45 protein-coding genes (1 of these 45 only partly in view) are annotated in these 57,671 nt (G+C 36.7%); 22 read left to right on the forward strand and 23 right to left on the reverse strand.

Translation table 11 applies throughout. The features are described 5' to 3' along the window. Positions 1–70 precede the first annotated feature (70 nt). Positions 71–688: a bifunctional phosphoribosyl-AMP cyclohydrolase/phosphoribosyl-ATP diphosphatase HisIE gene (hisIE, locus tag DWB61_RS05795; protein ID WP_125029955.1), complete on the forward strand. Its 618-nt coding sequence runs from the start codon at positions 71–73 to the stop codon at positions 686–688. Between the two features lie 153 nt (positions 689–841). Here the strand turns inward: hisIE and DWB61_RS05800 are convergent, their stop codons facing one another. From DWB61_RS05800 to DWB61_RS05810, 3 genes are all read right to left on the reverse strand, one after another. Beyond that, positions 842–2,155, reverse strand: coding sequence for a dicarboxylate/amino acid:cation symporter (locus DWB61_RS05800; RefSeq protein WP_125029956.1), 1,314 nt, complete (start codon positions 2,153–2,155; stop codon positions 842–844). Positions 2,156–2,413: 258 nt separating this feature from the next. Then, entirely contained in the window at positions 2,414–2,941 is a 528-nt protein-coding gene (locus DWB61_RS05805) for an FKBP-type peptidyl-prolyl cis-trans isomerase (protein WP_125029957.1), read from the reverse strand. 117 nt (positions 2,942–3,058) lie between these two features. Next, complete coding sequence (locus tag DWB61_RS05810) at positions 3,059–4,297, reverse strand: radical SAM protein (RefSeq protein ID WP_125029958.1); 1,239 nt, start codon at positions 4,295–4,297, stop codon at positions 3,059–3,061. A gap of 758 nt (positions 4,298–5,055) precedes the next feature. On the opposite strand from DWB61_RS05810, the gene DWB61_RS05815 reads away from it, so the two are divergent. Beyond that, positions 5,056–5,760, forward strand: coding sequence for an RluA family pseudouridine synthase (locus tag DWB61_RS05815; protein WP_125029959.1), 705 nt, complete (start codon positions 5,056–5,058; stop codon positions 5,758–5,760). 543 nt (positions 5,761–6,303) lie between these two features. On the opposite strand, the gene DWB61_RS05820 is transcribed toward DWB61_RS05815, so the two are convergent. From DWB61_RS05820 to DWB61_RS05850, 7 genes are all read right to left on the reverse strand, one after another. Then, entirely contained in the window at positions 6,304–6,510 is a 207-nt protein-coding gene (locus DWB61_RS05820; protein ID WP_125029960.1) for a hypothetical protein, read from the reverse strand. A gap of 198 nt (positions 6,511–6,708) precedes the next feature. Next, complete coding sequence (locus DWB61_RS05825) at positions 6,709–7,281, reverse strand: YdeI/OmpD-associated family protein (RefSeq protein ID WP_125029961.1); 573 nt, start codon at positions 7,279–7,281, stop codon at positions 6,709–6,711. Between the two features lie 168 nt (positions 7,282–7,449). Beyond that, positions 7,450–7,896, reverse strand: coding sequence for a hypothetical protein (locus DWB61_RS05830; RefSeq protein WP_125029962.1), 447 nt, complete (start codon positions 7,894–7,896; stop codon positions 7,450–7,452). Between the two features lie 201 nt (positions 7,897–8,097). Continuing rightward, entirely contained in the window at positions 8,098–8,652 is a 555-nt protein-coding gene (locus DWB61_RS05835; protein ID WP_125029963.1) for a hypothetical protein, read from the reverse strand. Between the two features lie 219 nt (positions 8,653–8,871). Beyond that, positions 8,872–9,294 (reverse strand): hypothetical protein, encoded by a 423-nt coding sequence (locus DWB61_RS05840; RefSeq protein WP_125029964.1) that lies wholly within the window; start codon positions 9,292–9,294, stop codon positions 8,872–8,874. A gap of 2 nt (positions 9,295–9,296) precedes the next feature. Next, entirely contained in the window at positions 9,297–9,659 is a 363-nt protein-coding gene (locus DWB61_RS05845; RefSeq protein WP_125029965.1) for a PadR family transcriptional regulator, read from the reverse strand. Between the two features lie 413 nt (positions 9,660–10,072). After that, positions 10,073–10,651, reverse strand: coding sequence for a transposase (locus tag DWB61_RS05850; protein ID WP_125029966.1), 579 nt, complete (start codon positions 10,649–10,651; stop codon positions 10,073–10,075). Positions 10,652–11,758: 1,107 nt separating this feature from the next. Between DWB61_RS05850 and DWB61_RS05855 the strand changes: the two genes are divergently transcribed. Continuing rightward, a complete protein-coding gene (locus DWB61_RS05855; RefSeq protein WP_125029967.1) occupies positions 11,759–12,388 on the forward strand; it encodes a hypothetical protein in 630 nt (209 codons plus the stop codon). Between the two features lie 129 nt (positions 12,389–12,517). Here DWB61_RS05855 and DWB61_RS05860 read toward each other — a convergent pair whose 3' ends face one another. The 3 genes from DWB61_RS05860 to DWB61_RS05870 all read right to left on the reverse strand — a co-directional run bounded on the left by DWB61_RS05860 (position 12,518) and on the right by DWB61_RS05870 (position 17,287). Beyond that, positions 12,518–14,713, reverse strand: coding sequence for a DUF3857 domain-containing protein (locus tag DWB61_RS05860; protein ID WP_125029968.1), 2,196 nt, complete (start codon positions 14,711–14,713; stop codon positions 12,518–12,520). A gap of 6 nt (positions 14,714–14,719) precedes the next feature. Continuing rightward, positions 14,720–16,630 carry a transglutaminase-like domain-containing protein gene (locus DWB61_RS05865; RefSeq protein WP_125029969.1) on the reverse strand — a complete coding sequence of 637 codons (1,911 nt, stop codon included), beginning with the start codon at positions 16,628–16,630 and terminating at the stop codon, positions 14,720–14,722. Positions 16,631–16,711: 81 nt separating this feature from the next. Then, complete coding sequence (locus tag DWB61_RS05870; protein ID WP_125029970.1) at positions 16,712–17,287, reverse strand: peptidylprolyl isomerase; 576 nt, start codon at positions 17,285–17,287, stop codon at positions 16,712–16,714. Between the two features lie 248 nt (positions 17,288–17,535). On the opposite strand from DWB61_RS05870, the gene add reads away from it, so the two are divergent. Beyond that, positions 17,536–18,591: an adenosine deaminase gene (gene add, locus DWB61_RS05875; RefSeq protein ID WP_197091131.1), complete on the forward strand. Its 1,056-nt coding sequence runs from the start codon at positions 17,536–17,538 to the stop codon at positions 18,589–18,591. 138 nt (positions 18,592–18,729) lie between these two features. After that, positions 18,730–19,173 carry a DMT family transporter gene (locus DWB61_RS05880; RefSeq protein WP_125029972.1) on the forward strand — a complete coding sequence of 148 codons (444 nt, stop codon included), beginning with the start codon at positions 18,730–18,732 and terminating at the stop codon, positions 19,171–19,173. 219 nt (positions 19,174–19,392) lie between these two features. On the opposite strand, the gene DWB61_RS05885 is transcribed toward DWB61_RS05880, so the two are convergent. Beyond that, the gene (locus DWB61_RS05885; protein ID WP_125029973.1) at positions 19,393–19,890 is read right to left on the reverse strand and encodes a hypothetical protein; all 498 of its coding nucleotides are present in this window, start codon (positions 19,888–19,890) and stop codon (positions 19,393–19,395) included. A gap of 300 nt (positions 19,891–20,190) precedes the next feature. Next, complete coding sequence (locus tag DWB61_RS05890; RefSeq protein ID WP_125029974.1) at positions 20,191–22,188, reverse strand: urocanate hydratase; 1,998 nt, start codon at positions 22,186–22,188, stop codon at positions 20,191–20,193. A 151-nt stretch (positions 22,189–22,339) separates the two neighbouring features. On the opposite strand from DWB61_RS05890, the gene DWB61_RS05895 reads away from it, so the two are divergent. The 7 genes from DWB61_RS05895 to DWB61_RS05925 all read left to right on the forward strand — a co-directional run bounded on the left by DWB61_RS05895 (position 22,340) and on the right by DWB61_RS05925 (position 28,756). After that, positions 22,340–23,233: a LysR family transcriptional regulator gene (locus DWB61_RS05895; protein WP_125029975.1), complete on the forward strand. Its 894-nt coding sequence runs from the start codon at positions 22,340–22,342 to the stop codon at positions 23,231–23,233. Between the two features lie 29 nt (positions 23,234–23,262). Continuing rightward, positions 23,263–23,829, forward strand: coding sequence for a cysteine hydrolase family protein (locus DWB61_RS05900; protein ID WP_125029976.1), 567 nt, complete (start codon positions 23,263–23,265; stop codon positions 23,827–23,829). A gap of 13 nt (positions 23,830–23,842) precedes the next feature. Beyond that, a complete protein-coding gene (locus DWB61_RS05905; RefSeq protein ID WP_125029977.1) occupies positions 23,843–24,265 on the forward strand; it encodes an OsmC family protein in 423 nt (140 codons plus the stop codon). A gap of 378 nt (positions 24,266–24,643) precedes the next feature. Continuing rightward, positions 24,644–27,154, forward strand: a complete 2,511-nt coding sequence (locus tag DWB61_RS05910; RefSeq protein ID WP_125029978.1) for a S9 family peptidase — start codon at positions 24,644–24,646, stop codon at positions 27,152–27,154. Between the two features lie 207 nt (positions 27,155–27,361). Continuing rightward, on the forward strand, positions 27,362–27,829 hold the full coding sequence (locus tag DWB61_RS05915; RefSeq protein ID WP_125029979.1) for a hypothetical protein: 468 nt from the start codon (positions 27,362–27,364) through the stop codon (positions 27,827–27,829). Between the two features lie 137 nt (positions 27,830–27,966). Beyond that, complete coding sequence (locus DWB61_RS05920) at positions 27,967–28,188, forward strand: hypothetical protein (RefSeq protein WP_125029980.1); 222 nt, start codon at positions 27,967–27,969, stop codon at positions 28,186–28,188. A 16-nt stretch (positions 28,189–28,204) separates the two neighbouring features. Next, positions 28,205–28,756, forward strand: coding sequence for a hypothetical protein (locus tag DWB61_RS05925; protein WP_125029981.1), 552 nt, complete (start codon positions 28,205–28,207; stop codon positions 28,754–28,756). Between the two features lie 82 nt (positions 28,757–28,838). Here DWB61_RS05925 and DWB61_RS05930 read toward each other — a convergent pair whose 3' ends face one another. Next, a complete protein-coding gene (locus tag DWB61_RS05930; protein ID WP_191984767.1) occupies positions 28,839–32,201 on the reverse strand; it encodes a methylmalonyl-CoA mutase family protein in 3,363 nt (1,120 codons plus the stop codon). A 542-nt stretch (positions 32,202–32,743) separates the two neighbouring features. Between DWB61_RS05930 and DWB61_RS17665 the strand changes: the two genes are divergently transcribed. Further along, positions 32,744–32,887: a hypothetical protein gene (locus DWB61_RS17665; RefSeq protein ID WP_156190159.1), complete on the forward strand. Its 144-nt coding sequence runs from the start codon at positions 32,744–32,746 to the stop codon at positions 32,885–32,887. A gap of 30 nt (positions 32,888–32,917) precedes the next feature. Here DWB61_RS17665 and DWB61_RS17730 read toward each other — a convergent pair whose 3' ends face one another. Next, positions 32,918–33,700: a helix-turn-helix domain-containing protein gene (locus tag DWB61_RS17730; protein WP_197091132.1), complete on the reverse strand. Its 783-nt coding sequence runs from the start codon at positions 33,698–33,700 to the stop codon at positions 32,918–32,920. A 358-nt stretch (positions 33,701–34,058) separates the two neighbouring features. Then, on the reverse strand, positions 34,059–34,439 hold the full coding sequence (locus DWB61_RS05940) for a hypothetical protein (RefSeq protein ID WP_125029982.1): 381 nt from the start codon (positions 34,437–34,439) through the stop codon (positions 34,059–34,061). A gap of 399 nt (positions 34,440–34,838) precedes the next feature. On the opposite strand from DWB61_RS05940, the gene DWB61_RS05945 reads away from it, so the two are divergent. Beyond that, positions 34,839–35,750 (forward strand): peptidase associated/transthyretin-like domain-containing protein, encoded by a 912-nt coding sequence (locus tag DWB61_RS05945; protein ID WP_125029983.1) that lies wholly within the window; start codon positions 34,839–34,841, stop codon positions 35,748–35,750. A gap of 285 nt (positions 35,751–36,035) precedes the next feature. Here DWB61_RS05945 and DWB61_RS05950 read toward each other — a convergent pair whose 3' ends face one another. The 3 genes from DWB61_RS05950 to DWB61_RS05960 form a co-directional block, all read right to left on the reverse strand. Further along, positions 36,036–39,038 carry a type I restriction endonuclease subunit R gene (locus DWB61_RS05950; RefSeq protein WP_125029984.1) on the reverse strand — a complete coding sequence of 1,001 codons (3,003 nt, stop codon included), beginning with the start codon at positions 39,036–39,038 and terminating at the stop codon, positions 36,036–36,038. Positions 39,039–39,156: 118 nt separating this feature from the next. Next, the gene (locus DWB61_RS05955) at positions 39,157–40,452 is read right to left on the reverse strand and encodes a restriction endonuclease subunit S (protein ID WP_125029985.1); all 1,296 of its coding nucleotides are present in this window, start codon (positions 40,450–40,452) and stop codon (positions 39,157–39,159) included. Positions 40,453–40,454: 2 nt separating this feature from the next. Beyond that, positions 40,455–42,149 carry a type I restriction-modification system subunit M gene (locus DWB61_RS05960; protein WP_125029986.1) on the reverse strand — a complete coding sequence of 565 codons (1,695 nt, stop codon included), beginning with the start codon at positions 42,147–42,149 and terminating at the stop codon, positions 40,455–40,457. Between the two features lie 1,070 nt (positions 42,150–43,219). On the opposite strand from DWB61_RS05960, the gene DWB61_RS05965 reads away from it, so the two are divergent. The 6 genes from DWB61_RS05965 to DWB61_RS05990 all read left to right on the forward strand — a co-directional run bounded on the left by DWB61_RS05965 (position 43,220) and on the right by DWB61_RS05990 (position 54,847). Next, positions 43,220–46,207 carry an insulinase family protein gene (locus DWB61_RS05965; protein ID WP_125029987.1) on the forward strand — a complete coding sequence of 996 codons (2,988 nt, stop codon included), beginning with the start codon at positions 43,220–43,222 and terminating at the stop codon, positions 46,205–46,207. 543 nt (positions 46,208–46,750) lie between these two features. Next, the gene (locus DWB61_RS05970; RefSeq protein WP_125029988.1) at positions 46,751–48,625 is read left to right on the forward strand and encodes a metallophosphoesterase family protein; all 1,875 of its coding nucleotides are present in this window, start codon (positions 46,751–46,753) and stop codon (positions 48,623–48,625) included. Positions 48,626–48,910: 285 nt separating this feature from the next. Further along, positions 48,911–51,319, forward strand: coding sequence for a P-loop NTPase family protein (locus DWB61_RS05975; RefSeq protein WP_148095935.1), 2,409 nt, complete (start codon positions 48,911–48,913; stop codon positions 51,317–51,319). After that, positions 51,320–52,033, forward strand: a complete 714-nt coding sequence (locus DWB61_RS05980) for a hypothetical protein (protein ID WP_125029990.1) — start codon at positions 51,320–51,322, stop codon at positions 52,031–52,033. 5 nt (positions 52,034–52,038) lie between these two features. Further along, positions 52,039–53,301, forward strand: a complete 1,263-nt coding sequence (locus DWB61_RS05985) for a cation:proton antiporter domain-containing protein (RefSeq protein WP_125029991.1) — start codon at positions 52,039–52,041, stop codon at positions 53,299–53,301. 460 nt (positions 53,302–53,761) lie between these two features. Next, positions 53,762–54,847 carry a hypothetical protein gene (locus DWB61_RS05990; RefSeq protein ID WP_125029992.1) on the forward strand — a complete coding sequence of 362 codons (1,086 nt, stop codon included), beginning with the start codon at positions 53,762–53,764 and terminating at the stop codon, positions 54,845–54,847. Between the two features lie 50 nt (positions 54,848–54,897). Here DWB61_RS05990 and DWB61_RS05995 read toward each other — a convergent pair whose 3' ends face one another. After that, positions 54,898–56,238: a B12-binding domain-containing radical SAM protein gene (locus DWB61_RS05995; RefSeq protein ID WP_125029993.1), complete on the reverse strand. Its 1,341-nt coding sequence runs from the start codon at positions 56,236–56,238 to the stop codon at positions 54,898–54,900. A 203-nt stretch (positions 56,239–56,441) separates the two neighbouring features. Here DWB61_RS05995 and DWB61_RS06000 point away from each other — a divergent pair, with 203 nt between their 5' ends. Both DWB61_RS06000 and DWB61_RS06005 read left to right on the forward strand, forming a co-directional pair. After that, positions 56,442–56,840, forward strand: coding sequence for a hypothetical protein (locus DWB61_RS06000; protein ID WP_125029994.1), 399 nt, complete (start codon positions 56,442–56,444; stop codon positions 56,838–56,840). A 28-nt stretch (positions 56,841–56,868) separates the two neighbouring features. After that, entirely contained in the window at positions 56,869–57,258 is a 390-nt protein-coding gene (locus DWB61_RS06005; RefSeq protein ID WP_125029995.1) for a hypothetical protein, read from the forward strand. Between the two features lie 199 nt (positions 57,259–57,457). Here DWB61_RS06005 and DWB61_RS06010 read toward each other — a convergent pair whose 3' ends face one another. Then, positions 57,458–57,671: the 3' end of a GNAT family N-acetyltransferase gene (locus tag DWB61_RS06010; RefSeq protein WP_156190160.1), read on the reverse strand. The gene runs 1,763 nt beyond the window's last position; 214 of the gene's 1,977 nt are visible here — the last part of the coding sequence; its start codon lies off the right edge, out of view; it ends in the stop codon at positions 57,458–57,460.

The following is a 57,671-nucleotide window of genomic DNA, read 5'->3' on the forward strand; positions in this document are numbered from 1 at the left end:
AGTAAATGTGTCAATGATTTAATTGCATTCGTCGACTGAAAAATTGACTCTCGATAAAAAAAAATTAAAGATGAACTATACAGAATTAATCAACCAAATAGATTTCAGCAAAGGTGATGGCCTTGCTCCTGCCATTATACAAGATGTTCAAACACAAAAGGTCTTAATGCTAGGCTATGTGAACAAGGCATCGCTGGAAAAAACACTTAAAGAAAAACGAGTTTGTTTTTACTCTCGTAGTAAAGAACGCTTGTGGACAAAAGGCGAAAGCAGTGGCAATTACCTGAATTTTATCAGCATGAGTTTGGATTGCGACAAGGACAGTTTGCTGATTAAGGTGAATCCTGAGGGACCAGTTTGCCACACAGGGAGTGAGACTTGCTGGAATGAGACCAATACAAAATCTGAAATTGATTTTCTTTTACAACTACAGAATGTGATTGAAGAACGAAAAAACAATCTTTCAGAGAAATCGTATACCGCTAGTTTATTCAAAAAAGGGATGAATAAAGTTGCTCAGAAGGTTGGAGAAGAAGCCGTGGAGTTGGTGATTGAAGCCAAAGATGACAATAAAGAATTATTTATGGGGGAAGCGGCTGATTTGATGTTTCACTATCTGGTACTTCTATCAGCTAAAGGCTATAAACTTGAAGAAGTTGTTGAGCTATTAACTCAAAGACACAAGTAAGTAAAAATCTGACAGGTTTAATAATAAGATGTAAATTAAATCTGTCAGGTTTGAATAGTTTAATAGGCTACCAATTTACTTATAACCTACAGCATTGATTTATGTTGATTTTCTAATGCCAACAGGTCTTCGACTCTGTCGGCTCATATCATCTTACTTTTTTATTTCAACAGCTTGAGGAATCAATCCAGGCTCGTAATTCAATTTCCCTTCAGATTGTGCCACAATGGTAGCGACGGTAGCGTCTCCGGTTACATTCACCACCGTTCGCAACATATCAAGAGGACGATCGATACCCAATATCAGAGCCAAACCTTCAACTGGTATGCCCACTGATGAAAGTACAATAATTAGCATAACAATACTCCCCCCCGGAATACCTGGAGTTCCAATAGAAGCAAGGGTCGCTGTTAATACAATCAACAATTGATCATAGATATCCAAAGGCACACCAAATACCTGAGCAATAAATACGGCAGCTATAGCCTGATAACAACTGGTTCCATCCATATTAATGGTTACCCCTACAGGCAGAACAAAGCTGGCAACTTCATTGGCTACACCCAGATGATTCTCAACCCGATCGAGCGTAAGAGGTAATGTGGCAGCAGATGAAGAGGTCGAGAAAGCCAAAAGTTGAGCTGGACTTATCTTCTTATAAAAATCACGATAAGAAACAGGTGTAAACAAACGAAGGAAAAGAGGATAAATGATAAAGATCATAACCAATAAACCTATAATCACGGTTATAGCATATAAACCAAGTGCGGCAAATAAATCGATATCTCCTGAAAAATCAACAATTAAGCCTGCTATAAGTGCAAAGACCCCATAAGGAGCGAAAGCCATAATCAAATCGATAATCTTAAGAATGATAGCATCAATTCCGTTAAAAAAATCCCGAACGACAACAATTTGTTTTTCTTCAAGTAAAACCATAGCAATGCCAAATAGTATGGCAAAGAATATAATCTGTAACATCTTGGTATTGTCACTGGCTGCCATAAAGAAGTTCGAAGGCACCATATCGACAAAGAACTGCAAAGGTGTTTCTTCCTTGACCTTTGCTGCCTGATCTTTTTTTAGATCAACAGTGCTGTTGAATTTTTCTTGAAGTTCAATTTTTTTATCCTCTGGGAAGGTGTTACCCGGCTGAATGGTATTCACTAAAATTAGACCTGAACTGACTGCTATTACAGTTGACAATACATATAGAGAGATCGTTTTGAAACCAATACGCGATAATTTAGAGATATTAGACAGGCTTGAGATGCCTTTCACCAATGAGACAAAAATCAAAGGTACAGCAATCAGCTTGAGCAGATTTAAGAAAATAGCGCCCCAAGGCTTAATCCAATTAAAAGTGAACTTGTCCCAACCCATCTTAACAGCCAAAAGTCCTGCTACGGCACCTAAAGCCATTCCGATCAATATTTTCACATATAATGGCATCTTCTTCTTTGTCATATTCTGCTTTTTATAAAAATGAAGCCTAAATATACAATAATTTACGCATGATGAATTAAGAATTAGGTGTGATGAATTAGGATTTAACAATTTGTGAAAATCAGTGTAATCTGCGCTTTATCTCTTTTAAAATCATTTTTAATCAGCGTCTCTCATTTATTTAAACTTAAGGCAAAAAAAAAACCGAAAGTCATATGACTTCCGGGTTATATCTTTACAGAGAGAATTAATTCATCTCTTATAATTCCTTTTTAAGGATTAGCAAGAACATCCGCCACCGCAACCACCTGGGCTACATCCGTTAGCTTCTGCTTTAATTGCGTCCATTTCTTCCTGAGTAGCGTCACGAACCTCGATAACTTCACCTTTGAAAAACAAATCATCACCAGCTAGAGGGTGATTGAAATCCATTGTTACAGTCTCTTCTTTTAGTTCAAGAACGATACCGTTCATACGACGACCTGAACTATCTTGCATAGGTACAACATTTCCTTCAGCAATCATTTCTGAATCAAACTCACCGTTTACTTCAAAAATGTTCTTAGGCAATTCGATAACAGCCTCTTCAGATGCTAAACCGTAAGCTTCTTCAGTCGCTAATTTAAAATCGAAAGATGCTCCAACAGATAACCCCATTAGGTTAGCTTCGAATTTTTCTAACATTTGTCCTGCACCACAATGGAATGTTAATGGAGTCTCAGCAACTGCTTTCTCGATGATTTCACCATCAATTTCAGTTTTCAACTCATATATAACCGAAACAACCTTATCTTTTGCAATAGTCATAACTCAAATATTTAATAATTGATAAAATTTTGCACAAAGAAAAGCTTTTTATTTGGCATCGCAAACAAAAAAAAGAGTTTTTGGTCTATTATTAAGATTCATTCCAGATGTGAGTCATTAAAATTTGCGAAGTTTATTTTCAATATGTTCCATTTTCCAGATATGATACAGGAATTCATCCTTGGGAATTTGTTCTTCTCCTTCGCTGATTAATGTTTCCACATCAGACAACTGAGTGGAAGTCAATTCAGTATTTTTCATGATAGAATCTCTCTTTATACTGTATTTTTTGTGATTCAAATCCAATGTCAAGCCATTTAAATGATCAAAATCGGTCACTGTAATTCTCTCATAGTTTAAAGTATGCCCATTCAAATTTCGAACAAAACCATTCGAATTAATGATTTCGGAATCTTCAGCCAAAGCATTGGCAATTTGAGAACGGAAGCCGGCCTTCTGAAAGCGATGTTTAAAATTGAAGGAACAATAATTAATTCCGATTTCAAGATGAGAATCACTGGCATATTTAATCAATTCTAAAGCCATGATTTCCGATTCCAAAACAAGAGGTCGTTCGTCAGCAACATAAGTATAGTCCCTCTTTAAAAGTTTAGGGGCATTATATTTCGTCAGTCTAAGCTGATGCAGGTTCAGGTTACTCACACCCGCTTTTATCATCTCGGGCAAAAGCAATTTCATTCTTTCCAATTCCTCGGGAATAGCAGGAATTTCGATTGTCACATTTTCGATAATACCCTTTGCCATTCTTACTTTATCGAGACTAAAATCTGTTGCTCCTATATCGAATCTTATTTCGTTTAAACCCAGCGCTGCCAGTTTCTTCAACTTGATTTCGTCAACCAAAATGCCATTGGTATAAAGCCAAACATACAAATCGGGCGAACACTTCTTCCTCAGCTTCTTCAGAAAATCGATAACTCTATCGAACACTAAAAAAGGCTCCCCACCACTAAATCCAACGCCCTTAAACTTAAAATGATTAACATATTCAGCATAGGCAGAAGCCGATTCGAAACTTAAACCTTGAGTCGAAGGCAGATCGTCGTGAGTTTGCGATGTGGGACAATAAAAGCAATTTGCATTGCATTTACCTGTTATAAACAAACAGCTCCAGAAGCCTGCCCCACATAACTTACAACCCTTCGAAATTTGTTTGTAAAAGGGTTTGGTATCCTTAAACAGCAAACTGTCTTTTGTAAACTCCAACAAGTCAGATCTTCGGCTTATTAGCTGTTCATCTCTGTAGGCATTATACCATCTAATTTGAGGGAATTCTATAAAATCCAGACTATTCCTATTTACAAGGATATTGTCATAAATATCTGAAGCTTCCATTGATACAATAATTTAAGTGAAATTAATATTACATAATGTGATAACACACAGCAATCAAATCGTTCATTAGAAGAACCATTTGTTTCAAGTTGGAAATTCCACAAATACCTGCAAATTGTCGTAAATTGTTATCAATTATTTAAGACAAATTCATAGAATGAAAAATCTACAGAAAGAGTTATAAATTACAGTTCGGAAAAAATATACAAAAACATCAAACGGCCATCTAGGTTTAGATAGCCTTTAGAAAGGATATGTGTTATTGATTTTGTAGACATGATAGCAACAAATGTACACTTAATTTTAAATTGAAATCATAAAACAAATTAAATTTCACCCTTAATTTGCACATTCATATTAATACGAAAACATCTAGCCTTATACCTCACATTACAAGGCGGTTACCAAATCGAACAGGATGCCTATTTTTCACCTCTTTTGAACAAGATCAGCCTTAGCTCCTTGGTCTTAATAAATCCCGCGACATAAAATCATAAGGCATTTATCTTATAATCAGATTAAGTTTATTTTTACGATTAGCAGTCGCCAAATTCGTTATATTATAAGATCACATGCCTCACTTCTTCTTTTCGCACAAATATTTCACCGCTATTTTGACTAAAAAACAAAATGAAAGCGTAATCTTTGCAGAATAATTACTGTAGCAAAATCAATTGCTGCAAAACAATAATTTGAGCTAAGCACCCAGTTTCTATTTGAGTTCAAACAAAAGAACAGGCTGTTCTTAAATATATATGATGGAAGAAAATCAGCAAAAGACTAAAAAGATATCGACTAAATATCAACCCAAAGGACTGACCCTACTTTACGAAGATCAGGATATCATTGTCGTAAACAAGATGAGTGGTCTTTTAACCATGGCAAGCGATAGGGAAAGAGAAAAAACAGCCTATTTCTTGCTAAGCAATTACGTTAAAAAAGGAAGTCCAAAATCCAAGAATCGAGTATTTATTGTTCACCGATTAGATAAAGACACATCGGGTGTTCTGGTTTTTGCAAAAACGGAGAAAGCCAAATTCTTTCTTCAGGACGAATGGCAAAGTTTCAGCAAGAAATATGTAGCTGTAATAGAAGGTAAAATGCGTGAAAAAGAAGGGATCATTACTTCTTATTTGGCAGAGAATAGTATTCATCGTGTATTCTCCGTTAGAAATGCAGACAAAGGCAAGTTTGCCAAAACAGGTTATAAGGTCGTTAAAGAATCTGAGCGATTTAGTTTAGTGAATATCCATTTGTTTACGGGAAGAAAAAACCAAATTCGCGTGCATTTTTATGAACAAGGTTGTCCTGTGGCTGGAGACAAAATTTATGGCGAAAAGAGTGTTGGCATTAAACGTTTGGCTCTTCATTCTGCACAACTGACTATCAGACATCCTCATACCAAAAAGGAGATGACATTTGAGGCCAATACGCCCAGCTACTTTAAGCAGTTAATTAAATAAAGCTAATAAATCAAAAAAAGATAGAACCACTAATGGATTTCGTCGATCTCGCAAGCTCGATTTTCACTGATTAACACAAATTAAAGTAAAGGTATTTCAAGCTATTGTATTCATAAGGAACAAAACCCAATTCACGCTTGTGACTTGGGTTTTCTTTATCTATATCGTTTCGGGCTCGACAACAATCATATTTAAACCTTGAATATCATCCTTCCAATTCTTAGGATAATTGATAATATAGTTGCTTATTCGTCTATATAACAATGGTTCGGTATGGTTTTGTAGATGTCTGATAATGAGACTGTAATAGATTGTTTGTATTTCCAGAAACATCCTAGTTATAAGCAGTTTGCAAATCTTCTCATGTCTCAAATCTCATATCTCACGAACTATTGTATAAGTCAGCATGACGTATAATGCGGTCATAATAATTGGCTTGCTAATTTTTTAGTATCTAATTGTTACTTACAACATTTATTTCTTTTGACGTTTGCAGTTTAAAGTTTACCCAATATTTTAGGGATTAGCATTCTTCTAGGGTATTTATTTAATTGTTTTTTTTCTGAAAAACTGAACTAGTGAAACGATAATTAGAACTAATAATACTGGTAAAATGATTACTAAATCCACTCGAATTATTGCACCGCCATACTCTTGAGATATTGCCCAATTCCACACATAAAATTCCCAAATTATATAGGCTAGGAGTGCAAAAAAGGTTATGATTTGTATATTAGTTACTTTTTTCATTTTGTATCTTTTTAAATTAATAAGGTGAGTTTCTCTCTGAAATGTTCGTTAAGGCACATTGGATATGGTAAAGGATAGTATAAGAATAGTAGCCGACTGTCTGGCACTTTCTTTCAAGCTACAAGAAAGTCGAGATGGGCTGATCCTGAATTCACGACTGTTTCGGCTATTGTTTTTATACACTATTGGTCGTAGTTTTTATTTTTCATAGTATTTATCAATGCCGCCATAACCTTTGATCAGCTTGTTTTCTTTTGTCTTTTCAATGAAGTTATTCAAACGTTTATCAAATTCATCAGGTCTTTTTCTTGCACTATCAATGTAAGCAATTCTAATTCGTTTATATGGTTCTGAAAGAATCTGATAATTCTTCCAAACGGTCATATCTGATTTTAACTGCTTAATTATGTCTTTCGGAAAAACGAATTCTTGTTGAATTATTTTTAAAACTTCGGGCTTAATTGACTTGTGAATCAAGTCCTTTTCAATTAGCCATTTCAAGCGTTCTATATTGGGTTGTGAGAAAGTCGAGTTTTTTCTTCTTTTGCAAAATCTTTGAATTGTGGTCTCTTCGTTTAGTGATTTAACTGTACTGTCAATCCATCCAAAACAAAGTGCTTCTTCAACGGCGTCATTATACAAGATTCGTTTCTTTCCAGTCTTCTTTAAAGGATACTCCAACCAAATATCATTCTTAGTCTCAAAATTCTTTTCGAGCCACTTTCTCCATTCTATTCGTTCAATGAAGTATTTGGTTGTTATTTCGTTCATTTCTTTAATGTGCCTAAAGGTCTTACTAAGTTGCGTGGGCGATTTCGAAGACTTACCCTTTCAATCCGCTCGAAAGCAAGCCGAGTAAAATTGTTTATATTTTTTGAACAAGCCAATTTAGTTGGCTTGCTGGTATTTCTTAATTGAACTAAGCTTTCAAACTGCACATCACCGCCCATGAAATTTAGCTTTTGTTAGATGTATGTTCTTTATTTTATTTCTTTTAACTATGTATGTGATTAGAAATACAAGTAATAAATAAGGAGAATAGAAGATATAAAACAGAATAGCTTTTAGTGGCCATCCTATTCCCAACATGTTGGATTCAAGGCTTTTTACTCGTGCCATATTTTCTTTAGTCACATTCGTAAATCTGTCTGTATCGTTCCATGCATCAAAGTCATATCCGTAATGTGATAATAGAATTTTATTTGAGATGTCAGCCCACCATGCAAAAGCCAATACGATACTTGCTGTTATAATTAATCCTAGAGTTAAGTATGCTAAAAATGTATATTTTACATTTCGTTTATTTAATCTGTATAGAATTACAATTGGAGAAGCAATTAGTCCTCCGAGTCCAAGAAATGATATTATTTTAGTTAAGATCTCCATTTACTAATTATCGTGTTTTTGTCTATGAATTCTATCTAATGGTCTTGCTAAGTTGCGTGGGCGATTTAAAAGAATTATCCTTTCAAACCGCGCGGAAACAAGCCGCATAAAAATCTTGGTGGCTTGCTGGCCCCGATGAGTCGGGGTTAATTGAACTAAACTTTCGAACTGCTCGTTAACGCCCATGAAATTTAGCTTTTTTTATTTTGTCACAGCATACACTTGACATGCTTTCCCAGTGGAAGAATTATTAGTTTCAATTTTGATTTTAATATTGGTTATTGATTTGGCAATAGTTTGATTCATAAAGATATTTTCAATTACGAAACAATGTTTTTTTTCACATTTCTTATCAAATTTAATGTGTTCGTCTCCATGGTTTCCAATACCACAAGAGTCGATTAAGATAAACTTTGGTTCTAAAGACAAGATATAATCAAGAACTGGTTCGGATAAAAAAGTATTTGCTTTACCATATTCCTCTGTGCCATATCCATGTTTATTCAAAACATCAGTGTAAAGAATTAAAGCCTTACCTCGGATATTTATTTTATCTATATCTGATATTTTAGGCATATCGTTGAAGCAGTTTAATAAAACTGCTTCTAATTCATAATTTGCTTCTGAGGGTGAAAGTGTATAGCAATCAATATGTGTGCCAATATGTCCTAAGGCGTTTACTGAGTCTGATTGTTTCTTTGCCCATAAATATGCAGGGTGCTCTGTAGAGAGTTCTAAATTTAATTTATGTATCACTTCTTTCCTTTTTTTAAAATTCTGACTAAAGGTCTTACTAAGTTGCGTGGGTGATTTAAAAGAATTATCCTTTCAAACCGCGCGGAAGCAAGCCGATTAAATTTGCTTATATTTTTTAACAACCAATTGAATTGGCTTGCTGGTGTTTCTTAATTGCACTAAACTTTCAAACTGCACATTGCCGCCCATGAAATTTAGCTTTTGTTAGGTGTAGTTTACTTATTCAAATAAGTCTTCCTTATCCAAATTTTTAATTGATGATTTTCTTACGGAAAGATAATAAATCATATGTACAATTAGAAATACAGACCAAATTAATGCTGTGATATAAATTGTATTGATGTTTTCATATTTTGATTCAAAACCAAATACAAACCAAAATATAGATATAATGTTGTGAGCTAAAAAAGTTGAAAGATGAAATCTAAATCCGATGTCATAAAATGGAAGATATTCATAATCTTTTCTACCAAAGAAACTTCCATTAATCCACATCAAAATGGCATAAACAACTGCGGATATAATTACGGCAATAATAATTTTATTAGTTATTGACGTACTCAATCCTAATCTGAATATTATTGTAAGTACCACTGTTACAAGAGTGAATCTTAACAAATTGGGTGTTATTAGTGCTTTCATAATTATTTGTTTAAAAGATTATTTATTTCATTAGAGAAGAACAGTTTGATATTCCTTTCGATAAATTTTTCAAGTAATTCAGTTCCCATTTTGGTCAAGTAGTAATATTTTCTGTCAGGTCCTTTATTCCCTTTTCTATTTTCAAACGATACCACGTCAATATGTTCATATTTCCGTAAGTTTCTATAGAGGCTTTGTTCCTCACAATTGATTGTGCTTTGGGATTTAATTTCAATAAATTCCTTGATTTCGTCAACATATTTTTGTCCATCCTTTAATGCAAGGAATATCCATAAAGTAAGTTGTCCTTTTTTGTATGTTTCCTCCCAAGAAGAGAGCAAATCTGGTAATATTTCTTTTGTCATAATCAAATAGTATTATTCAACTTGTATAATACAAAGATATAATTATTTCTTTAATATCAAAATTTTAGTAATATTTCAAAGTTTTTGGGAAATTACACCTACCGTATGTATAACATCAGTATTGATGTTATTTCTTATGTATCTTCTGAAAAAGTGTTGTTATCCCTCCAGTATGGGGATAACAACACCTCTACCTTAAAGTCTCTAAAATTAAGAATTAATCACATTAAACAGTATCTACAATTCAAGTAAAACGCCAAGTCTATTTAAAATAGAAACACTCTTTATAATTGAGATGACGGTATTGGTGGAGATGCAATGTATTGCAAAAACGGTTATTGCCCAATTGTTTTGTGTTGTTGTGGTGGTTGAGACAAGGCATGCTTTGTCTGCACAGGGTATTCATTATTGGGTTATTCGTGAAATTTATCGCCGGTCCATTTGGTAGGATTATTTTTAATATAATCGCTAATGTTACGGAACGATTGGTCCTTACGAATAATATGATCGTGAAATCGGGATTGCCATTCAAAATTGGGATGGATTTTACGGGCGTTTTTTGTTAATACAGATTTATATGAACCAATTATTGATGATAAGGATCCTTTACCCTGATTTTGGAATCGTTTTTCCCCCAATGTTTCGCATTGTGGTTGTGGTAGAGACAAGGCATGCCTTGTCTCTACGGTGCAATCATTATTGGATTGTTCATCATCTGGTTTGTTGATTATAATGATCCCATGTACATGGTTTGGCATAACCACAAATTCACCCAATTCTACAAATGGAAAATGTTCGGGTATTTCTAGCCAATATTTGTTTGCCATATCACCAATTTCAGATAATTGCATGACCTGATTTGTAATTTCACCAAAATAATGTTCTCTGTTTTGTGTGCAAATGGTCACAAAATAGGCCGCATTGCTAGTATAATCCCAATTCTGTAAACGCGTCGTTTTAATCCGATATTTATTTTGGAATTTTTCAGTCATATTATTTATTCATTTCATACTCGTAGATATGACTAATTTAGACATCTCTACGACTATCTTATGATTGGATAATCTAAATTTACAGATAAAATGGATTAAATAATATCTGCATACATGTAAAATGACAAGTCTATTTAAAATAGAATAGCTCTACATAATAAATATACAATCAGAATTTATGGGATAAGCTTCACTCCTCCCATTAGCTAGATCTGCTTAATAAACTCTTGGCACGACGACAAGACCGAGGAGCTTCTTCTCGAAGAAATATTAAGACTACTACACAATATATCAGTACGACTACAAGACCGAGGAAAAGCTCCTCAAAGAAATATCAGCCCTACTAGAAAATATATCAGGCCTACTAAAGGACTCAGCAGGCCTACTAGAAAATATATTAGACCTACTAAAGGACTCATCAGGCCTACTAGAAAATATATCAGACCTACTAAAGGACTCAGCAGGCCTACTAGAAAATATATCAGGCCTACTAAAGGACTCAGCAGGCCTACTAGAAAATATATCAGACCTACTAAAGGACTCAGCAGGCCTACTAGAAAATATATCAGACCTACTATTTCGTGTAGAAGTTTCGATTCAGTAAAAACACCAAGATTATAATGACAAAAAACACGAAGCCACATTATCCTCTCAACATACGATGAGCAAAAGAATAGAGCAAGTCAAACACTCACAAGTTGCTTAACCATATACTAAAACGGCAGATTTGACACTAAAGCACTAAAAAACGGAACCTAAAATATAAAAACCTTTTTTCATGCGGCTTACAGACGATTAAAAAAGAACTGCAATCAGCACTTTTTGCAGATGAAAATATAAAATAATTAACATAAGGAAATAATATTTTTTCTAGTAAATTTTCACAATCTTCAATTTGAATTATTTTTATAAAATGAAAAAAAAAACACAGCCCCAAACACCCCATTTTACTGGTAAACTGATGATTACGATAAAGAAATATTAAAATAATTAGAAAATAAATATTTTATGTCTAATTTTAATATAAACGATACAACTCTCTACCTGAGAGTTATATAACTTCATTAATACCTATACGAATTTAATGTAAACTTAAAATCTAAAAAGATGTCTCAAACTACCGTATTAGTCGATTTCATTGCGAAAAAAGAGGAAGATTTTATCAGTAAAGTCCATAATTTTGAATCGAAAATTGATAACTATGTCCCAATCCTTGCTTTGGATGAGGCTAAAATCACAAGCCTAAAAGCGCACCTAAAGGCTTATGTTGATGCCTGTAATAGGAAAAATGCCTTGCATGCTGAGGCACGTGCTGCAACCCAAACATGCAACGAGTTACTTAATCCGTTAACAAAAGAGATTCGGGTCACTAAAAAAGATATCCAAATGAGTCCGAATTGCAGCCCAGCTGTGATTGTCGATTTAGGTATGGACAACACCAAACGCGTGATTGATGTGGATATAGATTTTCCTACTCTAAGCACAAAATCAGTTGCAGGTTTTCCTCAGGTAAAGTATACCAAAGGACCTTACAGTGGCATTCGGTTGACTTGTGTTATCAATAATGGGGAAAAAGAATATCAGGAAACAGTCACACAACACTACTATAACGACACCTTTCCAAGAATAAACCCTCAAGTACCAGAAACCCGAGTATATACGGCCTATTTCATGAAAAAAGGTAAAATCGTTGGTCAACGCTCAAAGCCAGTCACTTTTATTCTTGAGCCAATTTAAAGGCAGACAAAAAAAAGAAAGCTCTCTTTTAAATTTTTCGAATAACTTCAGTACTGATGAGTCTTATTAAACTCATGCAGGAGATATAAAAAGGCGAGTTCAATAATAAATTAGACTCGCCTTTTTCTTTTAATTACCTTCCAATTGAATTAAAAGCTGCTTTTCGTTCATGTCTTTACAGCGATCAAAAAAGGAAACAACATTATTCCATTCTGATTTATCTAAGTGATTAGATTTTATTTCTTGTTGAAAACGCACTTTTGAATATCCTGCGGTCGTATCAACGATACAATTTATTTTAAAGTTTTTATCTTCAAAATGGCTTACCAAATTTTCTAATCCACTGACCTTATAGGTTTCGGGAACTCTAATTTTAATATCATGGGAGATCATATTTCCTCCTTCGAAATGAATATCCAAGCGTCTATCTTTCTCCAAATCTGCTTTATTAATTCCACGCTTTGAAAATTTACCTATCGATAAAAACAGATTCTCACCTGCCGAAACAAGAGGCTCACCTGTCTCCCACTTAAGTCTAAATTTCAAATCTTCATTCTCAAACCACCGACCTGAAGAAATAAGCTCAAACTCCAATACTTTAGGCTGATTTATCCCAAAGAAATATTCCAATTGTTTTTCCATTTTTTTCAATCTAAGCTTATCCCCTTCCTCCAATTGTATGGCTAATTTAGCCTGAAAATTTCGATAGGCATCTAAATCTTTCCTTTTGCCTTTATCCTCTATATACTTGCCATACTCTGCAGATTTAAATTCTCGATGATAAACCGCACGATTAAGAACGATTGAATCCCATTGCTGCTTAGCCAAGCCTGAAATATTAAATTCAGATACAAGTTCCAATTTTGAATTCTCACAATCAAGCGAAAGTTCAGATTGAATATCAATATCCACTTTTCCACGCTTACCAAGTGGAATTTCAATTTCCTTTACATTGGGATTTTCTGCCAGTATTGGAACAGCATAAGCCTTAACCCCTTTAAAATAATCTGGAGTCAGGTTTGGAAACGAATTTAAATTCAAGTCTGTTATGAAAATTGCCTTGTCAGAACCTTTTACATGCAAACCCACACGTAGCTCATCAATAAACAAGAGGTCAGATTCCTTACCCAGAAATTTAGGAACTATAAACAGGATATCATGTTCAATCTCATAATATCTAAGCAAACGACTCATTGCTCCTACCAATTTATTCATATTAAAGTTATACCATGAGCCACCATTTTGAGCTTCCATAAATAAAGGCTGTTGGCACCAGAATTCACGTAGAAAGAAATAGGCATCGTTCACAATAAGCTCAGGCTTTACCATGGCTTTTTTCCCATACTTGCCTTTGATATATTTTTTCAATGACGAATAATAAACCCCATAACCAGGGTTTTGTATCGTTTTAGATAAACCTATCAAACCCTTCAAATTTACATCCGATTTTATTTTCTGAAGTTCTCCCCAAAAATCGGCATAAGGTGGAATCACCGTAAAAGCGGGTGCAGAATTGAAAGCTTGAAACTTAATACATGGCAGCTCTGCATAAGGATATGACCAGCCTTGAATCTCTAATTTATTTCTATTTTGATCGGTCATACGATAAGTAAAAACTCTTTTATTACCCCCCGTGCTGTCTTCAAGTAATTCTGGTGCTCCATTTACGGATTTACAGTTCAAATAACATCTTCGGGCAAGCTCAACAGTGAGTTCCTGATGGACTATCGGGTAATTATCGTTAATGAAATAACGAATGGCATCAAAAACATAAAACGCATTCATCGAAAACTGGCTTTCAACACAATAATAGAAGTCTATGATATCTCCCTTTTCCAAATTAGGAATCGCTATTTTATTGTATCCGACTTTTGACCTGCGATGCGAAACCTCTTCGCGCACCTCTTCCGAATTATCAATAAGTTCTTCTCTTCCATCGGGCTTAATCAATTTAATTCCATAGTAATAAGACTCGGAATTTGATGAGAAAATACTGTTATAGCCTCTATTTTCTGTTTCTCCAAAAGTGAATTGAGAATAAGCAGTAACTGCATTATCATCCAGAACTTTTATTCTCTTATGGGTATGATATTTCTCCTCTAAGACAGATATAATAGCTAGTTTTTTCACCCAATAATTAGTTTCCTTAGCTAGAATAACCGCTGACTCATTGTCCCATTTGCTTGGTATTTCAGTCGCCTTCCATTTTTCTGTTGGATTGTCCCAAAATAATTTTCGCAACTGAATTTCTCTTAAAGAGTCCATTTGTCCAAAAGCTTGACAGCAGCTAACAAACAAGATGATAATTAATAAAATTTTACGCATTTCCTTTTACAATTTTGTTTCAAACACTATTTTCTGACTTCGGTATTTTTTTTGTTGTTTCAATAAATCTAATAAATTCGACAGCTCCTTAGCTGTGAAAATTCGATTGGGAATCTGTAATTGGGAAAAATAGCTTACTCTCCCATTACTACTATCAAAACCTGCTTTAAAAGAAACATCATTAAACTGAACCGTAATTGACTTTGGTAAGCTTTTCAGATTTAATTCCTCAGGTATTTCAAAATCAACCTTCACATTCTCATTAATCGTTTGATTAAAACACAATTTATTACATTTAAGCGTATCGATATAAGGATTAAAATAGGGTGTTAAATCGGAGATGCCCAGATAGACTTCATCACCAATTTTTAACAAGGCATTCGATTTTAGAACCCTTGATTGCATCACAAAATTGGTGTCACGCTCAAATTCAATTGGCAATGGGTGTATTGAATCAATCTCGCACGACACCTTATTATTTAGTAAATTAATAATCGTCTTTTCTTGATCTTCTACTTTTTGCGTGGACATAAACTGGAAAAACCTTCTTTGACTTTCGCCCACATACTCGAAACTCATTTCACCTTTAAGGCTTTTCTCTTTAAGCCCTAATTTCAAGTTATAATTTTTACGATTCGCCAGCATACCATCTGCTTCGATTGTATCGATTATAAACGATTGACCATCTTCAATTAAAACCTCTTTGGATTGAATTCTTTCTCCACAATCTCCCAAGCGAACAAATCTCTCGGTTGCATCCAAATAGATTTTATCCTCCTTGTCAATCAACGTGCAAATCATATGATTATCTACTGCAATTGATGATGTTGAATAGGTATAAGGTAAATCTCGTGTTCCCAACCAGCATAAGCGTGCATCAAATCCAGCGGTATTTAACATGGCTTTTAAAAGATTTGCCATCCCCTTACAATCGCCATATTTATTTTTAAAAACCAAGTCAGCGCTCTGAGGTCTGAACCCATCTATCCCTTTCTCAAATGCAATATATCGGATATTATCCTGTACCCAATAAAATATAGAACGGACGCTATCTTGTTTACTCCTTTTATTTTTCAGAATTTCAGGAAGTACAGATGCAAAACTTTTAGAATTCAGATCACTATTCCCCAACATTTCTTTGTACCATAAATAGAGGTCTTGTGTTGTTTTTAAAATAGGTTCCCATTGCGTTTCTTCCTGTTGGTATGCCTCAGCTGAAAAAAACAAATGAGGTACTTCATGCGGAGCCGAAGGTGAATAGTCACATTGAATTGGAGAAGAGATATGATCAAATTTATATCTAATGATGTGATTACCATTAACAGATATCGAATCTGACTTTTGAACTTTTACTTGTTCAAAGTTATAGCTGCCTATGTTTAATTTTAACCAATTTGGTTTTATAACATTAACACTTCTGTTTTTCACAAAAAACTGATTGTCAGGAATAATTTCTCGTGTAAAAAAGCGGATATCATCATAAACCGTCACAATCTTAAACTCAACATATTGATCATTTTCTGTTACATTCAGCGAAAAAAGATAATATTGACCGTCTGTTTGAAAAATATCAGTGTCCTTCTGATCCCCAATAACAGGTTTTACACGTCGATTCCCTTTTGATGATACAATTTTGTACTTCTGAAGAGCTTTGTGTGAATTCGTAAAGTAGGTTCTGGTCAGCTGTCGACCGCACAAGGGAATTATCTTACACACATCGGTTTTAATCACCCTGGGCATCATCTGATTAGCCTGCTTTTCAAACTCAAAGGTGGTATTCCATTCACTTATTACAGCACTTTTATCGTCGTTCTCATTCAATATCTGATACCAGGATCTTATATCATTCTGCGCTTTAAGCACACAAACGATACCCAACAAACCAACTGTCAAACAAATTTTCTTAATTATACTCATTTTATCAATTTTCTCATTTATATCAAGTATCAAGGACTGATATTCAAATAAGGTTTTAAAATACGTGATTCTGGCAGTAGCTTATTTTCTTTTTATTGAAATGATCGGAATACGATCAATCAGCATCTGCCCCTCTTCCTTTTGCTTTTGAATTTTTCTGACAAGGTCCATTCCTTTTATAACTTTCCCAAATGCAGCGAAGCCCTGACTATCTGAGTTACGAAGGCCACCCGCATCCAAATGTGGCTGATCACCCACACATATGAAAAACTCGGTACAGGCAGTACTTGGTTGATTCCGTGCCATGGAAATAACACCATCTTTGTGTAGAATTCCTGTTTGATCCGTTCTTTCATGTTCTATACATGGCATTTGATCGACTATCGAATCGTGAAATAAACCAGCTTGTATCACTTCGATTTTAATTTCTTGTCCTTCTTGATTGTCCATATGAACAACTCTGTAGAAACAAGCCTTCGTAAAAATATTATTGTCAATATTATATAGAAAATGTTTTGCGGTGATAGGTGCTTTATGTTCATAGATTTCTAGTTCAACAGAACCTAAAGGTGTATCGATCACTACAATTGAACATTCAGTTTTTGTACATGCAGACAAACAGGAACAAAGAATTAAGCCTAGAATATGTAATTTCATATTGGAGAATTAAGTTAAAAAAAATAGATCTCGCAATTTGCTCTCTTTTATTCAATTATACAAGGCTGATTAAAAAAAATAAACATAAAAAGCTCACCCAATTTAGAATGACTCTATCATTTTAAAATATAGTGATATCTTTGTAGAGAATTTAAGATAATTATCAGCCACATTCCGCTGATAATCTTTTATCACAACCATTTTATTTTTAGAAATTTTGCTATTCCTTTTAACAAAATGATATAAAAGTGGAACTTACACGAGAATTCATAAAGAGCTTGCCCAAAGCTGAACTACATTGCCATTTAGATGGATCAATGCGAGTTGAAACCATTATTGATCTTGCAATCAAAAATAAAATTGACTTACCAGAAAAAGATCCCGAGAAATTAAAGCAAATATTAGAAGTTGGCAACAATTGTAAGAGCTTAACAGATTATTTGCGCCCCTTTGATATCACCTGTTCTGTTCTTCAAACCAAAGACGCTTTAGAACGTGCGACCTACGAATTGGCTGAGGATTGTGCAGACGAAAATATCAGGTATTTAGAGATTAGATTCTCTCCTATACTTCATGTAAATGGTGGCTTATCCCTAAGCAAGGTTGTAGAAGCCGTATTGGATGGAAAAAGTAGAGCTGAAAAAAAATTCAATATCACCATTGGTATCATCATATGTGGTCTGCGCCATTTAAGCCCTGAAACAACTGATATACTAGCTGAACTTTGTGTTGCCTATAAAAACTATGGTGTTGTGGGATTTGACTTGGCTGGTGCCGAAAAAAATTATCCTGCAAAAGATCATAAGGAAGCTTTTTATCTGATTATAAATAACAATATTAACACCACAGTGCATGCAGGTGAAGCTTATGGACCGGAATCTATACACCAGGCACTGCATCATGTGAGAGCCAATAGAATTGGACATGGCACAAGATTAAAAGAAGATGGGGATCTACTCAACTATGTCAATGATCATCGAATACCGCTTGAGATGTGCATTACCTCAAATCTTCAAACAAAAGCCATAGAATCCTATTCCAGACATCCTATCAGATTCTATTTTGATATGGGTTTAAGAGTAACTATCAATACGGATAATAGATTAATATCCAAAACGACTCTTACCGACGAATACTTATTAGCCATTAAAGAGTTTAATTTCACACCTAAAGAAATAAAATACCTGATTACCAACGGTTTTAAATCTGCTTTTCTGCCTCTAAATCAAAAGGTTAAGCTATTAAGAAAAGTGACTCAGGAACTTAAAGAAAAGGGCTTGGAAATTCAAAGGGATTATATTTAATCGTTTTGAATACGGCTAAAATATTGGAATAGGTATTAAGGTTGAAGGGATAGTCAAAAAGAAGGAAAAGTTCTCCTCAACGATTCTTCACTGAATTATTATAAATTAGCTAAGTTTGTAGCCAAATTTTAATAAGCTATGAGATACTTTCTAATGCTATTGGCCATTATTGTTGGCTGTTTATTACCTATTCAAGCAAGTATTAACGCAAAATTGGGGACTTTTCTTAAAGCGCCTCTTATGGCAGCATTGGTCAACTTCATTGTAGGTGGCTTTATTTTACTGACAGTGATTATAGGAACACGTACTCCCAATAATATATTGCTAGCCATTAGAGAGGCTCCTGCACATGCCTGGGTCGGTGGCCTTATGGGCTCTATTTATGTAACATCCATTATTTTTCTGGTTCCTCGATTGGGCGCAGCTCTAAGTTTTGGTTTAATAATAGCTGGACAAATGGTTTTCTCTTTGGCTTTGGATCATTTTGGTTTGTTTGGTGTACCTGTACAGCCAGTCAATTGGGGACGAATTGCAGGTGTGCTTTTAATATTTATAGGAATCCTCCTTATTCAGAAATTTTAAAAAATAAAATTGACACTGATTAGCTTTGATTTCATATTTTTCTGATCATACAAAATCACTTTTCATCTCTGTCAAATTCATTAAATCATTCATTGAAATATCAAAATCGTAGAGATAAAAAAGTGGGCTCAGAACATATCTGAGCCCACTCTCCTATTTTCGTAAACAACTATAAATCAAACAGAATCCTATTCTCAACCGATTTATTATTTAAACCTTTTAAATTTTAGTAAAAGTTTCCCCTTCTTCAATTGGATCAAATACACCATCATCATTATCATCGGTTATAATGGTCAGTTTATTGCCTGAAACCACAAATTTAGCTTCAAAACGGCCTTCAATTTCAAACTCATCACCTAAAAGTAAATCCCATTCAGGATCATCAGGGGTAAAATAAACCATTTCAAGGGTCTCTTCATCAGCAATCATACCAAGCCTGGTAATCGTCAGCGTAAACATATTTCCATCTACCGTGTAGCTACCTTCAACAAGCATAATATCGACCCATTGGTCTTCAAAATATAATTTCATGGTCATTTTAAAAGTGCTTTCAGTAATGACCAGCACTTGTTTTTCAAGTCCTCCTTCATCGGTTAACTGCCAGGTTCCTACATAAGATGATATCTTATTATCATCATCATCATCGTCATCATCATTATTACAGGAATTCACGCTAAACATGAGGCACATCATCAATACCACCGTTAGCCATCTCATCGAAATTTGTTTTTGAATAAGCATAATTTAAAATATTGGGTGAATATTATTTTGTCTTAAACGCTTAGGCTTTATTTAGGATGAATTACTTATAAATTTACACCAATTCCAGCAATAGTCAATTAATAAAAATGATTTTCAGCATTATTCCAAAGCTTATACAAAAAAGTTAGAACGCGTATAAATAATAATCCCGACTAGAAAACTAGCCGGGATTAATTTTTAAGACTCAAGTCAGAGAATAAAAATGGGCTCAGAACGTACCTGAACCCATTTTCCTCTTTTACACAAAACTAATCTTTAAAAAAGATCAGCTAACAAATTATCTTCAACCAGGTTAGGCAAAGTAACCTTTAAATCCGGACGACGCTCCATTTCTCGCTTGATAGCGAACATGGCTTCATCATTTCGAGCCCATGAGCGACGTGCAATACCATTGTTTACATCATAGAACAACATGCTTTTAAGGCGTGCATCAGCTTCTGGTGTTCCGTCAAGTAACATACCAAAACCACCATTCATTACCTCTCCCCAGCCTACACCACCACCATTGTGGATAGAAACCCAAGTCGCTCCTCTAAAACTATCGCCAATCACATTGTGAATAGACATATCAGCTGTAAACTTAGATCCATCATAAATGTTTGATGTTTCTCTATATGGTGAGTCAGTTCCACTTACATCGTGATGATCACGACCTAATACGACTGGTCCAATTTTCCCCGCTGCAATGGCATTATTAAATGCCTCTGCAATCTTCGAACGTCCTTCAGCATCCGCATATAAAATACGAGCTTGAGAACCAACAACCATCTTATTTTGCTTGGCTTCCTTAATCCAAGTGATATTATCTTGCATTTGCAATTGAATCTCTTCCGGAGAATTCTCTTTGATCTCCTGTAGAACTTGCATTGCGATCTCATCAGTCATATCCAAATCTTCTGGCTTACCCGAAGCACAAACCCAACGGAATGGTCCAAAACCATAATCGAAACACATTGGGCCTAAAATATCCTGAACATATGACTTGTATTTGAAATCGATACCATTCTCAGCCATAATATCAGCACCAGCACGAGAAGCTTCCAATAGGAAAGCATTTCCATAATCGAAGAAATAAGTCCCTTTAGCAGTGTGACTGTTTACCGAAGCCGCATGACGACGAAGAGTTGCCTGTACTTTCTCTTTAAACAGTTCAGGCTCTTCACGAATTAATCGGTTCGACTCATCGTAAGAAATATCTACAGGATAATAACCTCCCGTCCATGGAATATGTAGTGAAGTTTGATCAGAACCAATATGAATAAAGATGTTCTCTTCATCAAAACGTTCCCAAACATCAACCACATTCCCAATAAAGGCAATGGATACCACCTCATTCGTTTCTTGAGCCTGCTTCACTCGTGCAACCAACTCATCCATTGAGTCAATTAGTATATCCACCCAACCTTGCTCGTGACGCTTACTTGCAGCCTTAGGATTCACTTCAGCAGCAATGGTGATACAACCTGCAATATTACCCGCTTTGGGCTGAGCACCACTCATACCACCTAAACCAGCAGTTAAGAATATCTTTCCGGCAGGGGTCTCTCCTTTTTTCAAGATCTTGCGGAAAGCATTCATTACCGTAATGGTTGTTCCATGAACGATACCTTGTGGACCGATATACATGAAAGAACCAGCAGTCATTTGTCCGTACTGAGAAACACCAAGTGCATTAAACTTCTCCCAATGGTCAGGCTTCGAATAATTAGGAATAACCAAACCGTTTGTTACGATAACCCTAGGTGCTCCCGTTGATGATGGAAATAAACCCATAGGATGACCCGAATACATATGCAAAGTTTGTTCATTAGTCATCGTGGCTAAATATTCCATCGTAAGCAAGTATTGCGCCCAGTTCTGGAATACGGCACCGTTTCCACCGTAAGTAATTAACTCTTCAGGATGTTGAGCCACTGCTGGATCCAGATTATTCTGCATCATCATCATGATACCAGCAGCTTGTTGAGACTGTGCTGGATACTCCTGAATTGGACGAGCATAAATTTTATAATCAGGCTTGAATCGGTACATATAAATACGTCCGAAGTCTAATAACTCCTGAGCAAATTCAGATGCTAGCTCCTTATGCCAAGGCTTTGGAAAATAACGCAACGCATTACGAATAGCTAATTTCTTCTCTTCTACTGATAAAATATCTTTTCTCTTTGGAGCTCTGTTAGCATCCTTTGGATAAGCTTTCTTTGCAGGTAATTCCGAAGGAATACCTTGCAAGATTTGTTCTTGAAATGTCATAACTTTTCGACTTAAAGATTCAAACTAAATATGATTGACCTTAAAAAAGTTCAGTAACTTTTGAAAGGTAGCTCTTTAAAATTTTATTATTAGCAAAGATATTCTTAGTTTTGATACCTAACAAGACTAGTTTTGTCAAGATTTAATAACCATGAGTAATCAAATAGAATTAAGACACTATAAGTATTTCTTAGCTTTAGCCAAAGATCTACACTTTAGAAAAGCCGCTGAACGCTTGTATATCTCGCAACCTGGATTGAGCCGTCAGATTAAACAAATGGAAGAGGATTTGGGTATTAGCCTGTTCGAACGCCATAACAGGAAAGTAGAACTGACAAAAGCCGGCTTATACTTACAAAATGAGTTAACTAATTCTTTCAAGAGATTGGATGATATCATAGCTCATGCCAAATTGTTGAATGACGGTCTGGATGGAAACTTGAAATTGGGCTACGTGGGTTCTGCCATGCAAAAAGTGATTCCGGATCTCTTGCTAAAGTATAAAAGCAAACACCCTCAAGTCCTTTTTAGTCTGAACGAAATGGACAACGACAAACAGATTCAAGCATTACTTAATCAGGAAATTGATGTGGGTTTTGTCAGAATGGAACGTGTTCCCAGAGGGATAAATATTCGATCCATTTTCGAAGACACCTTCTCGCTTGTTCTTCCTAAGGATCATGAACTTGACGAATCCAACTTTAAGGATTTAATTCAACTTAAGGATGAGTCTTTTATTCTTTTTGATTCATCTTTTAGTGAATCTTATCACGAAAAAGTCATGCAGATATTTGATCATAGTAAGTTTTCTCCTCTTATTTCTCATTATACGGTTAATGCCTCTTCGATTTTCAGACTCGTTGAAAATAAGTTTGGAGTGGCTATAGTCCCCACATCACTGAAGTTGGGTTACGATATGGGTATTAAATTTATAGAATTGAATATGATCCCACAGCGAACAACCTTAAGAATGGTTTGGAATAATATGAATATGAACCCAGTACTTGATAATCTGATTGATACACTTATTCCAAAAAAGAAATAGTTGAAGTTTTTACCTTTAAAATAGCAGCAATGAAATTAAGAGAAAGCAAACCCGCTCTATTATTAGTTGATCTTCAAAAAGGTTTTGATGATGAAACCTATTGGGGCGGCAATAGAAATAATAAGGATGCTGAGGAAAAAGCGTCTCAAATTCTTGCTAAATGGAGAAGCTTAAACTTGCCAATCTATCACATTATTCATAGCTCGCAGGATCCCAATTCCAGATTACATCAATCGCATGCGGGCTTTGAAATATGTGATCAGGTTAAACCCATAGATGGAGAACAAATAATCATTAAAAATGTGAATTCTGCCTTTATAGGAACTAATTTAAAAGAGCAACTCGATACTGAGGGCATTACAAACCTTGTCATTGTAGGCTTAACGACCAACCATTGCATATCAACTACAACAAGAATGGCAGGGAATTATGGCTATGAGACGATTCTTATTGATGATGCCACAGCAACCTTTGATCGCATTGGCCTACAGGGTGAAAAATACCCGTCCGAAATGGTTCATCAAATCTCGATAGCTAATTTAAAGGATGAATTCGCTACCATACTAAACACAGCACAACTACTTAAAACAGTATAATAAACAAGAAAATATGCAAGTAACTATTGAAAGAATAAACGGTGATTATTTGATGGAAGCCAAAGGCGCTAGCGGCGTGCCTGTACTCATGGATAATTCTACAATTGGAAACGTTCAGGGTACAAGTCCTATGGAGCTCCTACTTATGGGAGTTGGAGGATGTTCCGCCATAGACATCATCTATATCCTAAAGAAGCAACGTCAAATTATTGAATCCTATTCTGTGGATATAGAAGGCGAAACTCACGACGTTTTGGGAGCAAAACCTTTTAAGGCTATGACATTAAAAATCTATCTAAAAGGCAATATTCCTGCAGATAAAGTCATCCGAGCAGCTGCCTTGAGTTTTGAAAAATACTGTTCTGTTTCTATCACGATGCAAACAAGTGTCGAAATTAAATACCAACTCTTTTTAAATGGCGAACAGATATTATAGGGACTCTAAGTGATTATAGCTAATGGTTTATTTAATCGGGGATCACGTATTTGAATAAAGGTGCCTAAAGTACTTAGAGTATTTAAGAGTGCCTAAGGTTGGCAGACATCGGTCATAGAACCAATATGAAACTTTAAGCTAGTAATTTGATAATAGATAAATTAAGGTGACAATTCTCTTAAAAAAGGATTGTCACTTTTTTTGAGATATGATCATGACATTTTAAAATGCACCTTAATTACATCCCGTCAATTATATTATTTATCGAAATTTGAACTTTATTGATGTTTTATGTTGCCCAGTTATCTATTTTAGTGGGCTTAAATGAGAATCTCTCACTTTTGAGGGATTGGACAACTCAAAACTAAATAAACAACAATGAAAAAAAACTTACTCACACTCCTATTGGTCATGATAGGATTTGGTGTCTTTGCGCAGGAAACACCTGTGACAAAAGCAAACTTTGAATTGGCAGCTAAATTTTCGCCAAACCGACTAAAAAACATGGTATACTCAACGAGTGTACAAGCTCACTGGCTAAAAGGAGGAGAAAAATTCTGGTATACGTATCGTACTTCTGAAGGGCAGTTTTACTATCTGGTCGATCCTATAAAGAACACCAAAAGCAAACTCTTCGATGTGGTAAAAATGGCTTCAGACATGAGTCGCCTGACGGGCGATCCATACGATGCACAACACCTTGACATCAGTAAGCTAAAATTCATCAAAAATGAAACAATTCTTCAGTTTCAGGTTAAAAGTAAGCTTGTAGAGGAAGAGGAGAAAGACGAGGAAGACGGCGATAAACAAGAAGAGGAAAAGGATGAAGAAAAGAAGAAGGATGCTAAAAAGAAAATGGTTGATAAAGTATGGCATTTCGAATACACATTGGCTTCAAAAAAGCTAAATCTTCTTGACGATTTTAAAAAGCCACTTGAGCAAAAAGAATGGGCATCAGTCGCTCCAAATCAAGAATATGTTATTTTCGCTAAGCATCACAACCTATATTGGATGGATGCTGAAAACTACAAAAAAGCGCAAAAGAATGAGAAGGACTCTACAATTGTTGAACATGAATTGACCACTGATGGTGTTGAGCACTATTGCTATGGTACTAACTCATATGGCAAAACCAACCGAGAGAAAGAAGAAGAAAAAGATAAGAGAAAAGAAGCATACGTGACTTTCTCTTCTGATTCAAAGAAATTTGCTTTAACTCGTGAAGATGAGCGAGAAGTAAAAGATTTATGGGTAATCAACTCAGTTGCTAAAGGTCGTCCGACGCTTGAAAGCTATAAATACCACATGGCTGGCGAAAAAGAAGCACCTCAATACGAGCTTCAGATATTTGATTGGGAAACTAAAGCATCTGTAAAAGTAAAAGCTAATGCTTTCAAAGATCAGACCCTTTCAATTTTAACAGCACCAAGAAAAAAGCGTAACGAGGCTGATGATGTTAAATTCTCAAAATGGATTAATAAAGGTAGCGAGCTGCTATACTTTAAGCGTACAAGCCGCGATATGAAACGTGTTGATATTTGTACTGCCAATACCTCCACTGGTGAGGTTAATGTCCTTATCGAAGAACGTTTGAATACCTATATCGAAACGCGTCCGCTAGGCTTTATAAACGATGGTAAAGAAATGATCCATTGGTCTGAGCGCGATGGTTGGGCACATTTTTATCTTTACAATGGTGAAGGAAAGCTAAAGAACCAAATCACTTCAGGTGCCTGGCATTGCGATAGAATTCAAGGTGTAGATGAAAAGAATCGTGTTCTTTATTTCACGGGTAATGCTCGTGAAAAAGGTGAAGACCCATACTACTCTCACTTATATCGTGTGAATTTTGATGGAACGGGATTACAATTGCTAAACAAAGGAAATTTCGACCACAAAGTAGACTTGAACGATCAAACTCATTATTTCGTGAACAATTCGTCAAGAGTTGACTCAGCTCCTGTATCTGAGCTTTACAACTCCAAAGGAACTAAGTTGATGAAACTTGAAGAAACAGATCTAACTCGTTTATTCGAAACGGGATACAAGTTCCCTGAGACTTTTAAAGTGAAAGCAGGCGACGGCGTTACCGATATTTATGGCGTAATGTACAAGCCATTCGATTTCGATCCTAATAAAAAATATCCTATTCTAACTTACGTTTATCCAGGTCCTCAAACTGAGGCGGTTTATAAAAGCTTTTCCACTCGTATGGATAGAGCTGATCGTATGGCTCAATTAGGTTTTATCGTTGTGACAATGGGTAATCGAGGTGGTCACCCGGCACGTTCTAAGTGGTATCACAACTACGGTTATGGCAACCTTAGAGACTATGGTTTGGAAGATAAGAAAGTTGGTCTGGAGCAATTGGCAGACAGACATAACTTTATTGACATTAATAAAGTGGGTATTTTTGGTCACTCAGGTGGTGGATTTATGTCGACTGCTGCCATGTTGGTCTATCCTGATTTCTTTAAGGTAGCGGTATCAGCCGCAGGAAACCACGATAACAACATCTATAACCGCTGGTGGAGTGAAACACACCATGGCGTAAAAGAAATTGTGAGCGAAAAGGGCGATACCACTTTCCAATACAAGATTGACACCAACCCTAGCCTGGCTAAAAACCTGAAAGGGAAATTGATGATTGTAACGGGTGATATTGATGATAATGTTCACCCTGGAAACAGTATCAGAATGGCCAATGCCTTAATTAAGGCTAACAAGCGATTCGATTTCTTCTTATACCCTGGTCAGCGTCATAGCTTCGGAAATATGAGTGAATACTCTTTCTGGCTACGTGGCGAATATTTTTGTAAATATCTTTTAAATGATTTCAGATCATCAGCTGATTATGTAGAAATGCAAAAGGATCTGCCTAAGAAGTAGTAAAACCTCAATTCCAAGAATATATAAATCCCGATTTGCTCCTTGCAGATCGGGATTTAAAATTTATATAGTCCGGTAATATTACTTTTTCAAGAAAAAGATAAGACAACTAACAATATTTCTACCATCAAATAGTTTATGCATAAGGATTCAAAATTGTTTATTTTTGCTTTATATAACATCACACAATACATTTAACTGAAAATTATGAAAAAACTGTTATTAATTGTAAGCCTATTCTGTGTTTGCACACTTGCTAAGGCTCAAGATTACGGTACTGGAATTGGAATTAGAGGGGGTTCGGCAAATGGATTAACTATCAAGCACTTTATACGTAATAATGTAGCCTTAGAAGGGATCATTTCATCGAGATGGCAAGGCGTAAACCTGACCGGTTTATACGAAATTCATGCTCGAGCCTTCAACGAACCAGGTTTTAACTGGTATTATGGTTTTGGGGCTCACCTGGGTTTTTGGGATGGAGATCATGCTCACTGGGGAGATGATGGTAAGGACTATACCATTCTAGGTTTAGATGGCATTTTAGGTCTGGAATATAATATCAGAGAGATTCCCATTAATTTAAGTGTAGACTGGAAACCAGCCTTCAATTTGGTGGGTTATTCAGGTGTATGGGGCGATGGCTTTGCGCTATCTGTTCGATATGTTTTCTAAGGCACTACAATTCAAATAAATTTATTTCAAAAGTCCCAACTTGCTAACTTGCAGGTTGGGATTTTTTCTTTTCAAATAATAAATTCTTTTTCACTATCTTTAATTGCTTACCTCATTCTTATTAAACCCATTTAGTTATGAAAAATATTTTTTCTATCCTAGCGATTTCTGCACTCTTATTTATCAGTTGTGCCGAGAAGAAAACAAAATCCGAAAAGGACACATCCCAAACGCCTAAAATTGAGAATTCAGATCTTGAGGTCAATCAAATTGATTCAATAGCCAATGAATTAGAGAAAGCTAAGGATGAAATCGATGATGCAGCCAAAGAGCTTGATCAGTTATTAGACGAATTATAAATTTTAAAATATTGCTATGAAAAAATACATTATAATCCTGGTATCGTTTTGTATAATGGTCTGTACAAGCCAAATTTCACTTGCTCAAAAAGAAAAAAAGAACAAAGCTAAAATTGAAAAAGTTCAGAAAGTACAAAAAGACTCTATCCTGAAAAAAGGAAAAGCTAAGAAGGATAAATTAAAGGTCAAAGAACACAAGCAAAAAGACAAAATTAAAACTGAAAAAAAAGAGCTTGAAACTGATATAGAAAAGAAAGGCCATGCATATGGTAAAGATAAAACCATAAAGGGTAAAGAATTTGGACAAGAAAGAGCTCGTCAGTCCAAATTATTTAAAGACCAAAAGGCCGAAGAATTGGATAAAGCTGTTAAAGAAAAAGATGATAAAATAAAAACTGCTAAAGAGAAAATAAAAAAATCGAAAGAGAAACTCGAAAGAAATAAAAAAGAAAAATCTATTTCAGATAAGGAATATATAGAAAAGAAAGCCAAGATTGATCGAGCTGAAAAGAGCGTTAAAGATCTTGAAAACAAAGTAAATAAAGCTAAAGAACTAAAGAGTAAATAGAATCTCCCCAAAGACTAAAAATAATCCCAAGCTGAATAAAATCAGATTGGGATTATTTTATTTCTATCAAACTAGAATTAAACTACATATTCCTACGGTACTTACCACCTACTTCGAAGAGTGCATGGGTAATTTGACCGATAGAACAGTACTTAGCAGATTCCATTAAAGTATCAAATAAGTTATGATTAGATATAGCTTTCTCTTTAAGAGACTTAAGAGTCAGCTTAGCTTCCTCATCATAGGTCTTATGTAAGTCTTCAATCGTACTAATTTGGTAATGCTTTTCCTCTTCAGTAGCTCTAATCACCTCCTCAGGGATGATTGTGGGTGAGCCTGTACTTGACAGAAACGTATTCACGCCAATAATGGGCAAACCACCCGAATTCTTAAGTCTTTCATAGTATAAAGATTCCTCCTGTATCTTATTTCGCTGATACATGGTTTCCATAGCACCCAACACACCGCCACGTTCATTAATTCTATCAAACTCAAGCAAAACAGCCTCTTCAACCAAATCGGTCAGCTCCTCAATAATAAAGGAGCCCTGCATTGGGTTCTCATTAATCGCCAAACCTAATTCCCGATTAATAATCAACTGAATAGCCATGGCACGACGAACAGATTCCTCTGTAGGAGTCGTTAAAGCCTCATCGTAGGCATTTGTATGTAATGAATTACAATTGTCGTAAATCGCATAAAGAGCCTGCAAAGTCGTTCTAATATCATTAAAATCCATTTCTTGAGCATGAAGGGATCGTCCTGAGGTCTGAATATGGTATTTCAGCTTCTGAGAGCGCTCGTCAGCCCCATACTTATATTTCATGGCCTTTGCCCAGATCAGACGAGCAACACGTCCTAAAACGGCATATTCCGCGTCTATGCCATTTGAGAAGAAAAATGATAAATTAGGTGCAAAAGCATTAATATCCATGCCTCGCGACAAATAATACTCCACATAGGTAAAACCATTTGATAAGGTGAAAGCCAATTGACTGATCGGGTTAGCTCCAGCTTCAGCAATATGGTAACCCGAAATAGATACAGAATAAAAGTTTCTTACCTCATGATCGATAAAATAAGCTTGAAGATCTCCCATTAGCTTTAATGAGAAATCTGTAGAGAAAATACAGGTATTCTGCGCCTGGTCTTCCTTAAGGATATCCGCCTGAATTGTACCTCGAACACGGCAAATCGTTTCAGCCTTAATGTTCTGATAAACCGCAGATGGTAAAACCATATCTCCAGTCACACCCAACAACATGAGCCCAAGACCTTTATTGCCTTCAGGAAGTTGGCCTTGATAGCTTGGACGATTTGTTTTCCTTTTCTTAAATATCACTTCAAGTTTTTCTTCAACTTCCTTCTCTAAACCATTCTGTTTGATATAAACTTCACATTGCTGATCGATAGCCGCATTCATAAAATAAGCCACCATAGCTACCGAAGGACCATTAATCGTCATCGAAACGGACGTTTTGCTTGATACGAGATCAAAACCAGAATAGAGTTTTTTAGCATCATCCAAACAAGCGATTGAAACACCAGCATTCCCTATTTTCCCATAAATATCGGGACGCTCATGTGGATCTTCTCCATAAAGGGTCACCGAATCGAAAGCGGTAGACAGACGAACAGCAGGCATCCCTTTAGAAAGGTAATGAAAACGTTTATTGGTTCGTTCAGGTCCTCCTTCTCCTGCAAACATACGTATGGGATCCTCATCCTCGCGCTTAAATGGAAAAACACCTGCTGCATAAGGAAATTCACCCGGAACGTTTTCCTTCAAGTTCCACTTCAAAATATCACCCCAAGATCTATATTTTGGCAAAGCAATCTTTGAAATTTTATTGTGAGATAAAGTCTCACCTTTAGTCGCAATTTTGAATTCTTTCCCTCTAACCTGATATTCATAAAAATCCTCTGAGAGCTGCTTCTTCTTTTCTGGCCAATTCTTAATGATTCTCAGATTCTCTTTGTCGATTTGATCTTCCGTATTCGCTATTAATGCTTCGAGTTTCGAAATAAGAGACAGATCACTTTTACTATCAGATTGAAGCTTTTCCTTTGTTTTTTGCAGCGAATAAAGCAAGTCCGCTTTTACTGACTCGTCTTCGCAGTGTTTATTGTAGTTTCTGATCGTTTCCGAGATCTCAGAAAGGTAACGTACGCGAGAGGGTGGAATCACTTGAATCTTTTCACTCACCTCCAATTTAATTCGATTTTCGAGTTCAAAAACAGCGGGGCAAATTTCACTCAATTTCTTGCTTATAGCATTGAAAAGGGCATTCACTCCCGGATCATTAAATTGTGAAGCTACCGTTCCAAATACCGGCATATCTTCGAGCTCCCTTTCCCATAATAAATGGTTACGCTGATATTGCTTTCTCACATCGCGTAAAGCATCCAAAGCCCCCCGCTTATCCGACTTGTTAATCGCAATAATGTCGGCATAATCCAACATGTCAATCTTCTCAAGCTGAGTGGCAGCACCAAACTCAGGAGTCATCACATAAAGTGAACAATCAGAATGATCAATAATCTCCGTATCAGACTGTCCAATACCTGAGGTTTCAAGAATAACCAAATCGAAACCAGCATTCTTTGTGATACTCAGCACATCCTTAATGTGTTTAGATAAAGCTAAGTTGGTTTGACGAGTACTAAGAGAACGCATATAAATACGAGGAGAATGCACTGAATTCATACGAATACGGTCCCCCAATAGGGCACCTCCGGTACGACGACGAGAAGGATCAACAGAGATAACAGCCAACTGCAGATCTGGATACACATCCAGAAATCGACGAATGACCTCATCAATCAAAGACGACTTCCCCGCTCCTCCTGTTCCTGTAATACCAAGCGTTACAGAATTGGATTTCTTTTCTTCAACTCTCAGCCTCTCCATTAAATCAGAAACCATTTCCGGATAATTCTCTACAGCTGAAATCATCTGAGCCAGAGCTGAATGATTGGTTTTATTTAGCTCATCAAGAGAAAAACCGACCTCTTTACCAGTCGGATAATCACAATTCTCAAGTAAATGATCGATCATACCTTGCAGACCAAGCACCCGACCATCATCAGGAGAATATATTTTTGAAATACCATAAGCTTCCAGTTCTTCAATCTCGGAAGGTAGAATCACACCACCTCCGCCTCCAAAAATTCGAATGTGTTCAGAATCTCGTTCGATAAGCAAATCTCGCATGTATCTGAAAAATTCATTATGTCCTCCTTGATAGGAGGTTATGGCGATTGCCTGAACATCTTCTTGAATAGCACAATCGACGATCTCCTGAACCGAACGATTGTGTCCTAAATGGATAACTTCGGCTCCCGAAGCTTGCAGAATACGTCGCATGATATTTATGGAAGCATCATGACCATCGAATAGCGAGGCTGTAGTCACAATACGAATTTTGTTCTTTGGAATGTACATAGGCTTTGTGGTTAATTCTTGGCTTAATTTGATGATTAATATACAATAAATATATGAATGTATCTGGATATAAGTACTTAACATCTAGCTTTATTACATGATAATAGCCCTGAAAGTCCGTAATAAAGAGGTTTTAGTGTTTTATTATTAGATCGGGATCGTATTTTTAATAATTCTTCAATCATGTTTCCCATCAATTTATAGAACGATAAACGATGTGCTAAAGAATGAGTTACAGGCCTAATTATCGGGAGAAAGAAAAAGCATATCGTTTCACCCATTTTAAAACAGGCTGAGTGTTTTTAAATAAGCTCACATCTCCATCTAGTCTCTTAAGGGGCAACGAAGCAAACTAGTAAGGCAAGTGATCTTATCTTTGTCTTCAAAACTAGAAAGAATCATTAAAGATGATAGATAGACCATTCCTCTATTTTAGCTTCTATCAAACACAAGCTCAAGCCTCTGGCATCCTGATTTATAAAATAAACGTCGGATATTCAGCCGGATAGACTTGCTGTTTCTCCCTTTAAAAGGGGAATCTGATGAATCACGAACATTATCGATTTATATCATGGCGTAAGTCCTACCAATTTAATATCAAAACTGGCTTTAAGCAAAATGAAATATTTTTAGCACGATCAGGGCAAAAAAAAGGTTCTATATTGAATATAATGGGTGAAGCTTAAACAAAATGAACACTTCATTATTAAACCGTTTTAAATCAAATTAAAAGTTAGAGTATACTTATACAAGTCGATCAGATTCTTAGCATCTAACTTCTTAATGATATTTCGTCTGTGTGTTTTCACCGTCATTTCGGAGATGTAGAGCTTTTCAGCAATTTTCTGGTTTTGGAATCCTTTCACCAGCAGTTTTAAAATGTTCTTCTCCCGTTTGGTTAGAGACAAAAACTTAGACCAATTCTCTCGCATAAAATTCATCTTTTTCATATGCTGCTTAAGGGTATTCAAGCTGTGAGGCAAAGAATCAATTGGGAATTCGAGCTGAATGGTGGCTGTTGTTTTTTCAGGATTCAAGCTAATGTCGATAAAGGGTTCGAATGCTTCTGGAGGACGATTAAATTCGATATTTCCCTTTTCTTTTTTATCTGCCGTTATCCAATCGATAGCTTGTTGCTGCTCATAAAAAAAAATGGGGTTAAAAACAGAATCGGCTTTTTCAAAAAAATTCATGACCGATAACTGTGTATTGGAATCGCGTGCCAACACAAAAGCCAAATCCTCAACACCTGCCCTATAAACAGGCAGGTTAAACTCATCTTCGAGCCAAGTAAATATTTCGAGGGGTATCTTAAAACAAAATTGTTCCTGATCTATAATCATTCGTTTCGCTGAAAACCTGCTGCACAAATCCCGACATAAAACCAGTTCATGCATAAAATCAGCATCAGATATACAAGCCTGCTTCCATTTTGAAAGAAGCAAGCTCTTCGATTCAATATAATCGACAGTGATAAAAGTAGAGTCATGAACAAGCATAATTCTAAATTACTGAGCTTTTAAAACCTCAATTTACATTATCTAGTCGATTAAAACATATCGTTTGTCAAAAAAAATACGCTCTAGTGGGTATTTTTTCACGAATTGGCTTTTCCGAACTTTGTTAACATAGGAAATAGGATAGACAGTTAATTCCTTTTAAAATAGAAAATATATCATTCTAAGCACCAATAGCTTAATCTTTAAAACGAATCTGTTTTTTATAAAAAGAGAAACATATTGTCAAAATAATAAAAGTCTTAAATGGACAATGAGCTTACAAATACAAAATAGCAGACGGCCGAACAGAACAAGATGAGTTATTAGATTGAAAAGGCTAAGTAAGAAGCAACAAGACTTAGGCTTCAGAAGGTAAAGCTTCGGCTTCAGATTGTAAAGCTTCGGCTTCAGATTGTAAAGCTTCAGCTTCAGATTGTAAAGCTTCGGCTTCAGATTGTAAAGCTTCGGCTTCAGATTGTAAAGCTTCGGCTTCAGATTGTAAAGCTTCAGCTTCAGATTGTAAAGCTTCAGCTTCAGATTGTAAAGCTTCGGCTTCAGATTGTAAAGCTTCGGCTTCAGATTGTAAAGCTTCGGCTTCAGATTGTAAAGCTTCGGCTTCAGATTGTAAAGCTTCGGCTTCAGATTGTAAAGCTTCGGCTTCAGATTGTAAAGCTTCAGCTTCAGATTGTAAAGCTTCGGCTTCAGATTGTAAAGCTTTACAATCTGAAGAATACAACACATCTAAATAGAATAGGCATGCTGAACACTCTAGTAAGAAACAACTGATTGACAGAGAGAAAATCCCTAAAAACGCTACTGATTTTCGGATTTACCTAAAAGTCAGTTGATCAGAAATATAGGAGAAGTCAGACGAATTTCTCAAGAATGAAGACGGAATACTAATCGGAATCTTTTATAAACTTAAATGATTGATGCTATGGAAGTTTATGATCCTAAAGAGAAAAAACCACCCTAAAATGGCACTTGAGTAAGGAGCAAATCCTTAAGAATATGTCTTTTAATTATTCAAATAAGAATAGAGACTTATGCGGATAAAAATCAACAGCTTATACATGATATAAACCAGCTGACAATAAAATTTAAATTAATATGAATTGTCAGCAAAAAACCATCTGATATGTACAAACAATATGATGCTGCACACAACAGAGCACTAAGTGTTGAAGAATTTATAGCCATAAATAATATCAAACTGAGTGCAAAACCGCTGGTTGCTGAACTTACAATTAAGATTTCGCCTCTTAGAGAAGAATTGGAAAATGTTCACAAACAAAGAACAGAAAATACAAGTGTGGTAACCGCTATAAAATACAGCGATAAAAAAACGCTTGCCGATTTGCTGTCGAGTTTTAATCAATTGTTCTTTAATTATTACATGAAAATAGACCAGCCTGAAAAAGTTAAGGCATTCACCCATTCGGCCAGTCATTACCTACATGGCACCGATGGTATTCTCTTTAACGAAGCAAACCAAAGAATTACAGATTGTGAAAATTTGGGCGAAAACTTAATTGATGTCGGTATAACAGCCGAAAACTTAACGGATTTAAAAAATGAAACAGAAATATACAGAATGATCATAAATAAGCCCCTGGAGATCAAAAAGAAAAACAAAACACTAAAGAAAAAAGAAGATCTCATCATTAAAGATATTAACAACATCATTAATCTTAGATTGAATAAGGTGATGAGCTCCACTTTCGAGAAAAGTGATCCTGAACTGTTTGCTGCCTATCAACTTGCAGCCAGAAAAGAAAATCCGGGAACCCGCAAGCTGGCCATAAAAGGCATGATACAGAATAAGGAAACCGGAGAAGCTTTAAAAGGGGTACACATCATTATCCCTGCTCTGAAAATCGATCATGAATGCCGAGGAAAAAAAGGCGGCTACCAAATCAAGAATATCGAAACGGGTATTTTCCCCATGCGGGTTGAGGCTAAAAATTTCAAAGCACAGGAAGTTACCCTGGTACACAACGAAGGGCAAACCGTAGAGATGAATTTTTTGATGGAACCTGAACTTAATTAGGACCTAAGTCTGTATAGGAATCCCCCACTTTCGCATGAGAGGGGGGATTTTTATTGCCTATAATCGTACAGACACAATTTATCGCGTTTCTCTACGATTACCTCTAAATCCCCTAAAGGCAATCCTAAAAAAACTTGGCGTATCCATTATCAAAATTTATTGCATATGCATTGCGCCCATATTACATTCATTCAGACGCGATGTAGCACCATTATTGCGATTAATGATATCCGTAAAGTACAGACGCAATGCATTGCGTCTGTACGCAAATTTTTAAAAAAAATATTATCCCACCATAGGCCAATCGGCATACTGACCTTCGGCCTGCTCAATCACCTCTTTTAGGATTTGATCCAATTCCGAAAAGGGCACTTTTCCTTTCAATTCTTTTTTTACAGCCAAACGAATAGCAGCACGGGCCTCCTCTTTTTTAGCCCAGTCGAGCTGCAGGTTTTTCTTCACCGATGCCACCACTTTGTGCACCAAATCCTGAATGGGCCCTTGGGTGTTCAGCAGCTTTCCGTTGGCCGACAGTAGATCGTAAAAGGCCAGCTCATCCTCGCTTAAACCCAATTCTTTGGTTCGTTTGTCGTCTTCCTTAAATTCGGTGGCAATATCCAACAGGTGCTTAATAGCCGCAATGGAATCCAGACTGTTTTTATGGTATTTGCTCAAAACAGCCTCCAGCTCCTCTTTTAGCTTGCGCGTCTTTTTAATGTTCTTGGCCATTCTCACTTTCAGCTCGTCGTTGATGATTCGCCGCAGCAGTTCCACCTTAATGTTCTCGCTGCCCTTATCTTTCACCATGGCCTGAAAGCGATCGTCAATAATGGAGATATCTATTTTATCGAGATCGTACATGCTTGCTAAATCGACAATACTATGCGACTCGATGGATTTACTGATAAGGTCTTTTATGCGCTCGTTCTTTTTGCGCTGCGGCCCCGGTGGGACTTTAATTTTGCGAATTGCTTCCCGAAAAGCCTGAACCACTGCAATGTCTTCGTGAATGGCCCAAATGCGCTCATCGGAGTTTGTCATGGCAACCAGTTCGGTCAGCTTTCTTTCTTCGCGCAAAAAGGCATCCGTTAAGGCATCGGTTTGCAGCAGGTCGTTCACCAATGCCTCGGACCATTTCATTCTATCTCCGGCCGATAGGGCATTAATGCTTTCCAAATCGAAATGGCCCAGTAAGGCTTTCACGCTGGCTAATTGCTGCAAACACAAGTGCACCGCTGCTTCAATATCAATAGTGGGTTTGCCCTCGCCCCCGCTGCCGGTATATTTTTTGGTGGCTTGCGCCAGAAAATCAGAAATACCAATAAAATCGACCACCAAACCATTGGGTTTGTCGCCGAACACACGGTTTACCCGTGCAATGGCCTGCATCAGGTTGTGCCCTTTCATAATCTTATCCACATACATGGTATGCGCACAAGGGGCATCGAAACCCGTGAGCCACATATCCCGGACAATCACAATTTTCAGCGGATCGCCGGGTGTGCGGAAACGCTTTTTAATGGCCTCCATATGGTCCTTGGTTCGCACATGCGGATTCCAGTCTACCGGATCTTTGCCGATATTGGAAGTCATGATTACGGCAATTTCCGGACAGCCTTCCAGTGCCGTGATGGCATCGTACATTTTCACGCAGTTTTTGCGGCTCATGCACACAATCATGGCTTTTCCCGGCAAGGCAGCCGTTCGCGCTTGGTAATGCTTTACAATTTCGCTGGCTACCGTTTTCACTCTGTCTTCGGCACCTGCCGCATCTTCAATGGCCGCCCAAACCATTTGTGTGCTTTCGTCTTCCTCTTCTTCTATCGCGTCCAGCGCTTGGCTGTATTGGGCTTTAATGTTTAGGGGAACCATTTTGGGTTCGTAGTAAATGGGCACGGTAGCGCCATCTTCCACCGCCTGTTTAATATCGTAGGTGTGAATGGTTTCGCCAAAAACCAGTTCGGTATCGGCGCCCTTGCCATCAACCGGTGTGCCGGTAAAACCAATAAAAGAGGCATTGGGCATGGCTTTACGGATATTCTGAGCAAAACCGCCGTCCTTAAATCCATATTGGGTGCGGTGCGCCTCATCGGCCATTACAATGAGGTTGTAGCGGGTCGACAGCACTGGGTGCGCCACTTCTTTTCCCTCCTCCAACTCTTTCAAGCGGAATTTTTCGATGGTGGTGAAAATAACGCCGCCCCCCTCGGCACTCAAGAGTTCCCGCAGTTCATCGGTGGTGTCGGCATGCTGCACATCGCCCACCAAATCTTTACAAAGCACAAAACTTTCGTAGAGCTGCTGATCGAGATCCGATCGATCCACCTGTATCACAAGGGTAGGATTCTTCAGTTCGGGCAGACTGCGCAATATCCCCGTAAGGATAGCCATAGAGATACTTTTGCCCGAACCCTGCGTATGCCAGATAACGCCCAAACGACCATCGCCCAAAGGCTTGATATTGCTGCGTGCCGATTCTACCGCCTTGCAAATGCCCCAATACTGATGGTACTTGGCGCCTTTTTTAATGATGTGCCCGTTGTGATCCTCGTGAAAAATAAAGTGTTGCAGGTAGTTTAAAAGCCTGGCTTTGGGAAAGAGACCGTAAAGCAGGGTTTCCAGCTGCAATTCGACCTTTTGCCGGGTATCGGTTCCCTGCAGACTTTTCCAGGGAGCAAACCACTCCATGGCCGCATTGTACATGCCGTGCAGGGCCTGCATACCATCGGATAGTATGGTGATGGCGTTGTAATCGAAGAGCTGCGGAATATCCAACAGGTAATGCCCAATTTGGCCATGAGCATTGTCGATACCCACATTGGCATCGAAGGCGTTTTTGAATTCGAAAACCACCACGGGCAAGCCGTTGATGAAAATCAGCAGATCGCAGCGGCGGTTGTTTTTGCCCTCGATTTTCACCTCGTCGGCACAAACAAAGCTGTTTTTGTCGGGCTCTGCAAAATTGATGGGGTAAATGTGCCTGGCGTACTCTTTGTCCTGCGCATCTTTCCACGAAATAGCAATGCCCTGTGTCATTTTTCGATGAAAGTCGCGGTTGCGGTGGTCTACATCCATGCCCTCGTGCTGGGTAAATGCAGACAGGGCCTCGCTAATGGCCGTTGCAGGAAGCTCCGGGTAAGTGCTTTGCAAAAAGGCTCTTAAATCGTCCTCGAGCACCACCTTTTTAAGCTCGCGCTGCAGCGAATTGCCTTCCTGATGGCGGTAGCCCAAATTTTGCAGCCACTCTATAGCCGCATTCTGAACCGTGCTTTCAATCATTAGTTTCATAGGGCATTGGGGTTTTATCTTGGGTATTTTGAATTTTATTATTTGCCTTTTTATCCTTGTTCCTTTATCCTTACTCCTTGTCACTTTATCCTTGGAACTTGTCTTTTGTCCCTTAATTTTACCCGACTAAAGCTTCCGAAACCATTTCCTGAACTTCCTTTACCCGAACCTCTCCGCTAATCAGTTTGGGCAAGAGGGTATCTCGGAGCTGGGTGAGGGTTTGGTTTTCTATCGCATTTTTATTTATCTGTTCAAATAATGGTAAAGTAATCTGATGAAACTTTTCATTAATAGACTCCGTTGGAGTAACAACTTTTGAAGACTTAATCGCATCCGTAGATAAATTAACCTGAACCCCACTATTAGCTTGACTTCTTAATCTTTCGATATAGTCAAAACTATTTGTTAGCATAAAAATGAAAGGGTATCCTACATTTACCTTATTATTAATCCTCAATAAACCTACACGCTGATTAACAATGTATTTCTGGTTTTCATTCATTAGTGCGGTATGCCCTAGAATCGTCATATTATCTTTCATATCGGTCATACTCATAAGTATATCTCCGACTTTTAAAATATACTTATCTAAGCCTGTACAGTCATTTTTTCTCACCCAGCTTTTAGTTCCATTTGCTTTTAATCCTCCACCTTTCTGAATATGCCCCATTTTAAATACATGAAAACAATCATCTTCTGTATTTTTCAATAATTGCTTACTTTTAAAGGCATAGCCATTAGAAAAGTTAACTAACGAATCTAATCTTTTCACTTCCCAGCCCTCAGGAATCAAGCCTAGCTCAGAATCCACAAATTCTCCCTCCTGGAAAGGCCCAAAATCGACAAACCAATGCTTGTAGAGTGCCATGGCCATCTCTTCCAGGGTTTTGTTCATTTGCAGGTTCAGCTCTATTTTGTCGTCGAGAGCGGATAGTATGGAGGCTATTTGTTTTTGTTCTGTGAGGGGAGGAACTTTAAATTCAACTCTCTGAAAAGTCCCAAGATTAATGTTTTCTTGCACAGAACCTATCGAATGTGATTGTATTTGCTTCTTAAAGTATTGCATCAAATATTCTGCAAAATCAATATCACACAATGTTTCATCAGCAATAAAACCGATGATACTATCAGGAAAACAAGCAGGGTAATCTAATATTGCTGTTTCTGCAATATTAGCCGCGATAGTAATACACATTGTATTTTTAGGCCATAATTTACTTTGAGCCAATCCATCCTCTGAATATGTTTGAGTATGTTGGTTTAATCTATGATTTGAAACTTTTACATCACCCGTTTGAATAAATGGATATTCCCCACCATATAAGTGAGAAGCATCTCTAGGTCGATGCTTTGATTTTCCTCTAGCAATTGTCCCAAGTTCTGGGAGCTTATATGTTTTCCAATCTTCTCTCATGCCTACAGTTTATCGAAGTTAGCCACAATCTGTTTCTTAAGTTCTTCGCCTTTTTCGAACTGGGCTAGCAATTGTGTTTTTAAGCTTGCCATTTTGCTTTCGAAGGGGATACCGTCGTCCTCTTCGGCTTCGCTGCCTACGTAAATGCCGGGTGTTAGCTTGTAATCCTGCTGTTGCACTTCGGCTAAGGTGGCGGCTTTACAGAAGCCGGCTATGTCTTGGTACACTTCGGCTCCGCTCAGTGACCGCACTTTGGCTCCGCTCAGTGACCGCACTTCTTCACCGTTTGGTGATTGCATTTCTGTTTTTGGCTCAGTGAGCGCACTTCGACTCCGCTCAGTGACCGCTCCTGAAGCACGCCACGCATGGTAGGAGTTGGCTATTTTATGGATATCCTCGTCGGAGAAAACGCGCAGCTTTCGGCTGGCCATGGTCCCCATTTTTGAGGCATCAATAAACAGAATTTCCTTGTTTCGTTCGCGATGCGTGCCATCCCTGCCATCGCGGTTTTTGCTCAGAATAAACAAACAGGCCGGTATGCCGGTGGTTAAAAACAGCTTATCGGGCATGCGCACAATGGCATCTACCATGCTGCTGTCAACCATATGCTGGCGCACGTTTCGCTCTCCCTTGGTGTTCGAGGTCATGGCGCCGTTGGCCATAACCACTCCTGCTGTTCCGGTATCGCTTAAGTGGCTCCAAAAGGTTTGCATCCACATGTAGTTGGCGCTGCCATCGGTGGTGAACTCCTCCTTGGGGCCAAACAAGCGGGGATCGCCCTCGGGCAAATCTTCGGGATGCCAGTTGCTCACATTAAAGGGCGGGTTGGCAATAATATAATCGGCTTTCAGCTCCGGAAATTTATCAGCCAACAAGGAGTTACCCAGCTGAATATCGAAAGATAAATCGCGCAGCAAAAGGTTCATCAGGCACAAACGCAAGGTTTGGGCGGTCATCTCTTGTCCGTATATGGCAATGTCTTTTTTGTTGCCGCCGTGCTCTTTTATAAATTTAAGACTTTGCACAAACATACCGCCGCTGCCACAGGCTGGGTCGAATATACGCCCCTTGTAGGGCTCCAGCATCTCTACCAGCAGGCGCACAATGCTGCCGGGCGTAAAAAACTGTCCGGCACCCGAACCTTCGGCCATGGCAAAGCGGCCAATGTAAAATTCGTAGATACGGCCCAGAATATCGCTTTCGGGATTCTCCTTTTCGGAAAACTTAGGGTGCGACAGCAGGTTAATGATACCCCCTGTTTGCTTGGCCGACAGTTCGCTCTTCACAAAAATACGAGGCAGCAAATTCACCAACTGCCCATTGTGCGCGGTGAGTAAATCCTGCAGCACATCAAAGGCATCGTCTATCTTCACCTTTATGTCGTCCTGCCCGGCATTGTCTTTCAGGTATTGCCAGCTTGCGCTTTTGGGCACCACAAAGGTATTGCGCGAGCGGTATTCGTCGGGGTCGCCCAACACATAGGTCTTCTCTTCCTTATCGGTGGTGTAATAGTCCGACTTGGGGTCTTCCATCAGGCCTTCCAATTCGTCCTGAACAATATCGTATCGTTCGCTTAGGTGCTTTAAAAACACCAGGGGTAATATGTAGTTTTTATAGTTATTCTCCGATACGGCGCCTCTTAACTCGTTCGCTGCATTCCAGAGTTCCTTCTCAAAATCGATATCTGCTTTTGCCATCTAAATCTCTTATTCTTATATATCCTGAAAGCTGCTTGCCTTCTCTCCTATCTCCTGCTTCTCTCCTTTTCAGGATTGAAAGATCAAAAATAGGCTTTATATCTCGCTTTTTCAACATAAAAAAAGCTAATGATCTTTTGATTTATTTAAATGCTGATTTCGAATAAGATCAGAACAGCAAATGTAATCGGCATCTAAAAAAAAATTAAACTCTGACGGGTCTAAAGACTCCGTCAGGTTCCAAACTGAATATAACCTGACGGAGTACGAAGCACCTGTCAGGTTCCAAACTAAATAAAACCTGTCAGAGTACGAAGTACCTGACAGAGTTAATGCCAAAAGCTAAATGCATCAAAATACTGATTTCGAATAAGATCAGAACAGCAAATGTAATCGGCATCTAAAAAAAATTAAACTCTGACGGGTCTAAAGACTCCGTCAGGTTCCAAACTGAATATAACCTGACGGAGAACGAAGCACCTGTCAGGTTCCAAACTAAATAAAACCTGTCAGAGTACGAAGTACCTGACAGAGTTAATGCCAAAAGCTAAATGCATCAAAATACTGATTTCGAATAAGATCAGAACAGCAAATGTAATCGGCATCTAAAAAAAAATTAAACTCTGACGGGTCTAAAGACTCCGTCAGGTTTTGTGTTTTTACCTTTCCCACTTCTGCTGATATGGCGACTTATCAGATGAATAATCCAGATGATGAAAATTCATCTGATAAACTGCAACAACCCCCTAAGTCCCCTAAAGGAAATCCTTATAAATGCAATTCAGAAGCCCCTTCAGGGGTTTGGGGTAAATGGATGATGAAAAAACACCCTAGAGACAATCAAAAGGCCATAATCTGATGTTTAGAGTTTTTTAACAATATTATTGATAATCTTTATTTTCAGGCATAATAACCACTAAATACTAAAAGTTATCGAATAGTTAGATTGATCCACATGATCGGTCTGTATAAGGTTAAAGGTATTTTACTATATTTACTACAATTTGTAAAATTACATATTTTACAAACTCACAAACGAATCGAAATAACAATCACTAAAAACATTTAACATGAAAAGAAACATTGCCTATTTCTTTCTTGTGGCTCTATTCGCTGTATTTACGGCTTGTGCCCCTAAGGAGAAATTTCAATCAGGAGAAAAGTACCATGGATTTACTCTGGTTGAGAACAGATTTGTGGAAGAAGTAAATGCCAACTGTTTGTTGTTTAAGCATGACAAAAGTGGCGCTAGATTACTGAAAATTGCAGCCGCCGATCCGAATAAGTTGTTTAATATTGCCTTTAAAACAACCCCTCAAAACGATTGTGGTACACCTCATATTATGGAGCACTCTGTTTTGAATGGCTCGAAAAATTTTCCTGTAAAAAGTCCTTTCGACATTTTGATAAAAGGTTCCTTAAATACCTTTTTAAATGCCATGACAGGTTCTGATTTTACAACCTACCCGGTAGCAAGTATGAACGATAAGGATTATTTCAACCTGATGCATGTTTATCTTGATGCTGTTTTTAATCCAAATCTTCGTACCGACCCTAAAATTCTTCAGCAAGAAGGCTGGCATCATGAATTGGCAAGCAAAGACGATGAAGTGGTCTATAAAGGTGTCGTTTATAATGAAATGAAAGGAGCCTTCTCAAATCCAAACAGAGAATTGGGTTACCAAGTTAATAAGATTCTTTTCCCGGATAATACCTACGGTGTTTCATCAGGAGGATACCCTAAAGCGATTCCTCAGCTAAGTCAGGAAGCTTTTGTAGACTTTCATAAAAAGTATTACCACCCAGGTAACAGCTACATTTTATTATATGGTAATGGCGATTTAGATAAAGAACTTCAGTTTATCGATACTGAGTATTTATCGAATTACGATTTATCAACTGAAAAAGTGGAAATTCCTTTGCAAAAGCCATTTGATAAAATGAAGGAAGCTGAGAAAACCTATGCAGTATCTGATGGGGCCTCAACAAAAGATCAAACTTTCTTAAATATAAGTTTTGTAGCTGGCGAAGGTACCGATATCGCTTTAGGATTAACTTTCGATGTTTTAGCTGACGCACTGGTTAATCACGAATCAGCTCCCTTACGCTTAGCTTTACAAGAAGCTGGAATTGGTCGCGACGTGAGTGCTTATTATAATTCTGCAAAACAGGGTGTTTTCGACATTACAGTAGAAAATGCGAACCCTGAGGATAAAGACAGATTCAAAGAGATCGTTTTTTCTACGATGAAAACAGTTGCAGAAAAAGGTTTTGATAAAACAATGGTTGAAGGCATTCTAAATCGTATGGAATTCAACATGAAAGAAGGCAATACACCACAGAAAGGGATGATGTATTTATTCCAATCTTATCAAAGCTGGATGTTTGCTAATGATCCATTCATTGGTTTAGAATATAATAAACCATTGGAAGAAGCTAAAAAAGCGCTTACTACCAATATTCTCGAAACAACCACAACCAAATATTTGACAAACAACCCTCATGCTTTATTAATGGTTTTAAAACCAGAACCTGGTTTGCAAGCTAAACTAACTGAGGAAACAAAAGCGGAACTCAAAGCATTTCAAGATGGTTTAAGTGATGAGGAAAAAGAGAGCTTGATTACTCAAACTAAAGAATTGATTGCTTACCAGAAAAGGGAGGATACACCTGAAGCGATGGCTACTATTCCAATGCTTGAATTGGCAGATATCACAAGCGATATTGAATGGTTTGGAATCGATAAGAAGTCTATTGCTGACGTAGAGGTTTTACACCACAATACGTTCACAAACAATATCCTATACAGTAACTTGTATTTTGACATCCGCACCTTACCTAAAGATCTAATTCCGTATGCAGAACTCTTGTCTTCCTTCTTAGGCAAACTGAACACGGAAAATTACACTTACGGTGAACTGGATAATGCATTGAATATTCAAACAGGTGGTTTCAACACATACACAACCACTTTCCTTGAAGAACATTCTGACGATAAGATGATTCCTAAATTTGCAGTTTATACCAAAGCGACAGCTGCAAAGGCTGGAAAAATGTTTGAATTGGCTAATGAGGTGATTAATCATTCGAAACTAAACGATAAAGATCGTTTGAAAGAACTACTGACTCGTCATCAATCCAGAGTTGACTCTGATATTAAAAATAACGGTTTAAATTACGCCATGACCCGCCTTCGTTCGTATTACTCTAAATATGGAGCTTACAGCGAGGAAACCAGCGGATTGGATTATTATCGTTTTGTTACTGATTTATCAGATCATTTCGATGCTAAAAGTGACGAGCTTATTGCCAATCTTGAAAAAACAGCAAGTTTACTTTTTGCCAAAGAAAATATGATTGGTTCTGTTACCTGTGACGAGAAAGACTTTATGGCCTATACAACAGGAATGCAAAACTTTGCAGGCAAGTTAAAAGAAGGACCTGTTAGTCTAAATAATTGGAAATTTGACTTTAAAAAGAAAAACGAAGGTTTAAAGACGGCCTCGAAAGTACAATATGTAGTTAAAGGTTACGACTTAAAAAAGCTTGGATACGATTACAACGGTAAAATGAGAGTTCTAAACCAGGTACTTTCAACCGACTGGCTTCAAAAGCAGATACGTGTCATTGGGGGTGCTTATGGTGGTTTTGCAGGAATCTCAAATAGTGGCAATGTTTATTTTGCTTCTTACCGTGATCCTAATTTATCAGAAACTATCGATAATTATAACAAAACGCCAGAATATCTGGAAAAGTTTGATGCCGATGCAAAAGAAATGACTCGTTATATTATTGGTACTATTTCACGAATGGATGGCCCTATGACAGCTTCACAAAGAGGAAATCGTGCGATTAAATATTACTTCGAGAAAACAACAGCCGAAGAGCTAAAAGCTGAACGAGCAGCCGTTTTATCAACAACACCAGCAGATATTAAAGAAATGAAAAAAATGGTGGAAGACATTTTGGCACAGGATGCTATTTGTGTGTATGGTAACGAAGACAAAGTAACCGAAAATGCGAAACTGTTTGGCAAAGTTATTAGCCTTACAGAATAAGTCATTGTTTATAATAAAAAAATAATAAAGGAGCCTATATGGCTCCTTTATTTTTGTTTAAACCTCAGTCTTTAAAATAAATCCAAAGCCAATAGCGTCCTAAATAAATTGGCGCTTCGCCCAAACCCGACTTCATTTTTTGGCTTGATCCAAAAAACGAAGCAAAAAAGATCAAGGCTGCTTTTTAAATATCTTTCTTATTTGCCTCATGCTTAAGTGCGGCCGGGTGATTTTCGAACAAGTTCTCAACTTCCCGGTCTTACTAAAGCTTTCGTTAAACGAAAAAGATTTAAAAGAGATGCCCTATTTCCTTGATCTCAAAAAAGAACCCTTTGTTCCTATTTTGAGCTTAATTGTGAGAATAGTAATGAAATACAAGGCACTAACAAAAATGTTTAGGACAGGATTGATCCAAAGCCTTTATTACAGCAAATTTACAATCTGAATTAATAGTAAATTCATCTAAAAAAATCTGCAAGCCTCCTTCTCTTATTGTATCTTTAATGGGAATCAACACATTCTAACCTCTAAAAAGAAAATGTAATGAGACAGTTATTAACATGGGCATGCTGCATATTCCTTATTATCCCATTGAAAGCACAAGAAGTACCCGCCGTTTATTCCAATATAGGTACCGATGAAAATGGCATCTACTTACAATTGGAAAACAAAAGAATTTATGCTGTCCCTCCTAATGACATGTTTCACTTTAGCGATTTATATTCGAACGTAACTGGCACACAAAAAGGATTGGATATCGATTTTAAATTCCCTGAGCTAAATGGGACGCTCTATTATGGTTTCATCAATTATAAGGACGGTCGTTTCCCTCAGCCTGTTTATTTTAGAGAAAGCGCTCCTATCATCAATGGGAAAACAAACATTCCTATCGCATCCAGACTATCGGGCAGGTACGATATGATTGGCTGGGAGAAATCTGGTCAAGGTGTTTTGGGTTACCGTATCGTCAATAAGGATGGAACCATCCTTTATGACGGGAAAGTCGCCTTTACCCATAAAGATGACTTATTTACAGCTGTTCCAACCCTTATCGAAGGTCCTTTTATTAATAAATTAACGGATAAAGAACTTGTCATTTCTTTCACAACTTCACAAAAAATAAAAGCAAGCATTGTTGTCAATGGCAAAACATATCATGATAAAAAAGCAAGCTTACAACACGAAATAAAAATAAATAAACTGACAGCGAAAACAACTTATCCATACACCCTTAAGATAGATAAACTTAGCTTCAACTTTAAGTTCGAGACGGCTCCAAAACCTGGTGATAGAAAAAGATTCACTTTTGCTTATGGTAGTGATTCAAGAGCAGGTCAAGGCGGTGGTGAAAGAAACATTTTTGGAACCAATGCTTATATTATGAAACGCATTGCTTCGCTGGCTAAGGCGGAAGATGCCAAATTTGTACAATTCACGGGTGATTTAATCGATGGTTATGAAGTGAGTAAAGAGAGAATGAATCTTCAATATGCTAATTGGAAGCATGCCGTTGAGCCTTATTGGCATTATATCCCTTTTTATGCTGGTTTTGGGAATCATGAGGCCTATTCCTATCTCTTTAATGATACGGTGTCTAATTATAGCTATATGATTGATCATTTCCCATTTGCAGATGATTCTGGGGAGTCTATCTTTCAAGATAACTTTGTATTGCCAGAAAATGGTCCCCAAAGTGAGGATGGATCAATTTATGACCCTAATCCTTCAATAATGGACTTTCCCTCCTATAAAGAATCAGTTTATTGGTATAGCTATGATAATATCGCTATGGTGGTTTTAAACTCCGACTATTTTTATGCCCCACAAGGCCTACATCTTGCTAGCGGAAACTTGCACGCCTTTATCATGGATAACCAGCTAAAATGGCTTGAAAAAACGCTTAAACAGCTTGAAAAGAATGAGACCATCGATCATATTTTTATTAGTCTGCACACGCCTTTTTTTCCCAATGGTGGTCATGTAAAGGATGATATGTGGTATAGTGGTGATAATCGTTACAGAGCCATGGTCGCTGGGAAAGGCTATATTGAAGGTATTATTCAGCGAAGAGACCAACTTTTGGATCTTATCGTGAACAAAAGCAATAAAACGGTTGCTGCCCTTACGGGTGACGAGCACAATTACAATATGCTGACCATTAACGAAGATATGCCTCGTTATCCTGAGAATTACCCACACGATAAGCTAAAACTGAAGCGAACATTCTATCAAATCAATAATGGTGCTGCAGGTGCCCCATACTATGCACAGGAAAAGACAGCCTGGATGATGAACCTACGGAACTTCTCTACTCAAAATGCCCTTGTACTTATTGACGTGGATGGTTCAAGCGTTCATGTTCGAGTAAAAAATCCGGATACCTTGGAACTGATTGATGCATATACTCTTCGAAAATAGTATCCCTGACTTTAGAGGGGACTAGGATCTGAAATTTGGCTTTAGTTAATTGATGTTTTAATATATATCAGAAGGCAAATTAACTGTTTTAGGATGACACCATTCAATATCTATCCCAAGTAAAATATGTGCAAAGCGCTGGATCTCACAGGCCGTTTCAAGTTCCATTCACCTTATTGTCAACACAATAATTCTTTCTTTCTTTTTATTTATAAGTCATCATAAAAAGTATTTAAAAATATAAAAATCCTGAATTTGGAATTCTTATATTGCATTGGGTTTATTATGAATAACAAAGATTTGAAACACATGATATCTGACAAAGAGAAAAATCTAACAACCAATCACATAAAAACTTTAGAGGTTTTAAATAAACATTTAGATGACTATCTAAACCTATTGGAACAAAGCCTGACAAAGGATAGACTTTCTCAGCTTATTCTAAAAGATTTTATGGAAGTCAGCAATTTCTTTATCACGATAGGCGATCAGGAATACAACAAAGTACAAACTGGCAAAAATTTCGACTTCACCACAATACACAGCTTACACTATCTGTTATCTGAATCATTTAAGGATACGATGTTGATACATCGCGATGTGCTATTGCAGCTTCAAATTTCACAAAATAAGAAACAAGAATCGTTGGTTGATGATAAGGCAATACAGCATCACTTAAAAGAATCCAAAGCAATTTTAGAAAAAGCAATCCATTCCTTTATTCAGAAAATCAGTGAAGAACAAAATTCGATTCAGCAAACAGATAAAAAAAGGAAGAAGCTTGTTTCCAAAGCCAAACACCAGCAAAACCCTTGGGAAGTCTACAAAAATCAATTTCTAACCATACAAAACCAAGCAAAAGATATTGAAAAATCGGCTTATACTTTAGCGGATATCATCCTTGTTTTTAGGGATATTAAAAACCATACCCAAACCATTTGTACAACGCTTATCAGTGAACTTGAGAGTTCAAAACAAACTATAATAAGGGTCATGGATTCAGTCCAGAACTTGGATGAACCTGTTAAAACCTCAGAAACCATTTCACTAATTGAGAAGATATTAGATGATTTAGATTTAAAAAATCCACAACAGGAAACCTATGCCTTTGATATTGAATTAAAAATTGCATTACTTAAAGAAAATAGCATTCCTGTTGCAAGCGAAGATGGTTTACTTCTCATCAAAAAAATAGACTTTAATAAATCGGCTAAAAAGTGGCTGAACTATATGCTACTCCCCGATCTGATCGAACTGTGGCAGAACAGAGCAAATTTGGTCGCTTTTTATAAGCATAGCTTACACAATTTAAAAAGCAGTTTAACCTTACTTAAAAATAACAATACGCTTGAAACCTTGCCTTCTCAGGTGCAAAGCATCCAAAATTTGTTGCTCTCGGCCGACACAAATGAAAAGCTGCAAAGGAAGATAATTGGTGAAGTACAAAAAAAATTCAGTACAGATTTCTTAGTCACAAATATTTATGATACCGAAGATTTTTTAAAAGTTTCTTTGCAATCATCAATGACCCAGCTCACATCTTCAAAAAATAAATTCTTAATCGACGTCGATAGAAAAATTCAAAACATCCTTTCTTTTTTCAGTACAAAATATGAAATCAGCACAGCTGATAATCCTTTTAAGAAATTAGAGGCATCATCAAAATGCATTGAATACAGAACATTTAAAGCATCAAACATCCATTACGATACTCTTTTTTTAAATAAGAATTTTATTGGCGATTTGTTCCTGGTTCCCCGCGAAACCGAAAAACAAAAACTACAGGAAAGTTTAAATCTATGGGAAAAAGGACATAATAAAGCGGCACTAGTAGTAGGAAATAATTTAAGTGGAAAATCCACCTTTATAGAAAGTGTGGCAAAAGATCATTTCGATAAACAAAGTATTGTTCTCGAAATAGACAGTACGATTTCCGTTGAAGGAAGAAAATTTACGACCACAAAAAACCTTGCAGAAGCTCTTCAGCACATTAAGAAACACACCTATAATTTCCGCCCTTTATTGGTCATTGATAATCTGGAATTATGGAGAGACAAAAATCACAGTTTATTGGATAATGTAAGAGCCGCCATAGAGTTCATAGAATCAGAATCGGATCAGGTTTTCGTTATCATGACGACTTCAAGTGCCATGCAGTCTCATTTGGACAGAAGGCTTCCTTTTTCTCATTCGTTTAGCTCCATTATCGATGTTAATAAAGCCAAAATAGATGAAATACATAAAGCCATCTTATTGCGACATGGTGCCTCTCACCGAAGTCTGGTTACAGAAAAAGGGCTCCCCTTGCACAATAAACAACTGGAGTTATATGTCCAAAAATTGTGTAAAAATTACGACTACAATATGGGCGAAGTCTTGCAAGCATGGACATATGCAATCACTACTACTGACGACAATAGAGTTGTTTATCAGGAAAAGGAATATGAATTTGAAGATTTTTTCACCACCGAAGAAGTAATTATTCTCAAATATGTTTTGTTATACAAACACATTAATGAAATTGTATTAAAAAACTTTTTGGGCAAACGATACGACAGCTCATATAAATCCGGATTAAAACGTTTAATTAACACCAAAGTTTTTCTGCGAAACCCTGAAGGAAATCTGGTTTTAAATCCAGTATTATACCACAACATTCGTGAAATTTTAAAATACAAAGGAGTACTCAACTAAATGGAAAATATCGAAACACTATACACATGGAGCGGCCTACTAGGTCTTATTGTACTGCTATTAGTCATCTATTGGATACTAAAACTAATAACATACATTGGAGAGCGATTTGCTAAAAAGAACGTCACCAATAAAAAAATAATAAGCTTTTTAAGAAAAAGTCAGTTGTTTTATAAACCCGCTGCATTATCGTTTTTATTGCTTGATTTTATATCGATCAATTACATTACACACAGTATTCTATTGGTTTTTATAAGTCTTTTTGGTTTTTACTATATCAAAAACTACGTGAGCGGCATTTTTTTCAAGGCAAACCCCTTGGTAAGCAAAGACGCATTTATCACGATAGGAGATTTTAAAGGCGAAGTTAAGAATCTTCAATCCTTCGGTTTAATTATCAATGCTGAATCAGGAGAACGATTTATTAATTACACAGAGATTGAAAATTTAGGGTTTGCAATCAACTCAAATGTGAACACCAAATTAAGGCAAACTCTTTACCTGAAAACAGAACTAACAAAAGAGCAGGTTTTAAATCTGATTTTCGACAATCCTATTTTAGATTTCGGACAAAAACCCAGCATCAAGAACAGTGAAACTCCTCAGGTATATAAATTTCAGTATACACTTGAAAATGGTGCTGCCACCGAAGATTTAACAGCCTTTTTACAGGAAATACAGATTGAAACAAGTACAACCAACAATTTTAAGTAAGCAACATGGAAATCATTTCATCTTATAATTTGATTATTGAAGTATCTATAATCATTATTTTATCCTTTTTATTCAATGGATTATCCAGAAAAACCAATATCCCTGCCGTATTGATGCTCATCGTACTTGGGGTTGGTTGCCAATACATCCTAAAATATTTCAATGCAACATCATTAAATTTCTTTCCCATTCTGGAAGTTCTGGGAATTATCGGATTAATTATGATTGTGCTGGAAGCGGCCCTGGAACTAGAACTGAAAAGAGAGAAATTGATCCCCATCCTAAAATCATTTAGCGTAGCCTTAAGCGGCCTGATTTTATCTACATGGGCAGTTGTGTTGATTCTTTACAATTTCATACCCGGAATGACCATGCAATCGGCCTGGCTATACGCAACTCCCTTGTCTATACTATCCAGTGCCATTATCATACCAAGCGTATCAGGTTTAAATGCAAGCAAAAAAGAATTTCACATCTACGAAAGTACTTTTTCGGATATCATGGGCATTATGATGTTCTATTTTTTAACCGGAAAATTAAATCCTGCCGAAGACAGCGGTGTAACCGGTTTTGCAGGAAATATAATACTCACCATTATTATCTCTCTGATAGCCAGTTATGCAATCATTTTAATTTTCCAACGCATCAAAAGTCAGGTAAAGCTATTTTTACTAATAGCGGTATTGTTATTACTATATGCACTTGGTAAAAAAATGCACCTCTCTTCGCTTATTATCATTCTGATATTCGGCTTAGTAATAGCGAATATGAAACTTTTTTTCAAAGGCAAACTTTCAAAATTAATTGATTTCGATAAAGCACATCATATCTATCATGAGTTACACACGATTACAGCAGAAACAGCCTTTGTTGTCCGAACCTTTTTCTTTGTGATTTTTGGTCTTTCTATAGCTGTTTCCTCTTTACTAAGCCTAAACGTGACTCTGATTAGTTTCCTGATTCTTGTTTCGATTTATACGATACGATACATGACACTTCGTATTTTTGCCGGAAAAGATATCATACCGCAATTGTTCATTGCTCCTCGTGGTTTAATTACCGTTCTTCTCTTTTACAGCATACCTACCGAAGCCCAAATTGTAGGATTTGAGCCAGGAATATTGCTTTGTGTAATTATTGGAACCAGTTTAATTATGACTTTCGCAATGATTTACGACAAGTACAGAAACTCAATAGCACTAAATATGGCCTCAGATAGAAAAGTAGAAAGTGTAAAATGGAAAGCTCCAAGCATCGATGAGTTATAGGAGGCTAAAGTTTCTTGTTAATTAAACATCTATAACATTCTTATTTACAAAACGACTAATCATTAAGCATTAGTCGTTTTGTTATTTAAAAATTGTTCTATAACTTATTCCTTCAATCAGATTAATATACTACGACTGACAAAATTCACATAATAAACTTACTGAAGCGAACATTCTATCAAATAAATAATGATCCCGCTGGTGAGCCAAACTTGTACAAGAAAAAGACAAAATGGATGATGAACCTAGGAAACTTCACTTCTCAAAATGTCATTGTCCTTATTGATGTGGATGATGATTAAGTATGAGTAATGCCTCCTGATACCCTTAAATTGATAGATGAATACACCTAAAAAAGATATTACTATTTCTCTAAAACCTGTTCCTAATTCTCCCCCTTTAGTGGAGATATCCGAAGGATAGAGAGGTGTAAACTAAGAAACCAAAATAACTCAGGCTCATGAGATTTGCCGCAAACTTACTCCTGATACTTTGCTTGCAGATACCTCTTTCTGCTCAGGAGAGCGATATGCAGACGTTAATCGATACGATTTGTATACAAGATGCACTATTCGAATCGGATGAGCTGTTTGAAATATGCCTCAATGGCAATATTCGTGAACTCTTTAAGGATAGACGTGATGATGCTAGCTACCACCCTATCTTATTGACCTATAAACTTGCCAGTGGTAAAATCGATAGCTTAAATATTCGTGTGAAAACACGAGGCAATTTTCGACGTAAGCGAGAAAATTGCAAAACACCTCCTCTACTGCTTAATTTTGATTCGGTACAGATCCAATCAAACGATCTCTTTGCAGGCCAAGGGAAAATCAAGCTGGTCACCCCCTGTGTTGATCACAAATATGTGCTACGAGAATACCTGATCTATAAAGTTTATCAATTGATTAGTGCAAACAGTTTTAATGTCAGATTAGTAAAGCTTTGTTTTGAAGATGCTGTAAAAGGAAAAATGATGGTAGACCAATATAGCATCCTTCTAGAAAACCAAAATATTTTAGCAAATAGATTAAGATCACAGCTTTTCAAACGGGTTAATACCAAACCCCAAAGAACCATCAAACAAGAATTTCTAAATATGGCAGTTTTTCAATACCTGATAGGCAATACCGATTGGTCCATTCAATACCGTCACAACATCAAATTAATTCATATAAAGGATAAAAATGGTCTTATTTCAATCCCCTACGATTTTGATCATGCAGGTCTTGTGAATGCCCCATATGCTAAACCAGCCGAGGAACTTCAAATGAATACCGTCAGACAAAGACGCTACAGAGGCTACTGTATAGAAGATATGAGAGAATTTCAGCCTACTTTCGACCTTTTCAATAGTTTAAAGGCAGATATCTATGCCATTTATACCAACAATTTTCTGCTTGAGGAAAGCTATCTCAAACAAACACTAAAATACTTAGATGAGTTTTACCAAACAATTAATAATCCAAAGATGGCGGCTAAAGCTTTTCAATACCCTTGCGACCCAAGAGGAACTGGAAATGTTGTTATTAAAGGATTAAAGTAAATAAGGATAACGTGATAAGGTCAGAATAAAGAGAATGAATGGCAAATGGATTAAGTAGCTATGAACTTCTTTCTATTCAACAAGGTCTGTTTAAATATTTCCTTGCGTCTTATTACCATTTCATCAGAATAAACATGGGTCATTAAGTTTTGAAATTCATCTTCTAATTCCTCAACACTAAAGTTTTTAGGCTGATAGGTGACATCGAATAAGGTACACTTATCCCAATAATCAGTCAATAATCGCCCCTCATTTTTTAGTTGCTGATACAAATCAGTACATGGAAAAGCGGTCAGAATTGTAATTTGCACATCCGATAAATGACTCTCCCTTATAAACTGTTCAGTCTCTCTGAAGGTTTCTTTCGTATCGGAGTCGAATCCCAATACAAAACAACCATTTACCGTTATTCCATATGACTGTATCTTATCAATGGCCTTCGAATAATTTTTAAATTGCTTAGACTTCCATCCTCCATCTAAGCCCTTGATACTATCAAAATTAACTGATTCCAAACCAATTAAGACTTGCATACAATTTGATTTAGCCAATAACTCTAAGAGTTCATCATCGCAAGCAATAGAAATATCCGTTTCGGTAAACCATTTCATCTTATAATTAGTAAATAGTCTGAGAAGATCCTTAGACCACTCTTTATCCACAAAGGTATTGTCATCAGCTAATTCTATAAAAGGATTATCCCATATCTCAAAGATCTTATCCAGTTCCTTTTTGATTAATTTAATAGGTTTCTTTTTATAATCACTAATAGTTCTTGATGCAGCACAAAAATGACAATCGTGTGGACAGCCTCTGGTTGTTTGAATGGTTAACCGGTTATAATTGCTTATATCCAGCAAATCATAAGCTGGAACCTTTGAATCCTCAAGATGAAAAGCCATTTTCGGTTCGGTCAAAGAGCTATATAAAGCTTTTAATGTGTTCGATTCATAATCCTTAAGTAATATTTTCCAAAGCATTTCGCATTCACCTTGAACGACCGCATCGGCATGAGCAATAGCCTCATCCGGCAATGCTGAAACGTGTAAACCTCCCATAACGACCGTTACACCCTGTTTTCTGAACTGTGCTGCAAGCTCGTAGGTTTCATTAATTCTTGAAGTTAAAGCAGAAAAAGCGACAATATTGGGTTTCTCATTCAGTATATCTGCGATATCATCATCAGTGTAAGCATCCAGCTCTCTATAAATCACCTCCCAGGCATCTGGTGTATGGGCGGCAAGAGTTAAAAGCCCCAAACTTGGTAAACTTGCAATTACACGGCTTCGATCAACAAAACCTGGCAGAGTTAATCCAGTCTTGAGTAATTTCTCATTGAATACCCTGACACCACTCATTGAAACTAAAATGACCTTATATTCTTTTTTCATGGTATAAAATATTAAAGGAAGATCGCAACGTCCTATAAAGTTAAAGCATTTTAGACAAAACTTTTGAACAATAGATGAAATACAAGCATTAAAAGACCTATCAGTCAATTATTTATAATTACTCTGAATTATGTAGAAATAAGGAAAAAAAATACAAGTTCCGTAACTTTATAAATAGCATTTAATGGTTAAATCATAAAATCATGAGCAGAATATCTTATTACAAGGGCTTGTTTTTAGTAGCGGCAATTTATGATCTCATTTTAGGTCTAGTCTTCTTATTTTTTTCTCGATGGGCCTTCAAATTAATTGGTATTTCTGACAAATTACCTGAGTTTATAGGCTATTTGAGTTTAATTGGGGCCTTCCTTCTAGTTATTGGACTGGCCTACTTCCTAATATACAAAGGTGATTTGCAAAAAAACATTGACCTTATATTAGTGGGGTTAATGTACAAACTCGCTTATTGCTCAATTGCCTTTTTTTATGCTTTAGTGGGTAATATACCTCACTTTATCTTTTTTGCTCTCTTTGGCATTCTTGATTTAATCATGCTGATACTCATGTTAGAATGCTATATGTGGGTAAGCAAAAATCGATGAATATCACCAAATTCCTAAATCTAATACGATGAGTGAAATCAACTTATATGCAGCATGGATTGGCATGTTGCTTGGCGGTATTTTTGGTGCCATACAGGGCCTTTTCTTTCACAAAGAAGTATGGTTGGGTGGCTATGGATCCTGGCAAAGAAGAATGATGCGTCTGGGTCACATATCTTTTTTCGGCATTGCCTTTATCAATATCGCTTTTGTTTTTACGGTAAAGAGCTTAGGCATAGAACAGGAAGTTGCCCTACCCTCAGCTCTCTTTATAATTGGAGCGATTGGCATGCCTCTAATTTGCTATTTATCTGCTTTTAAGAAACCAGTCAGACATCTTTTCTTTATTCCAGCTCTTTCTGTTATTGGGGGGATAGCACACCTGATTTGGACAATGAGTACTCACAATGTATTTTAAATGAAGCTAATCATATTACAACTACGAACAAAGCCTTTCAATACCCTTATGTACAGGTGGTAGATTAAAAGAAATCATTCTCCATAGAACCAAAAAGGGTCAGACTAAAAAGTCCAACCCTCTAAATTTTATTGATTTAGTTTATGAGATACGGTCTCTTTTATAAAAGATCACGACCACAAATAAACCTTTCAAACAACTATTTTGACTTATGTCTAAAATCTATTTTTTGAACGTTTTTAGCAATTTCGATTCTATTATAAATGGACTCAATAATTAAGTCATACAATTTATCTTTTAAGACCAAATCCTCAACATCGACATCAACATTAGGATTATCATTGACTTCGACGACATAGACTTTACCATCTATCATCTTTAAATCAACACCATATAAGCCATCGCCTATTAAA

It is taken from the genome of Ancylomarina euxina (assembly GCF_003863355.1).
GTDB lineage: Bacteria > Bacteroidota > Bacteroidia > Bacteroidales > Marinifilaceae > Ancylomarina > Ancylomarina euxinus.

Excerpts from the sequence above, each read along its gene's own strand:
- hisIE (WP_125029955.1), top strand. The coding sequence starts at position 71 with ATGAACTATACAGAATTAATCAACCAAATAGATTTCAGCAAAGGTGAT.
- DWB61_RS05930 (WP_191984767.1), bottom strand. The coding sequence starts at position 32,201 with ATGTACATTCCAAAGAACAAAATTCGTATTGTGACTACAGCCTCGCTA.
- DWB61_RS05905 (WP_125029977.1), top strand. The coding sequence starts at position 23,843 with ATGCAAGTAACTATTGAAAGAATAAACGGTGATTATTTGATGGAAGCC.
- DWB61_RS05950 (WP_125029984.1), bottom strand. The coding sequence starts at position 39,038 with ATGAAACTAATGATTGAAAGCACGGTTCAGAATGCGGCTATAGAGTGG.
- DWB61_RS05995 (WP_125029993.1), bottom strand. The coding sequence starts at position 56,238 with ATGAAAAAAGAATATAAGGTCATTTTAGTTTCAATGAGTGGTGTCAGG.
- DWB61_RS05820 (WP_125029960.1), bottom strand. The coding sequence starts at position 6,510 with ATGAAAAAAGTAACTAATATACAAATCATAACCTTTTTTGCACTCCTA.
- DWB61_RS05850 (WP_125029966.1), bottom strand. The coding sequence starts at position 10,651 with ATGACTGAAAAATTCCAAAATAAATATCGGATTAAAACGACGCGTTTA.
- DWB61_RS05975 (WP_148095935.1), top strand. The coding sequence starts at position 48,911 with ATGAATAACAAAGATTTGAAACACATGATATCTGACAAAGAGAAAAAT.
- DWB61_RS05805 (WP_125029957.1), bottom strand. The coding sequence starts at position 2,941 with ATGACTATTGCAAAAGATAAGGTTGTTTCGGTTATATATGAGTTGAAA.
- DWB61_RS05980 (WP_125029990.1), top strand. The coding sequence starts at position 51,320 with ATGGAAAATATCGAAACACTATACACATGGAGCGGCCTACTAGGTCTT.
- DWB61_RS17730 (WP_197091132.1), bottom strand. The coding sequence starts at position 33,700 with ATGCTTGTTCATGACTCTACTTTTATCACTGTCGATTATATTGAATCG.
- DWB61_RS05925 (WP_125029981.1), top strand. The coding sequence starts at position 28,205 with ATGAAAAAATACATTATAATCCTGGTATCGTTTTGTATAATGGTCTGT.
- DWB61_RS05910 (WP_125029978.1), top strand. The coding sequence starts at position 24,644 with ATGAAAAAAAACTTACTCACACTCCTATTGGTCATGATAGGATTTGGT.
- DWB61_RS05895 (WP_125029975.1), top strand. The coding sequence starts at position 22,340 with ATGAGTAATCAAATAGAATTAAGACACTATAAGTATTTCTTAGCTTTA.
- DWB61_RS05855 (WP_125029967.1), top strand. The coding sequence starts at position 11,759 with ATGTCTCAAACTACCGTATTAGTCGATTTCATTGCGAAAAAAGAGGAA.
- DWB61_RS17665 (WP_156190159.1), top strand. The coding sequence starts at position 32,744 with ATGAATCACGAACATTATCGATTTATATCATGGCGTAAGTCCTACCAA.
- DWB61_RS05990 (WP_125029992.1), top strand. The coding sequence starts at position 53,762 with ATGAGATTTGCCGCAAACTTACTCCTGATACTTTGCTTGCAGATACCT.
- DWB61_RS05860 (WP_125029968.1), bottom strand. The coding sequence starts at position 14,713 with ATGCGTAAAATTTTATTAATTATCATCTTGTTTGTTAGCTGCTGTCAA.
- DWB61_RS06005 (WP_125029995.1), top strand. The coding sequence starts at position 56,869 with ATGAGTGAAATCAACTTATATGCAGCATGGATTGGCATGTTGCTTGGC.
- DWB61_RS05830 (WP_125029962.1), bottom strand. The coding sequence starts at position 7,896 with ATGGAGATCTTAACTAAAATAATATCATTTCTTGGACTCGGAGGACTA.
- DWB61_RS05920 (WP_125029980.1), top strand. The coding sequence starts at position 27,967 with ATGAAAAATATTTTTTCTATCCTAGCGATTTCTGCACTCTTATTTATC.
- DWB61_RS05880 (WP_125029972.1), top strand. The coding sequence starts at position 18,730 with ATGAGATACTTTCTAATGCTATTGGCCATTATTGTTGGCTGTTTATTA.
- DWB61_RS05810 (WP_125029958.1), bottom strand. The coding sequence starts at position 4,297 with ATGGAAGCTTCAGATATTTATGACAATATCCTTGTAAATAGGAATAGT.
- DWB61_RS05945 (WP_125029983.1), top strand. The coding sequence starts at position 34,839 with ATGTACAAACAATATGATGCTGCACACAACAGAGCACTAAGTGTTGAA.
- DWB61_RS05965 (WP_125029987.1), top strand. The coding sequence starts at position 43,220 with ATGAAAAGAAACATTGCCTATTTCTTTCTTGTGGCTCTATTCGCTGTA.
- DWB61_RS05845 (WP_125029965.1), bottom strand. The coding sequence starts at position 9,659 with ATGACAAAAGAAATATTACCAGATTTGCTCTCTTCTTGGGAGGAAACA.
- DWB61_RS05970 (WP_125029988.1), top strand. The coding sequence starts at position 46,751 with ATGAGACAGTTATTAACATGGGCATGCTGCATATTCCTTATTATCCCA.
- DWB61_RS05885 (WP_125029973.1), bottom strand. The coding sequence starts at position 19,890 with ATGAGATGGCTAACGGTGGTATTGATGATGTGCCTCATGTTTAGCGTG.
- DWB61_RS05960 (WP_125029986.1), bottom strand. The coding sequence starts at position 42,149 with ATGGCAAAAGCAGATATCGATTTTGAGAAGGAACTCTGGAATGCAGCG.
- DWB61_RS05870 (WP_125029970.1), bottom strand. The coding sequence starts at position 17,287 with ATGAAATTACATATTCTAGGCTTAATTCTTTGTTCCTGTTTGTCTGCA.
- DWB61_RS05890 (WP_125029974.1), bottom strand. The coding sequence starts at position 22,188 with ATGACATTTCAAGAACAAATCTTGCAAGGTATTCCTTCGGAATTACCT.
- DWB61_RS05865 (WP_125029969.1), bottom strand. The coding sequence starts at position 16,630 with ATGAGTATAATTAAGAAAATTTGTTTGACAGTTGGTTTGTTGGGTATC.
- DWB61_RS05825 (WP_125029961.1), bottom strand. The coding sequence starts at position 7,281 with ATGAACGAAATAACAACCAAATACTTCATTGAACGAATAGAATGGAGA.
- DWB61_RS05900 (WP_125029976.1), top strand. The coding sequence starts at position 23,263 with ATGAAATTAAGAGAAAGCAAACCCGCTCTATTATTAGTTGATCTTCAA.
- DWB61_RS05800 (WP_125029956.1), bottom strand. The coding sequence starts at position 2,155 with ATGACAAAGAAGAAGATGCCATTATATGTGAAAATATTGATCGGAATG.
- DWB61_RS06000 (WP_125029994.1), top strand. The coding sequence starts at position 56,442 with ATGAGCAGAATATCTTATTACAAGGGCTTGTTTTTAGTAGCGGCAATT.
- DWB61_RS05815 (WP_125029959.1), top strand. The coding sequence starts at position 5,056 with ATGGAAGAAAATCAGCAAAAGACTAAAAAGATATCGACTAAATATCAA.
- DWB61_RS05955 (WP_125029985.1), bottom strand. The coding sequence starts at position 40,452 with ATGAGAGAAGATTGGAAAACATATAAGCTCCCAGAACTTGGGACAATT.
- DWB61_RS05985 (WP_125029991.1), top strand. The coding sequence starts at position 52,039 with ATGGAAATCATTTCATCTTATAATTTGATTATTGAAGTATCTATAATC.
- DWB61_RS05915 (WP_125029979.1), top strand. The coding sequence starts at position 27,362 with ATGAAAAAACTGTTATTAATTGTAAGCCTATTCTGTGTTTGCACACTT.
- DWB61_RS05840 (WP_125029964.1), bottom strand. The coding sequence starts at position 9,294 with ATGAAAGCACTAATAACACCCAATTTGTTAAGATTCACTCTTGTAACA.